The following is a 40,840-nucleotide window of genomic DNA, read 5'->3' as shown; positions in this document are numbered from 1 at the left end:
ATCTCCCGATCAAAATGGCGTCCGCCGAACAACTTCTCCGGACTCTTCAGCTTGCTCATCGTGGCTCCTCGGTTCGTCTTCTTCCGACAACTCTAACCCATTCGCCGGCCCTATTTGCACCAGAGCCCGCCGGCGTGGAATGCGTACGGTCAGGTCCGCAAGCGTTCGGATGCCGTGGGCGTACAGTGCGCTCACGGTGCGCGGGGCGAGCCACAGCGCGACATCGTCTGTCACTTGCGGCTGAGGTGGCGGTAGCGATTGCAGCGTCCTGATCGCACGTTCGACGGTGCTCGCGCGGTCGTGCCGTTCCGTCGTCGTGTGCTCGAAGACGGAATGACGTGAACGGCACAGCGGCCTGGCAAGAAACCTGGTTTTTGAAATGGCTCTCGAAGCCGCGGACATTTTAGGGTTTGTCAGGGCGCGATTCTCATCGTGGCGCGGAGAGCAATCTCCATAGCGACGCCAGATAGATTTAGGCAAGCCAACCACGAAGTCAAAGCCCAGGGTTGCAAAAACGGAGGCGGCCATAGATTCAAAAGCCGTAACACGAGAACCATCGGGGAAATCTTTTTATGTCAATTTTTTCCACAGACATGCTAAATTATTTTGCGAATAGTAAAAATGCATGTATAGCGACGGAAACTGTCGGGTCTGCAATGGGAAGACGCGCCATGCCGTCGGCATCGAGAAGGAGTTGCTGAAGCGGTTTGCCGCGCATCCCTCAGAATTTCGGAGAAGCACATGACAGTTACTTTCGAAGATGCATTTGCGAAGGCGCAGCAAACAAAACTAAATCGTCGACTGCTGGTAGCACTTATCGATCATACCGAGACCCGCTGGTGGGGTGGTCATGTCGATAAATGGAGGCCGAACGAAGCGTTGTTTTCCTGCGGCGCGTCACTGAGGCAATACCGAGGACTCGTAACACGTTTCAAGAGAGGTAAATCAGCTAAGGCACATGTTCTATTTTTGCACAATAACGGCACGTTCGGTACCGCCATGTTTGGCGTGGAGTCAGCAGAGGAAGCGCAAGGTCTTCTACATGCCACATTGGTTGAAATACGTCGCAGAACGTGGAATTGATAGACAGCGGCGCGCAGATGGATATGCGAATATGGGAGCCGCGAGGCGCTAGCCAACGGGCTTCAACGCTGCCGGCATACAGCGTGCCACAACCGTCAACCTCGCCGACCGGTGACGTTCGCCGACATCGGCAGTTGAGCTCGGCATCCTGAAACACAGGCCAAATTCCCTGGATCAGGGTTAGCGGAGTTAGCGATGACATACCGTCGATTCGGGTGACCGCTCACCAGTTGTCGACGACCGGATCGAGCGACGGTGACGCACTCGGATCGTCGGGATCTGGAAAGAGTGCTTCTTGCAAGATCGCGTCCTTCAATTGTTGGACCCCGAATGTCTCGAGCGCTTGTCGCACGTTGGCCTCGTTGTAGTCGAGGCCCACCGTGGCGGGCAAGTCGGTCGACGCCAAGTCAGCCTCCATCTTGTTTTTCTGCTGCAAGAGTTGAAGGTCTATCGCGGACGTGATGTTCTGGATCATCGAATTTGTCCTCGTGTGTACCGCTATGTGCCATATCGTCGGCGCCATTGGAACTGAGCCGACCCAAAGCGTTGCTCAGCACTTTGCGTGCGAGTGCAGTGTGGTTCATCGCATCGGCCGCTGACACGCATGACGCTAGCGCGGCCGCGCTCAGCCGCTGCGCCACCTCGAAGGAGTTGAACCGCATGATCTCCTCGCCCCACTCGATGGTAAAGGCATCAATATCGCGGCACGACACCTCCACGTTCGGATGGCTACGGGCAAGGCGCTCGCGCACGCTTGATGCGATTCGCTTCGCGTGGTTGGGCACGAAGACGCGTACAGGCATATCGACGCAGCCGCGCTTGCCGTTCGCGAATGCCTCGGCAAGCCTCTGGAGGAACTCCGGCTCGCCGATAAATTGCTGCAGTGACGCGCGCACTTCGCGTATGACTTGTTCTCGCAACGCCACTTGCAGGTGCGTGGAGCGTGCGACGTAGTCGGCGAGTTGCTCGCTCATCATCAAGAATCCGGCGGTGTGGCCATCGCGGGCTGCTTGCTGGCGGCAAGCCTCGGCCTCATCAAGGGCCGAGTGCACGAGTTCCTGCGCGCGGTGCTTCGCCTCCCGCATCAAGGCTTCGGCGCGGGCCGCCTGCGTGAGTGGCTTGCGCTTGATCAGCACACCGGCCTCGGCGGCGATGGTGTCAGGATAGCGATGTAGGCTAGAGAAGGGCATAGCGCACCGCAAAAATGAACAGTGAAGGGTTCCAAATGCTGGCCGACTCTACGTTGCGTTCGATCTGCTTCCCAAGCTCGAGCTCGAATGCCTGCGGAAAGAGCAGCGCCAGGCGAGGTAGAAGTGGCTTCGGCAAGCATCGCAGCGCACTAGACATCGTGGCCATTCCGGCGGCGAGGACATTGCTGTCGTCCGGTCCAAGATCCTCCGATATAGCCGCTTCGACGGCTACCGGCACAGACGCAAAACGTTGCGCTATCGGATCGAGGTGCAGATATCGTCGTTGTTCGACAAGCGTCGCTCGCAGACGCCGAACTCCCATGAGAAAGCAGATGCGCGGCAGACGGGACCAATGCGTTATGCAGAGATGCAAATATGGATCGTCTGGGAGCGTGAAATCGATGCGCGTGTCCAGCGCGTTGCGTTCGATCAGAAACTGGTTCGCGATGCTGCGCGGCAGTTGACCTAGTGCGCCCCCAGTTGCACGACGACGATCGGGGTCTATATAGTCGTACGGACCATACATGATACCCATCAGCGCGGAGCGATTCACGGCCATGACCTCGCGACCTTCCACATTGCTTGACGGCGCCGCTGCCGGCGGCTTCGCGGTGCCCGCTGTCATAAAGGAGCCGACGCCTTGTTTGCCGGCGTCGACTCCATATCACTGACTTGCGGTGCTGGGACGTCCGAGTCGGGCTCTGACGCATGCGAAGCTTGACGGCGCCTACGCAGAAGCAGGATCAGCCCACCGCTCACTGCCCCAATGACGGCAGGGATCCCCGGTAGCGCATAGAGCCATGAGTCGTCGCGGCCCGTTGCGGGCTGGGAGATCATCATGCCGGATATGGACGGTGCCTCGCAGAGAATGACGGAGATGCTGTCGTATTCGATATTAAGGAAGCTGTTCTTGATGAAGCGTTTCACTTCGCTCACGAGCAAGTCCCGGTTTACCGCGTTGCGATAGGTGAGCAGCACGGCGACGTGCATGGGACGTTCACCCTTGCCGTCCTCGTCGCTTGATTTTAGCGGATAGCTAATCTGAACGCGCGCGCGCGCGACGTTGTTCATGGCAGTGAGGTTCTGCTCGAGCCGCTGTTCGACAGCCGACAGCAGCCGGGATTGCTCTGCCATGGGAGATCCGACGAACGTGTCGGCCGGAAACGCATGAGCCACTTCGACCCGCGGCGGCGTAGGCAGGTCGAATTTTTGCAGCAGCTCGACGGCTACTGGAAAATCCGCCTGCCTGACGGCGACGGCGAACTTCGTTTTACCCTGATCTTGCTTATCTGCAGATAGGTTATGCGCTTGAAGAACAGCGACTATTTCGTTCGCTTGCTGCTCGGACAGTCCTGCAAGCAGCTTCGGTTGATAGCAGCCCGACAGAATAAGCAATATCGGCAACACCTTTACAGCTACCGGGTAGCTCATGACGTTTGCGCCTTTATGAGTGTTTCTACGGCAGATATCGCCTTGCGTGTGAGGGTACTGACCAAGGATACGTATATGTTGTAGTTGGAAAGGTCGGTTTGCAGCGCGAATAGCTGCTTTGGATCGCTGAAGGTTCGAAAATCGGCGATACGGTCGTCGATCCGGGCGCTATCAGTACCCGCCTTACGGTTTGCATCGACGAGTGCATTTGCCACGAGTTCGCCGAGAGGCTGGGGTTCCCCCACAGCTTCAATTTCACTGAGAGTTCGCATCCTGGATGCTGCTTGCACGTGGGTGATGTTCATGGGTTGGGCGATTTAAGGCAATGCTGATTAAGTCCACCGCTTGTGCGCGTCACGCGTTATAGAGCGCGCAACCAACGAGAAAGGCAAAAGACAATGAAGCAGCAGGCGCTCGCGATGGCAGCGGATCAAGGTGCGGGGTCCGAGACCCGATGCAAACGCACGCGGCGCGACGAGTTTCTTGACACGATGAACACGATCGTTCCGTGGACCGAACTGTGCGCGGTAGCCGAACCGTATTACCCGAAACGCGGCAACGTTCGCCCGCCGATTGGTTTGGAACGCATGCTGCGGATTCACTTCGTGCAGCACTGGTTCAATCTGGCCGACTTCGCTAGCGAAGGGGCCCTGTATGACAGCACCAGCCTGCGTCGCTTTGTGGGCATTGATTTGGGCTGCGAAGCCGTACCGGATTCGACAACGCTGCTCAAATTCCGGCACCTGCTTGAGAAGCACCAGCTGGGTGAACGACTGTTCACCGAGGTGGGGCGGGTGTTGCAAGCCAGCGGCATAAGGCTTGCCAGCGGCACCATCGTGGACGCGACGCTGATCGCCGCCCCCAGTTCGACCAAGAACAAATAGCAGGCGCGCGACCCCGAAATGCATCAGGCGCGCAAAGGCAAGCAGTGGCATTTCGGCATGAAGTTGCACATCGGGGTCGACAGTCAAAGCGGCCTGGCACATAGCGCGGTGGTCACGCCGGCGAACGTCCATGACAAGCATCCGCTGCCAAAATTCCTGCATGGGCAGGAGCAACGCGTCTATGGAGATAGCGCCTATGCGAGCCAGAAAGCGCTGATCCGCGGCAAGGTCCCCAAGGCAAGCGACTTCACCAATCAACGTACGCGCCGCGCGGGCGAAGTTGACGAGGTAGCGCGCGGCAAGAATCGCAACAAGTCGAAGATCCGGGCTCGGGTTGAGCACGTGTTTGCGGTCGTCAAGCGCCTGTGGGGCTTCACGAAGGCGCGCTATCGCGGTCTGGCGAAGAACGCCAATCGCGCCTTCGTCGCGCTGGCATTGACCAACGTTTATCTCTCGCGCAGGCGATTGATGGCACAGGTACGCCCGTAATGGGCGAACAGCGGGCCGCAGGCCCGTGCGCAACGCCTTGGTGGGCAGGAAATGCAGGCGGAAAGCTTCACTCACGATGACTCTGCCTCTGTTTGCGCCCGAACCGATGAATACAACGGCTTGTTCAGCGTTGCCTTAACCGCTTGGCTGTACATGTCAGCGGTAGTTGGCGATGATGGCTGAGTCAATATCCTTGATGGCCTTCACCGCGCTGCTCTGCGCACTACGGTACAGGTTATATTCAGACAGTACGGCCTGGTACTGCGTTAGGTATGACGGATCGGACGGGTGCTGCTGTAAATTCGTCATGGCGGTCTTCAACTGATCGCCGAGGTCGGCAATGCCGGTGTCGAAGCCGGCGCTGACGTCTTCGATATGGCCAGAATAGTTTGTGCCGGGGATATAGCCGGTCATTGTCGGTCTCCAGTCAGATGTTGAGGAAAGGTCAGGAAACGTGATTGACTAGGATCGATGCCTTGCGCTTCATATCCGAAGACGATATGCCTGATCATCAGGTTCGATTTCGCCCATCTATATGGACCCCCAGTGATTTTGTCGATCCATTCAAAGCTGCCGCACTGTATTTCGACAGCGTGGGGATTAGCCTAAGTTCAGTGTAGCAGCTGTCCACGCGATTTTATGTCATGAAAAATAAAATTTAGATTTTATTTAGTTCTGGCATAGGTGTATGTCGTTTGTGACTGTTTCATCATTTCCTTCTTAAGGATATTTGATTTTTTTACTTTATTCATTGACCAAGGCGCGCCGAAGAATATGATGAACTGGCGTGGACATTGGTCTTGTCTAACTACGTCGTTTCACATATCTAGGGTTGCACGGTGGCTAGTGGATTTGCGACGCCTGAGTCTTCCATAGCTTCACCTGGCGAATGCAAGTTGCTGTCGGGCTCGTCTATCTGGTTGCTGAAGCCAATGAGCGAGCGTACGTCGGTGGAGGTGGTAATGGACGAAACGCGCAACCATTTGACCATCGCTACGGGGAAAACGATTTTGCTTGCCACCAACGAGGGCGTAAAGGCCGTATCGGCAGAGAACCCATGGAGTTTTCACAAGATTTCCCTTTGCGATGCAGCGAAACTTCTTGTCTTTCTGGAGCGGAACCGTGAAAACGTTCCGTCTGGGCGACAACGCCGGAAGCAGGCGGTGATTATTGAGACCCCCGGTAACCTGACCGTATGGAACTTCGAAGCGTGGCTGATCAGGCAGGCCGTCAGGTGGGATGCGCGAGCCGTACCGTTGTTCGATTTTCTCCGCGCGCAGGAAACATACGGGCTGGTCCGTTTTTTACTCGATGAGAGTGTCGGCATTACGTCAATTGCCGCGTTGAGCCAGCGATACGGCGTCTCCGAGTCACATTTCAGGCGGCTCTGCCGACAGGCATTGGGAAATGGTCTCAAACTTGAATTGAGGAGATGGCGCGCGGCGATGGCCGTGCTAGATGTAGTGGGGGGCAGCGAGAGTTTGACGGACCTCGCGACGAGGCACGGTTTTTCGTCGTCGTCCCATTTTTCGAGAGAAATCAGGAACCTGTTTGGTTTTTCACCCCGCCAGGTCAGGCGTAGTCCATGAGGAATGTCACGATGAATGACCTTGCGGCAAAGTGGTCGGCTATCCTGGTGGCGTCGGTGCTCTCGATGCGAGCTGCACACGCGATGCCAGAGGCGCTTGTCAGATACGGAGAAGAAGCGGTTTCTGCGGGCGCAGCAGTGCCACGGTCATCGCCTCCTGGCGAGGGTGCCATGGGGCACTCCACGGCTGACGGCATCGCGGCGACACAGTCCACTGTGGCTGATGCTGCCGGGTTGCGGCCACTGCTCCGGGAAGAATCGACCTCCCGCGCGCGGACGCCGCCCGTTGCAATGGACAACTTGCAACCTGCACCCCTCGAAACACGTAGCGCGCAGAGCGGCGATTCTCCCGGCGCTGATAGAAGCGACCACGAGTCGAAGTTCATAGCCAACGACGTCAGCAGCGGCACATTGCTAAACGCGCTGTCTGGTCAGATGAACCGGCCGATCGTCGCGAGCGAGAAAGTGCGCAAAAAGCGCGTCACGGGAGAGTTCGACTTGGCGCACCCGCGCGCGCTACTACGGCAACTGAGCGACCGCATGGCACTTCTTTGGTACGACGACGGCTCCGCGATCTACCTCTATGACAGTTCTGAGATAAAAAATGCCATGGTGTCGATGGAGCGCGCGACGGTACAGAGCCTTCGTGCCTTCGCGCGTGCGACGGATCTCTATGATCCGCGCTTTCCGATCCGGGGGGCCGATCTGGGCGGCACATTTTATGTAACCGGCGCACCGATCTACGTCAACCTGGTGACGGCGGCGGCCAAGTACCTCGATCAGCCGCACTTGAACAACGGGACGGAGAAACAAGTCGTCAAGGTCGTCCGCTTACAGAACGGCTTTGTCGAAGACCGCACTTACGATCTGAGGGACCGCCACGTGGATATTCCCGGGATTGCTACTGTCCTGACGCAGATTTACGGGGACGGCGGCAATTCCCGCCTTGCGTCAAGTGCCGCCGAGCTGCCGACTGCAACGACGACGCGAAGTGCTGCATTAGCAAATGCGAACACCAACGTCAATCCAAAGGGGGATGTGCCGTTTTCGATGAGTGCTGCGTTGCCTGCTCCCGATTTGAGTTCTCCACAACCCTCGGTTCCGCCGCTTGCTGCGCTGAGCCCTCCGCCCAGCATGGCGGTCAGCGCGACGGACGGCGTGCGGGCCGTGGCGTATCCGGGCACCAACAGCATCGTGTTGGCTGGACCGATGGACAAGGTAGTCGACATGGAGATGCTCATCGATTCGCTGGATATGCCAAAGCGCCAGATTGAACTATCCCTATGGATCATCGACATCAAGAAGAGCTGCCTGAACGAGCTCGGCTTGAATTGGCAGGGCAAGGTCCAAGGAGGCAATTTTTCCATCGACCTGAACGAATCAAGAAACTTTACCACGCTCGACGGCGCACACTTTCTCGCCTCTGTGGCGGGTCTGAGCCAAAAGGGTGATGCGACGGTCGTTTCCCGGCCGGTATTGCTTACGCAGGAGAACGTGAAGGCGACATTCGACAGTAACCAGACGTTTTACGCGAAACTGATCGGCGAGCGCACGGCCCAGCTCAGTCACGTGACCTTCGGTACGATGATCGACGTGCTACCCCGCCTGACGAAAGACGGCTCGCAGGTCGAGCTGGATATCAATGTAGAGGACGGAAACGCGGATTCGCAGTCGAGCGACTCAAATACCACGCTGCCGCTCGTGAGTAGAACGAGGATCAACACGGTGGCCCGCGTGCCGGGTGAGATGAGCTTGCTCATCGGAGGGAACACACGCGAGAACGTCGATCGTGAAGATTATCGCATTCCAGGCCTCGCTTCCATTCCACTGATCGGCGCGCTCTTCCGCGGCCATACCGAGCGGCACGAGCAAGTTGTGCGTGTATTCCTGATTCAGCCAAAGCCGCTTGCCCATGGTGTGGGATGGAACGACGGTCAAAGCTGGGAGCCGGGCGATGTGTCCGGGAATCAACCGCTGCGCGACACCGTGCACCTTCTGCAACCCTACTTGGAGAAGCAGTGATGGTCACGCTCATTGGTGGGTCATCGTCCTCACGCGCACCTCGCCCGTCGCGGGAATTGCACTCGCGGTTCGGCGCGGAACGCCCAAGCAATGGTGGCCCGGAGCGCATCGCGATGACGGCGACACCGGACATCAACTCCGTGGTCTCCGAAGTCACGGACAACGCCGGCGAGATGATGGCTAAGTTCGGGCGCCAGCGTGTATACGAGCGCAAGGCTCGCCGTAGCGAAGACTTTATGCGTATTTTGGACTCGGACGTCGATGAAAAACTGGATGAGCTCGCGCAGATGGTCAGGCACGGTAGGGTGAGCGTAACCACGCTGATTCGCGAAGCGCGGGGGCGTTTTCGTGACGACAGCGATCTTCTGCTCGCGTTACGTGAGCTTCGTCACGGCAAAACGCTTAGCCGCGACAATGTTCATATTATCGAGAAGGCCGTCGGCGAAATAGTGCGTGGTGGCGATCACAAGGAAATTAGGGCGGGCATCAACGTAGCAATGAAGGCGAAGGTGTTCGGCAACCGTATAGAGCTCGATCCTGCGCAACTGCGAAGCCTCTATCGCCAGTTCCTTGACTTCCAGGGCAGCTACCTGGTCGTCTACGAGGATTGGATCGAACAGTTTGGAGCGGGTAAGCGGAAGTGGATTATCGAATATGTGAGTGCGGCGCTGGCCTACGATATGCAGTCGCTTGATCCAAGCTATGGTTGTCCCGCCGAGTTCGGTCCGCTGATCGCGACGGTGCGCAACGTGCGCATGCTTTCGTCCGCAGACAAGCTTTTCGTCGATAAGGTCATTGACGACGCCCATTCTCGCGACCGGCTTGTAACGGAGGAATGTGCGCTGCAACTGCTGCTCGAGGGCTTGAAGCACCCGCTTGAAATTGAGTGCGTCTTGCTCAATGCTCTTGGCCCGGTCATTGTGCGGCTCGATCCAACATCGCGCTCGCGACTAATGCAGGTTATCTTGCGCGGTTTCGCCAGTATCCCGATCGGCCTTTACTCGGCGGTCGGTGCTCGCCATGCTTTGATCGCGAACATGCGGACTATGAACGACAAATTGTACAGATCGGAGCGCAGGCGAGCGCTTCGCGACAGGACCAACCGCCATCATTGAACATCCTCTGGATGAAGTTCTGCCAACAGCTTCAAGTTTATGGATTACTTTTCAAGCCGCACCTAAACGGAGCGGGCGGCTACGGCGGGCTGGTGGCTAAGCGCGCTGCTCGCTTCTCCATAAGCAGCGGTCCCGACCGGCAGGAAATTTGTTCGGCTACATATCGCGGCGTGGAGCCAAAATCTTCGCCGGCCACCACCGACAGCTTGCGCTCGCAAACGACAGTGCGGGGATGGGTGTCGGAGCGGATGCACACTTTTCGAGCGATGCTCGATTAGGGCTTCTACGCTGTTAGATACCGGAGCGGTAACAATGCACAGTAACCTGTTGGATCTGTTCGAGCGGCGTGCCCATCTACGCAGCATGAAGGGTCACATTATCGAGGCTCCCCTGCCAGGTGTGTCGATTGGTGAGCTTTGCCTGATCCACTCCTCAAGCGAGTGCGACGACTTAGTTGGCCGCGCACAAGTAGTGGGCTTCAATCGTGACGCGGCGATTCTAAGCACGCTTGGCAGGACCACAGGGCTGTCGCGTCGGGCGGTGATCGTGCCGACCGGCGGGCGTCTTTCTATTGACCTATCGCCACGGATGCTTGGTACCGTCATAGATTCGGCCGGGCAGTGCACCGACGTTTTCCGTTCGGATGAGGTCAACATGACGCTCGGGTCAATGCGCAGGATGGATGTCGACATGCCGCCGCCCAACTACCTGGACCGCAGGCCGATTGCGCGACCGCTGGAAACCGGCATTCGTGTGATTGACGGGCTACTCACTTGTGGCGTTGGGCAGCGGGTCGGCATTTTCGCATCCGCAGGCTGCGGCAAAACTTCGTTGATGAAAATGCTGATCGATCATTCGGCAGCCGAGATTTATGTAATCGCGTTGATCGGCGAGCGTGGTCGGGAGGTCTCCGAATTCGTAGAGGTAATCAAAGCCTCCCGACGAGCCAACAAGACGATCATAGTCTACGCGACGTCAGATTGCTCGTCCGTGGACCGGTGTAACGCGGCTCTACTTGCAACAACGATCGCCGAGTACTTCCGTGATATTGGCAAGGAAGTAATGCTGTTTCTGGATTCAGTGACACGCTACGCGCGCGCGATGCGTGACATGGCCCTGGCCACCGGAGAGGCACCGGTGCGGCGCGGTTACCCGGTCTCGGTTTTCGAGGGGATGCCGCGCTTGCTGGAGCGGCCGGGGCAGACCGCGACGGGCAGCATCACCGCGTTTTACACCATATTGCTCGAGAATGAGGAGGAGCCTGATCCGATCGGCGATGAGATCCGCTCCCTCATCGACGGTCATATTTATCTGAGCAGGAAGCTGTCCGAAAGGGGGCATTTTCCGGCTGTCGACGTGCTCAAAAGTGCGAGCCGGCTGTTCGACGAAGTCGCGGATACAGCCCATCGTCAGTTGGCCACGCAGTTTCGTCGGCATCTCGCCCGCCTCGATGAGATACAGATCTTTCTGGACCTAGGCGAGTACCGCCGAGGCGAAAACAAGGAAATCGATGATGCCATCGACAAGCGTCCGGCGCTCGACGCTTTTCTTCAGCAGCCTCTCGGAGAACCATCCGCTTTCCAAAAAACGCTGGAGCAACTAGATGAAACACTCGGTTGAAGCAAAAAAGATTGTCGGCTTGCTGCAGAGCCGACGGTGCCGCCTGAACATCGCGATGCAACGACAGCGCGACGCGCTCGCAGACATCGACAGCAAGCTGGTTAATGTACGTGACCAGATCAGCCGGCTTCGACAGGATATTTCAAAGCACGCGGGCAGCGTGCGATATGACCGCGGCGGACTTATGCGCGCACGAGGCAAGCAAGCGGTCATCAAGTTCGAAATTGCTTGCAGTATGTTGCAGGAAGCCTCTCTCATCGAACACCGCGAGCGGATTGATCAGCATTTGCGGGCGAGTATGCAAGCGGTGGTGATGCTTGAGCAGCGTAAATGCAAACATAGTGAATGGATCCAGCGAAAGCGCCTACAGGAAGACCTGCGTCTTCAGTCGGCCGTCGACGCAGAACTCCAGGAAGGAAGACATCGTGCCAATCAATTCTATAAATGACAGCTGCACCGTCGCCGAACCTTCTCGATCTGAGTGCCCGTCGCAGCCAGTGAGTGACGCATACGCCGCGGCATATCAAAAAATTCACGACAATACGATCCATGACGGCTGCGCCATCGCTACCCCGTGGGGCGCCGAACTCACTTTGCAGGCCGCACGTGGAGTAAGTGGCGCCTCGACGTACCAGAAGACTCATCGCAATATGCGACTCGACGATGACTTCGCGGATTTGTGGGAAATCGGTGCATCGAGAAAAAAAAAGAAGACCCCCGATCCACGACATGGCAATCTATTTATTCCACCCACGCAGCAATGGAGTGAACGAAGCGCGGTGGCTAGCTCAAAGTCCGCCGCAGGTAGCGCTGCGGGTGAACTAGCGCCGGTTCTCACGGCCAATAGTCCCCCATTGCCTGTTTACGTCAAAGAGCCGTCGTGTGAAACCGATCGTGGGGCGTCGCGGACGGCTCGCGCTAACGCCGTCGGTATGGTATTTGCCACTGACTGTATCCACCCGACAGGGGGTTTTTCGTTGCACTATAGGTTCAAGAGCTGGCATGGACAGCCGGCCGTCGATCTTCGGTTTGAGCGGAAGGGCGCTGAATTTGTCGTGGCGGCTGCCACGAAGCACGCCCGCGTGACGGACACGATGCAGCATCATGCCGATGCCCTTCCGTCTGAGTGGACGCTGCGGTTTGAGCGCAAACAGCTTGACAGTCAGGACAAACGCCCGCTATGGCCAGTCCAGCAGCAAGAGGCGGACGAGCAATGAGTCAGCCTCTGAACCTCCGAATATTGTGCAAGGACGACCTGCAGCTCTACCTGAGCATGCGAGCGTTGCAGTCCTCCGGCCGAGCTGCCGCTTTGCGCAAGGAGGCGCCACCGCTTGGCTACGCGTCGCTGCGAGCCACCTATAACGGCCACCAGTACGACGGATGGGTTGACCTCCTCACGCTCGCGCGGAGGCACTATCCGGGACTCGATCAACTCGCGTGGTGTGCGGTTGACGAGCGCTATCTGCTTGAGCTGTTCGGCAGCACAGAGCTGACTGAGGTGCTTTTCGGGCCTGAGGGCGACTGGTCCGAGGTGCGCCTAACGGGCGTGGTCCGGGACGCGCTGCCGGTACAGACGTTACTGTGCCTTGAGGACGGGGGGCGTGCCAAAGCGCTCTTTCGAAACTTTCCATACCCCCCGCCCGAGCTCGCGTCGCATTCGGCTGCACACGTCAATGCGTTACCGCTCAGTGTGCGTTTTTGCATCGGCGCGACATACGTTCCGTTGAACCTTCTGCACAGAATCAATGTGGGGGACGTTCTGATTGTCCAATGTGAAAGCAACCGGTTCTTTGCAGGAGGCGAGCTGCTCGCTGGTTTCAACTATGAAGGAGTGGACATCGTGTTGAAGGAAAGTCTTGAACCGTTAGAGGTTACGGATATCGAATCGGTTAACATTGCCGTTGGCGGAACCGATGCAAAGCCATTTTCGGTCGATGCATTGCGGGTTCGCGTCGATTTCACGCTGGACGAGCGCACAATGGCGGTTGCGGATATCGCGCGGCTCCATCCAGGCGCCGTGATCCCGTTGAGATCAAGCGCCGTCACGCAAATTGCGATGCGCGCAAACAACCACCTTTTTGCTACCGGCGAGCTGGTGCGGGTAGGTGAGCAGTTGGCTGTCGAGATCAGGACGCTGCTCTGCGCTTCGCCGGAGCCATCCCGTGGCGAATAACGAGCTATCTCTCATTGTTATACTGACCGTAGCGGCGATGCTACCATTTATCCTCGCTTCGGGTTCGTGCTACCTCAAGTTTTCTATCGTGCTCGTGCTCGTTCGCAATGCACTGGGTATTCAGCAGGTACCTTCAAACCTCGTTCTAAACAGTATCGCGCTGATCATGTCGCTGTTCGTAATGACGCCTGTGGCCGAGAAAGCCTATTTTTTTCTGCAGGACCACAGGGTCGACGTGATGGATCGCCAGTCGCTCGATGATTTCCTCGAAAATGGTCTGGGTGACTACAAGCAGTACCTACAGCGCTATTCTGATCCAGAGCTTGTCAAATTCTTCGAGAGTGCTCAAACGGGCCGCCTGCGAAGCAAGAAAGACGGGGATGGTCGCGATACAGCGTACGCCGCTGATGACCTGTCCGAGAACTCGTTCTTTGCGCTGATGCCTGCGTACGCACTTACTGAAATCAAGAGCGCGTTTCGCGTCGGATTCTATCTCTATCTGCCATTCGTGGTCGTCGATATGGTGGTCTCGAGCGTGCTTCTCGCGCTTGGCATGATGATGATGAGCCCCGTGTCGATTTCTGTGCCCATAAAGCTCATCCTGTTTGTTGCGATTGACGGGTGGACACACGTCTGCAAGGACCTGGTGATGCAGTACCTGCAATTGATGAATTAACGCGATCAGTGTTGGCGGAGCCGCAAAAAGGGAGCGCTATGGGTGAACTCGGATACGCCGGTGATAAGGCCATTCTTCTCGTCATTTTGATAAGCGTGGCGCCAATCGCAGTAGCCACGGCCGTGGGCCTCGTGGTCGGTCTCTTCCAGACGGTCACACAGCTACAGGAACAAACACTGCCATTCGGCTTGAAGATGCTCGCGGTGTTCGGCTGCCTTCTGCTCATGTCTCAATGGATTGGAGGAAAATTGACGGCGTTCAGCGTCGAGATGATCTCGATTGCTCTTAAATGACGGTGTTCGTGATACAAGTTTGAGGGTAAGTGACGGTGCTCACTCAGCAACTGCTCTACCGGGAAATCGGGGCGCTGGCGATCGGGTATGCGCGCGTAGCACCGGTCTTCTATCTCCTGCCGTTTCTCAACGACAGGGTGATCGTCAGCACTGTTCTCAAGAACACGATCATCTTCTTCGTGGTCGGTGGACTCTGGCATGCGGTCGGTCATCCGCTGTGGGAAAGCAGTACGGCTATGCTTTGGCTGGCAGTGCATGAGGTGACGGCGGGGCTCGTGCTTGGCGTCACGCTTTCGTTGCCATTCTGGGTCGCCATTACCGTCGGTGAGCTGGTCGACAATCAGCGCGGCGCCACGATCAGCGACTCGATCGATCCGGCTACGGGGGTAGCGTCATCAATACTTGCTCCCTTTCTCAGCCTGTTTTATGCAGCTCTCTTTCTACAACAAGGTGGGATGCTATTTATCGTCAAGGCAATTTTCGAAAGCTACCTATATCTCCCTGCAGGCGCGACGCCACACGTGAATATCTGGCATTTTGGCTCGCTGTTGTCAAACCTCGTGGGAAAGGGCGCCGCACTCGCGACGCCTGCGCTACTTTCCGTGTTCCTCTCCGACGTGATCCTCGGCTTGTTCTCACGATTCTGCCCACATGTCAACGCATTTTCATTGTCGCTTGGCGTCAAGAGTATTGTGGCGTTCCTCGTGTTCCATCTGCATTTCCTGCAGGTGGGCCTGTTCGTTTCGACGGTGCCTTTCCATCTGGACCGTTTTTCAAGTTTGGTGTATTGAACTATGACCGAGAAAACGGAAAAACCTACCTTTAAAAAGATGCGCGATGAGGCAAAGAAGGGACGGACGCTCAAATCAAAGGACATCGTGGTGGCGATCATGCTCGTAGTCGGCGCCACGAGCCTAACTTCAGCGATCGACTTCAGTCTCGTACGGGTTGCGCTCGCCAGCGTGACCACGAGCGGTTCGATGCCGGATCCGCAAACATACATGCGAGGATGGACCCTGGTATTTCTGCGCGTGGTTGCTCCGTTCGTTATGGTTTGTGCAACGGCGAGTGTCCTGACGAGTCTCGTGCAAAGCCGTTTTACTCTTGCTTTGGAAGCGGTTAAGTTCGATCTTTCTGCGATTTCACCGGTGAAGGGCTTCGAGATGCTGTTCAACTTGCGTACGGTGAAAGAGGTCGTGAAGGCGTTGCTATACGTTGCGGTATGCGTTGTCACGGTGTGCATTTTTATACACGACAGTCGTCGAGAGTTGCTTCTGGCGTCTGCTGCCGACGCTTTCGCCATCGCACATATCTGGATCACGCTGACGCAGCGGCTCATTCTATTTTTTCTGCTTTTCTCAATCCCAGTGCTGCTGCTCAATCTGCGTATGGACTATTTTCTCTACCTGAAGGAGCTGAAAATGGAGGTCCACGAAGTCAAGCGGGAGTATAGGGAAGATCAAGGCAATCCTGAGGTCAAGTCGAAACGCCGTTGGCTTCATATGGAATTGCTGTCAGAGGCCGTCAAGGCGGCAATTGAGCAGTCCAGCCTGTTGCTCGCAAATCCAACTCATGTCGCGATCGGGATCTACATGGATCCGAACATTGTGATGCTCCCGTTTGTGTCGGTTCGTGAGGCGAACGCACGTGCGCTCGCGGCAATCCGGTACGCGGAAAGCCTCGGCGTGCCCGTCGTGCGTGATGTAGCGCTAGCGCGCTCGGTTTACCAGAATTCGCGGATACATGGCTTCGTGAGTGGAAAAGATTTCGAAGCTGTCATGCGAGTGCTTAGCTGGTTGAAGGACGTGGAAGCGGCGAACCGCGCGATCGAGTTTTCCACCGATGCTACGGATGGAGAGGATTTGATCATGAACGAGGAGGGCGAAGCGATCGACGAATCCGTCCGTCCAGTTTACAGTAAATCTGATTGACAAGCAGCTATAGACGATTTTTGAAATACATCCGAGAGATAATGGCGTATCTTCATATCCGTCCTCCGGGTGCAATCGAGATGGCGCTGAACCTACGTTTTATTACTCAGGGAAGTCCACAGCATGATCCAAACCGCTATGGATGCGAGCACGAATTCCGCAGCGCTCGGCGATGCCGAAATCGAGCGCATTGATGCAGCGGTGATTGCGGCAGTGCAAAGTGGCGCCTCACTAAAGGATTTGCAGGGTGTTTCGAAAGATTTGATGGATGGAATTTACGCATTTGCCTATCAGTTCTATCAGCAGGGAAGGCTCGACGATGCTGAAACATTCTTTCGTTTCCTTTGCATCTATGATTTTTATAATGCCGAATACGCACTTGGGCTGGCGGCGGTATTCCAGCTCAAAAAGAACTACGCGAAAGCGGTCGATCTTTATGCGCTCGCGTTCTCACTTTCCAAAGAGGATTACCGGCCGATCTTCCATACGGGTGAATGTCACCTGATGGCGGGGAAAGCCGGATTGGCGCGTCGCTGCTTTAGCGCCGTAGTCGAGCGATCGAGCGATGCGCGTTTAAAGGAGCGCGCCGCCTCATATCTGAGTGGCTTGGACGAAGTCCGCGTTGGCGCGCAGAAGGAGGTGTCGACCACCATCACCCTTGATTGCAATAAAGGCGAAACGTCATGATCGCAGTCAAGAGTAAAGCCACTGCCGATGGTTGTCAGGAGCATCCGTTTCGAGAGGCTATCAGCGGTCTCGGAACGATGGCATCTGAGAGGTATGTAGATGTTGTCGCGAAGGCGCAGGAGCAGTTTCTCGCAAGGCTCTCGCAGATAGCTTCCGAGCGAAACAATAGCGAGTTATCTGGTCGCTTTGACCGACGTGACGACATGCCGCAGCTTGCCGCACCGGCTGCGCTGAGGATGGAGTCGTCTAACGGAGTCAATAGTTACGGCAGTGGGGGGCAACGCGGCAATGATGTCCAGCGATTCGATGATGCTGTCCGTTTAACGCAGATCGTTTCCGACCTCATGAAATTGATTGAGCGTGGCAGTCCGGAAATGCTGAAAAGCAACGCGGAGTCGTGGCAGGCGCGCAGCGATGCGGCGAAGGAACAGCTTGAAAACGCAAGTCATGCATACGAGCGCGCGGTTCAGGACGCGGCCGACGCCGTGACTGCGGCCACGGACGCCGCCGACATTGCTGAAAGGTGCAGAAGTGAGGCCGATGAAGCGGACAAGGACGCCGAGGGGACCAAAGAGCGGTTCGATCAAGCCGGGAATAATCATGTTCCGCGAGAGGAGTTGGACAGGTTGAAGGTTGAGTGGAAGAAGGCCTGCGATGTAGCGAAGCAAGCGGACAACGCCGCGCTCGCCGCAGCGAGAAAGGCAGAAGCGGTGAAGCAGCAGGCCGTGGACGCGTCGAATAGCGCGGCCGACGCAGAGAGTACCGTCGATTCGGCGATAACCAATGCTCAGACTGTATTTGAATCAAGCTCATTCTCCCATATCGCCCCCGCCGCGCCGCCATTGCGCGGGGCGGCCGCGCTCACCGCGATTTTTGCCGAGCTGGTAGGGCTTATTGCGAAGGGTAACCTTGCAGAGCTCACCGCAAATGAAAGATTCTTCCAGGAAATGCAGGCGCGTCGTTTGGAGCAGTTACAAAAGAAGTCAGTGGAATACGCGAAGCAGGTCAAAAAGGCAGAGATAATGCAAAAAGTGATGGGCCGCGTAGGCGAAATCCTCGGTTGGGTGGCCATCGTGGTTTCCGTTGTCGCGGTGCCGTTCACGTCCGGTGGGAGTCTCGCTCTGGCGGCAGTGGGTCTTTCGCTCGCGGTGGCGGACGAGGTCAAAGTGGCCACGACGGGCTCGTCGTTCACCGGCGAGCTTGTGAATCCGGTCATGGAAAGAGTCCTCAAGCCGATCATAAGCTCTATCGAGGAAGCAATCACGCGCGCACTGGAATCGTGTGGCGTCGAAAGCGATAAGGCGCAGACGGCCGGCGCGATCGTCGGGGCGGTACTGGCCAGCATCGCGGTCCTTGCAGCGGTGGTCGCCTCCTGCTTGCTTGCCAGGGGGGCGGTCTCGAGCGTGACCCGATTGCTCTCCAGTCAGCTTGCGAGGTTAATGGACTCCAGGCTCGGCCGCATGGTGACAAGGACTGTCGACAACGCTCTGGAGAAGCTGGGTGGGATTCGACTCCATCGCAGCGTGGTCGGTCTGTACATGGGATGCGAATTGGTACAGGCAGCAGGCAACATCGTGGTAGGGCTCGATGAGCGACGCGCCAAGACTACGTTGGCCGCCGTGAAGGAGGCCCTTTCCGATCTTAAGATCATCGACGATGCGTTGAATCGGGCAGTGGAAGCATTCGCGCAGCACAACCGAACCTTGAGCGAGATTTTCCACAATATCTCTGACACGGTCGAAGCGGAAATGCTGAATGGCGTGGTCATTCTGCGGAACGCCCGCGCAGTCTAGCAGGCTGTTGAAATACCTCCCGCATACGTCATCCGGGCGGGAGGGGTAAACGTTGAAACAAAGATTCGGACAACACTGAGACTGAAGCGATGCGCGGAGCGGACGGCTATACCGAGTCGATGTTCACGATGTCCAAGCTGGATGACTTCGTTCCAGTCAATCACCCGTTGCGGCCGATTCGGCTGTGGTTGAACGATGCGCTTGCACGCATGGATACGGTCTTTTCGCGTATGTACGAGAGCGACGCGAAAGGCGGTCGCCCGAGCATCGCGCCGGAGAAGCTGATTCGGGCGCTGCTGCTGCAAGTGCTGTATTCGATTCGCAGCGAACGCATGCTGATGGAGCAAATCTCCTACAACATGCTCTTTCGCTGGTTTGTTGGTCTGGCGATGGACGATGCGGTGTGGGATCACTCCACCTTCAGCAAGAACCGCGACCGACTGCTGGTTCACGACGTCATTGTTAGCCTGTTCAACGACACGGTCGAGACGGCACGCGTGCGTGACTACCTCTCGGGCGAGCATTTCAGTGTCGATGGCACGCTCATTCAGGCCTGGGCAGGACACAAGAGCTTTGTGCCCAAGGCAAAGTCGGACGACGATACGCCGCCTGACGGAGGTGCTGGCCCCCACGAGAACTGGCATGGCGAGAAGCGCAGCAACGACACGCATGAGTCCAGCACGGACAGTCAGGCGCGGCTGTTTCGCAAGAGTCGTGGCACGGGCGCGATGCTTTGCTATATGGGGCACGTGCTGACCGATAACCGGCATGGCCTCGTTGTGAACGCGCAGGTAACGCAGGCCAACGGCACAGCCGAGCGAGACACAGCGGCCGAGATGCTTGTGGACGCTGCGCAGTTTGCCGATGCATCGATTACGGTCGGCGCTGACAAAAACTACGACACGGCTGGCTTTGTGGCAACGTGCCGCGCAAATGGCGTGACGCCGCATGTGGCGCAAAACGATGGCCGTGCGGGCGGCTCGGCCATTGACGGACGTACAACGCGCTGGCCCGGCTACGCCATCAGTCAGCGCAAGCGCAAATGCATCGAGCAGGTCTTTGGCTGGAGCAAGACGGTCGGCAGGATTCGGCAGGTGATGTATCGAGGGCTGCAGCGGGTTGACCAACTCTTCCTGTTGACTCAGGCGGCCTACAACTTGACTCGCATGCGCACGCTCGCCACTAAAGCAGCGTAGGAGCGAAATTCGGTGAGAAGATGACATTGGTTCCACCTGAGTTAAGGACATCCGGCATCAAATCGACATGGACCAACCTCGCGCGGCGGCTCGTTGGAACGATGGGCCGCGTATCAGCGAAGTGTATTTCAACAGCCTGCTAGTATCCTGTCCCATAAATAACTTTACGTAAATTCAGATTGTTCTATGATCGAATTCACGGCGTGTTGGAGGCGATCATGGGACGTAAAGGAATCGAGGTTGTCGTGTCGGAACTGGAGCGAGAACAATTGCTGTCAATGAGCCGCTCGCGTTCGCTGCCTCATTCTCTGGTCCGCCGTGCAAAGATTGTTTTGATGGCCGCTGACGGTCATACGAGTCAAGAAATTGCAACGCAGTGCGAGGTGACACCGCCGGCAATTACGCACTGGAAGAAGCGGTTTGTTGCCCATGGACTTGCCGGTCTGCATGATGAAGCCCGTCCAGGCCGGCCTCGCACGCATGACGATGAAGCGGTAGCGGAACTCCTGGCGAGGATACTGCATGAGAAGCCGGATGGGGCAACGCATTGGAGCGTGCGGTCCGCTTCTGCGCAGACAGGGATTTCGAAGAGTTCGGTGGCCCGATATCTGTCGTTGTTCGGTGTACAGCCTCATCGGTCAAAAAGCTTCAAACTGTCTAATGATCCCTACTTCGTGGAGAAGGTGCGCGACATTGTCGGGCTGTACCTGAGCCCGCCGACCAATGCCCTGGTGCTGTGCGTCGACGAGAAGAGCCAGTGCCAGGCGCTGGAGCGTACGCAGCCGATGTTGCCGATGGGGCTGGGCTATCTCGAGGGGGTAACGCATGATTACGTCCGGCATGGCACTACCACTCTGTTCGCCGCGCTCAATACGGCAACGGGTGAAGTTATTGCGCAATGTAAGCCGCGCCACAGACATCAGGAATTCCTGGCGTTTCTCAGGCATGTGGACCAGGCAGTGCCTGCCGATCTCGATGTGCATCTGATCGTCGACAACTATGCAACACACAAGCATCCGAAGGTCAGGGCGTGGCTGGCCAGGCATACGCGCTACCACATGCACTTCACGCCGACTTACTCAAGCTGGCTGAATCAGGTTGAACGCTGGTTTGGCCTGATTACACAGCAGGCGATCCGTCGAGGGTCGTTCAAGAACGTGCGTCAACTCATCACCAGCATCGAGCGATATATCGAGCAGTACAACCAACACGGCCGGCCGTTCGTATGGACCGCGACCGCCGATTCAATTCTCCAGAAAGTGGCTCGGCTATGCAAAGTTATTTCTGGGACAGAACACTAGACTAAATACTTATTTCGATAGAGCGAAACACATGGGAACCACGAGTTTGCAGTATGAACCCAACGGAATCTACGATCGGGACCGCGCAGCACTGTTGCAGAAGGACCCGGGCGCCGTAGTGATGCTCGAGAGCCAGCATAGTGCGGCGCGATTCCGCACAGCAGCCGATGGAGGTTTGATGCAGCCCGCTGCATTGTGGAACACAGAAAGTCTTCCATCCGACTCGTCTGGCGATGCAGTAAAACTTTCGAAACCGAGCGTACAGGTCGATGCGCCGCAGTTCCAGACGCGTATCGTAGAACGCCTCAAACGGGAAATGGGAGATTGCCACAAACTGAGCAACATCCCGTGTATGACTGGCGTCATGGCAAAGATTATGCAGTTGACATCACTCCCGTTGGACGGCGCAGTAAAGCACGAATCGCGAGAAACGGGCACGACGGGCTCGCTCTGCGGCGTTGGCTCGCTCTTTGGCGAGAGTGCCGTTGAGACGGCGTTCCTGACCATGATTGATGTCGCGAATGCGCTGCAGATGTCGAAGAGGGCCGAGACAGAACTGGAGGGCAAGATGGCGGTTAAGATGCGCGCGGCCGCAGAGGCTAGTGCGCAGGCCACGAAAGCGCAAGGCATGGAGATGCTGCGCGGAGCCATCGCCGGCAGCGTACTGCAATGCGGGCTGGTTGGAATGGGTGCTCAACGGCAGTTTTCCGGTCTGAAAATCAAGGCCGATTCGATCGAGAATGAGCTCAAGCCGCAGGCCGAGCTGCGGCGATTTGATCGTGAGCAGTCGTCGATACTCCGCGGCGAGGGGGGCACGAAACTTCACGATGAATACGCAAGTGTCCTTTCTCAAGAGCGCGCGGAGCGAGAATGCCGTATCGACATGCACGGGATTAACCACCAGACGAACGAACTGATGGGGGATCGTTTGCGTGTGCAGGGAACGGTGTTGGATGCGACGGCCGGAGTTTTAAAAACCATGGTCGATGGAGTGACCGGTACGATGGTGCACAATCAGCTTGCGCTGCAAAAATTCGCCGACAATGACGAGACGGTCGCGAAATCGGTCTCTGATGCCCATCGCCAGAACGCTCAAACTATGCAAGACATGACGCAGAAGATCCTCGAGATCGCGATGAATACGGCGAATGATAACGCCACAGTCGCAAGCCAGGTAGCGTCAGCCATAAAGGTCTGAGGGAGCCGGACTTGCAGCCGCGACGTAGCCAGCCCGCCAGCATACGTAAAAAGGGGATTTACGGCCCATGCAAGCAGCGAAGGAAGGCAGCAAGCTTTCTTTTGACCGTGTGCATGGAAGGTGCACACATTTCGGATTGAGATGGCGATCGCGAGCTGCAGAATCACCGCCGTGCGCGCTGCAATTCAAGTTTGCCAATCGACGGTATGAGCACGAGCGGTGGGCGCTGCCGCGCTTGAAGATGTGATGCACAGCAGCATGCGCCGGAAAGAGCGGGGACTAAAGCCGAAACGCGAGAGCGATTTGTAAGAGGCAATGGATAACCGGTGGTGCAGCGCTCGAAGCCGATATTTGGATCGATTGCATGTGAAGATGTGCGATGCGCAATCGTTTTGACAACGACGTCAAATGACTGATAAGGTTATGTAATGAATGTGGCAAATTTCAATCCAGGATCGCTGCGTGGTGTGCATAGGTTGGAAGTCACGCAGCCCAGTGAGATTCCGTCGTTGAATGGTCACGACGATGCACCAGATGATGGCACGAAGAAGGTCTTGAAAAAAGGCGTGGCGCCAGATTTGCCTGCATCACCGGAACCGCAAGGAATGCCGAGCAATCATCGTTTCGATGCGCTGGTGGAAGCCATCAAGAACGGGGAGGGTGCCCTTACTGACTTTTCTTCAATTGTCGCATTCGTGACGAAATTTTTCGATGAGATCACGACCAATATTTTTGGACAATTGGGAGGGTGGACACATACATCGACGGACAAAAACAATAATATCTCCGTATATATAGATATCGATAAGATATATACTGCCTTTGACGATATATTCTCGAAGTACCCAGGCTATACCAAAAGCACTCCGCCTAGCAAAAACGATCCGCCTAGCAACGAAGATCGCGCCTTCTGGTTCCTCGCTACGGGCGGTGGTTCTGAGGGCTTTGATATCGACGGCACTGCGCCTGATACCGAAGGCACTCCGCCTCATTTCGAGGGGCCAATCGATACTGGCTTATCGGTCAAAATCCCCCCGACTCTTGACGAATGGAAGACACAGCTCTCCCCATTGTTCATCGTGGATGACTCGGGAAAGGTGTCTATCGAAACAGGCACGCTAAATAAGCTGATTGATTCCGTCCGAGACTTCGGCGGCAACGGCGGCGGCACGCCGCCCGGCGTCAATGCCGCAGCATACCAGGCATGGTCGACAGGCTTTACAGCGATAAAAGATCAGCTGCTTAACTCGCTTCAGGTGCTGACTGAAAAATATTCTCACCAGAATTCGAATTTTGACAGCATGTCGAAAATTCTCAGTTCGTCGATTGCGGCGACGTTGGAAACAGCAAGATCGTATTTCAATATCTGACTCTCTCCGACCGTGTGCGCTTCGCGATGTCGTCGTTCGTTGTTGCGAGGATGCGAACGGTTTTACCTGGAAAGCGGGAAGGAGAACCACAATGCTTAAAGCGGTGGCATACGGCTACGCAAGCGCTGGCACCTCGGCACAGACTGCAGAAGCTGTAGACCATGCGGAGTCGAGGAAGAGCGGCCCGGAAGAGGGGGCGAAACTTGGCGCGGTTCAGCACGAAATAACGAGCGCTGCGGATGAGCGTAATTTCGCAACCAGGAATCTTGACGATGCTCTCGGGCATCTGGAAGGGCTCGCGGCCGGCAAGGGCATTGATTTTCACCGGCTGTTAGCCACCAGCGTAGACGCGGATCGCTTCATCGTAAATGATATCGCGCGCGTCATCCATGCGCTCGATCAGTCAACCTTGGGCTCCGCAACGTCGGAGCAGATTCGGAACTTCGAAGGGGTGAAACAAGCGTTCGTGAAGTTCGTCGCCACTGCAGTTAAGGATCGAAAGAGCGCTCGGCCGTTCTGCAGTGAGGGCAGCTTGAAATTCAATGAATTTCGCCAGAAGCTTGCGTCGCTGACAATGAGCATCGGACCTGAAAGAATCGTGAGGAATTTCCGCGAAAACGTTGTATATCCGGCCACCGATCTCGCCCTAGGTGAACAAGGCTTAGCTACTTCGCGAGAGATCATGGATCGGGACGCGGCGTATGCGCAGCAGCGGATGTCGGCGCATGCCGCACGTACATCCCGAAATGCGACACATTCTGGAGTCGCCATTCAAACGCTGGCACAAGCGCTCTGTCATGAGACAAAGTTGGATCAACTGCTCAGAAATCCTCGTCGAGCCGAGCCGCGACATCACGTTCCTGTTGGGCGCGGGACGTCAGCTGTGGCGGGGTTTGGAGAAGCATCGACTAGCACCGAAGAGCCCCCAGTCCGCCATCCCGGGGTTCAAGAAGCGGATGATACCTTTGAGATCGCGGCCGGCAATCGGGTTCCCCGCCCGGCACTAGCGGAAATAGAGGAGTTGCGCGCGTCGGCAGTGGGTTCGTGCGAGAACGGGAGAGCACAGTCGCTAGTTTGCGCCGGAACCGATCGGTGGATAAAAGGCGCTTGCGGGAAAGAAATTCGCGTTGGCCCTAACCCGATAGTCTCGACAACCAAGGAGGCATTCGGTCGTTTTAGCTGGTTATCGGGGCTGCGTCAAACAGCCTACGATCTCCTTCGCCCTTCGCGCCGTGACGCGTCATTGCTCGACGCCTTGCTTTCCGATTCGAGGTGGCTGTTGCACACGTCCGCAATACCCGATAGGCAGGAGCCCCCCCCGGGTCACATTACCTGGCGCCAGGCGCGCTGAGGAACAACTAAAGCGCAGGGGTGTTCTTCGGGATCCCGATGAGGTGGAAAGGACTGCAGCGCATTGCCAAAGCATTGCGGACAGTGGCTTACGCCGACAGCCCTGGGACGATAGACGGGTTGCGGACACAGCAACCGCAAACATGCCAGATTCGATCACAGCGGAGTAGTACGGCATGCAACTCGATAACACTCCTGAGGACCAGGTAGCAATTGAGCATGCCCGGAAGCTGATTGCTCTTGCTTTGCATTCCGGAGGCGAGGCTCGGTGTGGATCTACGCCTGCGTGACGAGTTGGCAATGGATTCACTGGAGATAATCGAACTATCGATAAAGCTCGAAGAGCGCTGGGGCATCACCCTCGACGAGGCGATCCTGCCTCGTTTGGAGACTGTTCGCGACGTGGCGGTACTTATGGGGCAGTATATGTGAGGGCCGTGTTTTGTTTTGCTTTGCGTGAGACGCTATGCGTGTGAAGGAGCGCCGCGCTGCTGAATGTTCATCCGACGGAACAATAATGCGGAATTTAATACGGCAACGGAAAATATTTTCTACAATCGGTGTAGGAGTGGCTCACATCCTTTGTGCAATACTGGCAGGTTTCGGGCTTGCGGCGGGCACTTCCCGGGCGGATGTTATCGACAACGCGGCGCATCAGTATCGACTCAACGCGGATGTGCTGCGGGCCATTGCCTACTACGAATCGCACCTCAACCCGCACGCCTATCACCGCAACGTCAACCGCACGGTCGATATCGGCCTGATGCAGATCAATTCGATTCATATTGCCGGACTGCGCGCGAGGATGATCGATGTGAAAATGCTCACCGAACCTCAGCTAAATGCCAATGTAGGTGCATCTCTGCTTCGCGAGAGTATCGACAAGTTTGGGACCAATTGGCGTGCTGTAGGCGCCTATCATTCGCATAGGGAGGCGTTGAGCGCGCAATATGCGCGTGCTGTTTACGACATCTACCTTGCGCAGCCTTGGACCTATGCAAGACAGCGTGACAGCCGTCCGAGAAACCAGGTCGGAGTCATCGTACGGAATATCGACGTGTTCTAGTATTCCGTCCCAGAAAAAACTCTACGTAAATTCAGATTGTTCTATGATCGAATCACGGTGTGCAGGAGGCGATCATGCGACGCAAAGGAATCGAGGTTGTCGTGTCGGAACTGGAGCGAGAACAATTGCTATCAATGAGCCGCTCGCGTTCGCTGCCTCATTCTCTGGTCCGCCGTGCAAAGATTATCTTGATGGCCGCTGACGGTCATACGAGTCAAGAAATTCCAACGCAATGCGAAGTGACACCGCCAGCAATTACGCACTGGAAGAAGCGGTTTGTTGCCGATGGACTTGCCGGTCTGCATGATGAAGCCCGACCAGGCCGGCCTCGCACGCATGATGATGAAGCAGTCACGGAATTGCTGGCGAGGATACTGCATGAGAAGCCGGACGGGGCAACGCACTGGAGCGTGCGCTCCGCTGCTGCACAGACAGGGATTTCGAAGAGTTCGGTGGCCCGATATCTGTCGTTGTTCGGTGTACAGCCTCATCGGTCAAAAAGCTTCAAGCTGTCTAATGATCCCTACTTCGTAGAGAAGGTACGCGATATTGTCCGGCTGTACCTGAACCCACCGACCAATGCCCTGGTGCTGTGCGTCGACGAGAAGAGCCAGTGCCAGGCGCTGGAGCGTACGCAGCCGATGTTGCCAATGGGGCTGGGCTATCTCGAGGGAGTGACGCATGATTACGTCCGGAACGCCATTTCCACTCTGTTCGCCGCGCTCAATACGGCAATGGGTGAAGTCATTGCGCAATGTAAGCCGCGCCACCGACATCAGGAATTCCTGGCGTTTCTCAGGCATGTGGATCAGGCGGTGCCTGCCGATCTCGATGTGCATCTGATCGACGACAACTATGCGACACACCCGCATCCCAAGGTCAGGGCGTGGGTGACCAGGCATACGCGCTACCACATGCACTGCACGCCGACCTACTCAAGCTGGCTGAATAAGGTTGAACGCTGGTTTGGACACGGCCGGCCGTTCGTATGGACCGCGACCGTCGATTCAATTCTCCAGAAAGTGGCTCGGCTGCGCAAAATTCTTTCCGGGACAGAATACTAGAGGACGATTGATGATGCGCGTGTTGACGCGGTCATCGTGAAGACACTCGAGTCCTTGCGGCTTTTCACGCAATATTTCACTGCCTCGGATCAAGATGATCAATAAGCAACGAACTGCTAACTCATGGCACTAGCGTCTAACAAGGGAGAAAACGGGAATGGACCTCTCGAGCATTGGTAAGGGCCGCAGATTTTATTCTGAATCTGAATTGGATTGCTCATTCGAAAAGAAACCTGGACCGGACACCACCGAGGAGTTAGGAAACAGGCCATCGACATCAGAGGCTTGCGAGTTCATGACTTGCTCCCCTCACTCAGGGTTACCGCCCCGGCGTGATGCTAGAATAAGAGTCGAATCTGATGTCTCGCTGTACACGGGAGAAAACAGAGTATTTGTCGAGCAGAAAGACGCACTTTATGTACAAGGTAGGAACGGCCACTTTTACCGCGTTCCTCATAAGTATGCTTCTCTCTTCCAACGCTCACGAGGCACCTCATTTTCCTTTACTCAGGAGGGACTAGACAGTCTCCGTAAAAAATACAATATGGTACACGGCGTGCCGCCCTTCCTCTACGACTTGCTTAGCCTTAACACTGCCAATCCTCATCTAAAGCAAATATCAACGACACCACATCTTTACCCATATTTTAAAGATGAACGTTTCCTAATTGTACATAACGCAACTTATGACCCGACCTTTCAGGCGCTTAAAAGTCCACGCGCACAAAAATTGATGAATGAATCTGTTATGCTGGGCGGTTGGTTCATTCACCCCCATTTAAACTGCCTACGAGGTGAATCCCTTCAGTTGCTGGAAGAATTGTCTGATAATCGCGTTGACAATCCTATGTTGAGGAAGCTGCAAACTATCTACGCCAAAGGTGGGCAAGATGCAGATTTCTTGGAAAATCCGTCGTTGAATAGCGAACCTAGAAGCATAGGCGAATTGAGGAAGGACGGAGAGTATCTGGCCAGTATGTTAGACCTTGATAAAAGTCACGTCCCCTTACTCGAAAGTCTCAGACGGAAGGTGCGCCATCATTTGCAAGCACAATACGGCGTTAACGAGAATGATGATGTTGATTTATATTTCCATTTCCCCTATCCAGACTGCACGACCACCCTCCATTTGCATATTCGCGTCAATCAGGGTTTGCATCCTCTGGAGAAGGCGAAATCGTTTACACTTGACGAATTAATAGAAGGGTTTTTGTCGAAAAAAAAGATCGATGACATTATTTTGGAACGCCAGGCCACGTACGATGGTAAAATATTCAGGTATCCAGGTAAGAGCAACGAGGAATTTCAGAATCTCAAAGGCGTTAGCGTTTCGGATGATTCAGAGAATATTCATCGTTTGAAACGCTCATCAGATCAACCATTATTGATGCATTCGCGAGATGATCTTTTTTTAGAGCGCTAACAAATCCTAGAGAATGAAAGATCCTATGAAGCATGGCTGTCTCGACCGACCTGGTCGACGCCTAAAATCGGTGCGTCGACTCAGGCTCATAGGAGAGAATCATGCACGCAGAACCAGCATACACGACGGCGTTGTTGCATATATCCGGTGACTGCGTAGCGTCTGACGTTTACGCGCAACAGCCCGGATGGAGGCTTTGTCAAGTTGGCGAACGTAGACTGCACGCGTACCGCTAACGGTAGTTATCCTTATTAAATAGCCTTACCGATTGAGGCAGTTCCAGTCCAACCTACCATGTGGCGAAGCGTTCCTGGAGTGCGGCACGGTGACTTGCCGCTTTCATTCGATGTCTGGGTAAAGCAAAGTGCTGCCGGATCGGGCCGAACCGTGAGAGAAACGCCTGAGCGCGACGCGCATCGCGAAGGCCGAGCATCTGGCGTTCGCGTCTGCGGGTCGGCTGGTGGCTATTCTCGGCGCGGTTATTCACGCGTGCAGCCGCCTTGACGAAAACGTGCTTCACGTGAGCGAGCTCTGGAATCTCGGACTTCGCTGCCGGATAGCTGCGTAGCTGGTCAGTGACGATCCTGCGCGGCACCGGGTTTGATCGCAGCACCCGCCGGAAAAAGCGCTTGGCTGCGGCCTTGTCGCGTCGTTTTTGCACCAGAACGTCGAGTTCAGTGCCATGCTCATCGACCGCGCGCCACAGCAGATACGGCTCCCCGCGCAGCGTCACGAACATCTCATCCAGATGCCATGTGTTGCCCCGCTTGCGCCGCGCCGTCTTTGCGCGCTGGGCGAAACTTGTCGCACCAGCAACGGACTGTTTCGTACTTGACGACGACACCACGATCGAGCAACAACTCCTCCGTATCGCGCAGGCTCAGGCTAGAACCGGAAATACCAGCGAACCGCGCAGCTGATGACGATGGCAGGGATGCGGTGACCGTGATAAAGCGACTTTCTTTTCTTCATCGCTTCATTCTACCCCCGCTCGTGCGTCAACCTGACAGAGCCCTCGATTCCCTTGCGCCCCATGATCGCCTCCACTCAACATCACTTGCTCATTGAGCAACGCAATTCAATGCAAAGAATGAAAGATCCTATGAAGCATGGCTGCCTCGACGACCTAGTCGGCGCCTAAAATCTGTGCGTCGACCCAGGCTCATAGGAGAGAATCATGCACGCAGAACCAGCATACACAATGGTTACAGACCCAATCGTGCTTGCGGTGTCGCTCGAGCTTGCCGCGGCCAAATGGAAGGTGGCGCTAAACGACGGGCAGCGTAGCCGACCAGCTGTGCATACTGCGACGGACCGTGACGCTGCGGGGCGGCTGCAGGCCGTGCTGGACCTCATCGAGCGGCATAAAGCCAAGTGGATTCTGGCGCCGGATGCGCGCGTCGTCGTCAGCTATGAAGCCCGCCCGGATGCGTTCTGGATCTATCGCACGCTGCGGGCTCGCGGGATCGAATGTTATGTGGTCGATCCCGCGAGCATCCCTGTTGAGCGCCATAAGAGGCGCGCGAAGACCGACCGGCTCGATGCAATCAAGCTGGTGATCAACTTGCGCGCATGGCTGCGCGGCGAGCGCGACCGCATGCGCGTAGTTCGAGTACCGTCGCCCCAAGACGAAGCGTCCCGTCATCTGATGCGTGACAGGGCCCAGTTGCAAAAAGAGGTGCTACAACACCGCGATCGCATGCGCAAACTGCTGGCCACACTCGGCTGCTGGGAGAACGTCGAGCACAAGGGCTTCGTCAGCCGGCTCGCTGGAAATGAGGTGCGGTGCCACGACGGCACACCTCTGCCGCCAGAACTGAGCCAACGGCTATTGCGTGAGTGCGAGCGCCTAGCATTCGTCGAGCGGCAATTTGCAGCCCTTGAGACCGCGTTACATGGCAGTTTGCCTGCGGCAGCATCCAGCCGCGTAGAACATCTCACCAACCTCAAGGGCATTGGCCGGGTCGGTGCCCAACGACTCGCGCTCGAACTGTTCTGGAGATCCTTCGATAATCGTCGCCAAGTCGGCGCCTGCGTGGGCCTTGTGCCACAACCGTACGATAGTGGCGACAGTCAGGTAGATCAGGGAATCAGCAAACAGGGTAATCGACGGGTGCGCGCGTTACTGATCGAGATAGCGTGGTCGTGGTTGCGATATCAACCCGACAGTGCGCTCACCAATTGGTTTTATCAGCGAACGCAGGCTATGTCCTCGAGTCGCCGAATTCGGCGGGTTGCGATCGTAGCAGTCGCGCGCCGACTCGCGATTGCCCTGTGGCGTTATCTGAAGGACGGCGTCCTGCCAGAAGGTGCCCAGCTCAAGTCGGCATAGCTCGCACACATTAGACGAAACGCAGTAACTGGTTAGCCGGCTACGCCAGCATAAAGGATCTGAAGTGTACGCGTCCGTGGAAGTCCCTGGTTATCTGTGGGTAACCGATTGAAAGATGGGACGCGTGCCCCGGAGAGATCTGGGCGAAGCGCGCATGCAGGATGAGGCTGGTCACACAGCGGGCCAGCGGATAGAAGGTGAGTGCAGACTAAGGTCTCACGAGCGCGATTGATCAGCCTCAGATTCGTCATGCACGGTTAGCTTGCTCTACCATCGATAACTCGTTACCCACATGATATGCAATTCCAAACATTGGAGGCCGGACCGTTTGTCAATCTGCTCAGCAGCTTGACAAACGGATGCTCATAGAAGGGACTTCCCCGTCCCGAGGCTGCGGCGGAAGCCGCGAATCGGCATCAACGTGCCATGATGAAGTTTCGAGCGTTCATCATCACCGACCGGAGGGGAAGTCATGTCTATTGTTACTCTCGGAATCGATCTCGCCAAGAATATCTTCGCCCTTCACGGTGTGGATGGGGCTGGCAAGATGGTGTTGATCAAGCCCCGGGTCTCGCGCAATCAGTTGGTGACGTTGATCGCACAATTGCCGCCGTGCCTGATTGGCATGGAAGCGTGCTCCGGGGCGCATCACTGGGGTCGTGTCTTCCAGCGGCACGGACATACCGTCAAGCTGATGGCGCCCAAGCTTGTTGCGCCCTATCGTATGTCCGGGAAGCGCGGCAAGAACGATGCTGCAGACGCGGCGGCCATCTGCGAGGCGGTGACGCGTCCAAGCATGCGTTTCGTGCCGCTTAAGGATGAACATCAGCAGGCAACGCTTTGCCTTCACCGCACCCGGCAAGGATTCGTCGAGGAACGGACGGCGGCCTATAACCGGATCCGTGGCCTGCTTGCCGAATTCGGCGTCGTCCTTCCGCAGAGTCCGGAGCGTTTGAGAAGAGAGGTTGCGCCTAACATGGATGCATTGCCGGGATGGGCGCGACGCTGCATCAGCGATCTGCTCGCGCATGCCGACAGCATCGAGAATAGGCTCGTCGAATACGACCGGGCAATCAGCGAAATTGCGCGGCATGATGAGCGCAGCCGGCGGATGATGCGATTGCGTGGAATCGGGCCGACCTCAGCCAGCGCATTACTTGCGAGCCTTGGTGCCGGACATGACTTCAGGAACGGTCGGCAAGTAGCAGCGTGGCTCGGACTGACGCCCGGCCAGTACAGCAGCGGTGGCAAGTCGCGGCTTGGTAGTATTACGAAGGCAGGCGATGCTTACCTGCGTGGCCTGCTGGTAAATGGCGCGCGCTCCGTCATCGCCAGCCTTGGAGAGAAGCAGGATCGATTCAGCCGCTGGGTTCGAAGTCTCATGGAACGTCGCGGCTACTGGCGTACGGCTGTCGCGATCGCGGCCAAGAATGCGAGGATGGCTTGGGCAATCCTGAAGTTCGGCGACGATTTCAAGCATGAACCGCTCACCGCGTGAAGCTACCGCGCCGACAAATTGCCATCTCAAATTGATCATGGTCACGATCGGATAGAAGATCACTTTGCACTGCCAGCGGTGATGTGAAGCGGGTTGGACCCGCGCGGGACGTACCTGAAGAAATGACTGGAATATCCATTTCCGGGCAAAGAATGAGGCTCCCGCGCGCGTCTTTCATCAGGGTCCGGACCAAGGCGTCCGACATGAGCGGTTGTAGTACCGCAGTCCTTCACCTTCTCACACGACGCCGGCAAGGCTGATAGGAACAGAAAGCCACGTAGGGTGCTTGCGCTCAATGGGGAAGCCCTTGTAGTTATTTCTGGGACGAAACACTAGGACTAGGGCGCAGCTAAAATGATGGGGCGTAATCGTGAGCAAAGACGTGAAACGCGGGGCTAGGGTTTGTAAATAGTTTTGTAGGGGTTTGTATACTCGTGAAAGCGTTGCTAGGAATGGGTTTGCGGCGCATTCGTCTGACTTTTCCCCACGGAAAAATGACGTTTGCCCACTTAGTCGGGCGAATTCCCACTGTTGTCCACAGGCATCTATTCTGACGTTTTCCCACTAGCAGAGGATAGTTCTGACGGGTTCCCGCCATCCCCGTTTCTGACGAAATTTAATGGTGACAGAATGTGGGCTTTCTGTCATCGTCGAATCCGGCTAGGTCAAGTTAGGAAGCGTCAGAATGAAAGTACGGGAAATGCACGATAGCGCGCTCTCCGAGCGGTACGTTAACATGAGCAATGCCCTCACGCGTGCCGCCCAAGGCCTCAAACTGATCGAGAAGCGGCTGATATCGGCCGCGATCGCTCAAAGCGATTCGGTCGAACTGCGCAAGCTGGCGGCTGCCTTGGGACCAAACGAGGGGTGGCGGGTAAAACTGTCCGCGCAGGAATACGCAGCGGCCTTTGCCGTCGACCAGCCGACGGCTTACGTGCAGCTTCGGGAGGCCGCAGAGTCGATCTTTAACAAGTACATTCGTACCGTAGAACAGACACGCTGCGGCGAAAAAAAAAGAGCGCAAATACCGGTGGGTCTCCGGAAATACGTATCACGAAGGCGAGGGCTGGGTCGACGTCAATTTTTCGCCTGAGGTCGCGCCATTCCTGTTGGGCCTGCGCACGGAATTCACAACCTACAAGCTCAAGCATACCGCCGCGCTGCGGTCCGTCTACTCGTGGCGCCTGATGGAGATGTTCGCCCAATATCGGGACACTGGCCTGGTCCGTATTAGCTTCGACGACTTTTGTCATGCGATGGATGCGCCCCCGAGTTGTGTCAAAGACTTTGGCCAGGTGCGACGACGCATAATCGACGTCGCCGTCGACGAGCTGACCGGCAAGGATGGCCTGCTTATCGAGTGGAAGCCAACCAAGCAGGGCGGCCGAAAGGTCACTGGCCTGGAGTTCCGGTTTAAGCCGAATCCGCACCTGTTCCTTTTCTGACACCAACTCATGACGCACGACTAGATGCTGATATGACTTTCGCAGTCAAGTACGCAAGCCTCCGTTGTGAGTGTCCTTTTGCTTTTCGGTGAATCTGCTGGGGGCGGCGCAGCCTGTAACGTCGACGGTGGATCCGGCTGATATCCGTGGGCTGGCTACCACATTACAGGGTGCCGTCGTGTGAACCTGCCGCGCTCTATGTCCGAGAGTCTGGCCTGGAGGCTGTCTCGTAGTATCTTGGCGGATTGTTCACGGACCGTGCTGCGCCGTCCTCAGCAGACTGTTGTTCCTCCGTTGAATGTGCGATGGGTGCCATTATCAATGCGTGCTCGATTGAGGCTCGGTCGGGAGTGAGGTCATGCGCGCAATATCCCACACGAATGCGGCTAGCTCCCGGGCGACCGCGGTCACCGCGACGTTGGAATGCTTGCCACGTACGACCAGCCTGCGATACCGCTTGCACAGCCGCAGCAGTGCATCCCACGCGCGATCGATGATGGCCTTGGGCAGTCCTTCATGGCGTCGCTGGATGACGGGGCTTACCTTGGCCGGGTGACGGTACGACCATGCCGCTTCAACCAGCAGGTGACGCGCATGGCCGTTGCCCGCCTTTGTGATGCTGCCCAGCCTGCGTCTCTGGCCCGAGGAATGTTCGGATGGCGTCAGACCAAGCCATGCAGTGAGCTGCGCGGCAAGCCTGGGCGCACACGGCATCTGGACGAAGTCTTCGTTACGTTGCGCGGTGAGCCTTATCTGCTCTGGCGGGCAGTCGAACCAGCACGGCGCCGAACTCGACATCCTGCTGCAGAACATCGCGATAAGGCCGCAGCAAAGCGCTTCTTCAACCGCCTGCTGGCCGCCTGTGCCGACGCGCCACGAAGGATTGTCACCGATCAATTGCGCAGCTATCCGGCCGAAGGCCGAAATTCCCGAACTGGCAAACATCAAACACGTCTTCGTCAAAGCCAGTGCCCGGGTGAACAACCGTGCCGAAAACAGCCATCAACCTACGCGTGAGCGCGAACGCCGGATGCGTGGTTTCCGCGATCCTGGTCGCACACAAGCATTCTTATCGAGCTTCGGACCGATTCGCCAGCACTTCGCGCTCAAGCGACATTTACTGCGTGCCTCACTCTATCGCAAACAGCTCGCCGCACGCTTTGCCGGGTGGCATCGCTTCACTGGGCTCACCCCAGGGTCCGTCCAATTTCTGAGCAAACCTACCTCCTGTGCGCTTTTGCGTCTCGTATACCTTAACGTGACAGCGCCATCCGCGCGCCTACATGGACAAACGGCCCAGCTGAGCCGCTTACTTTGCACCGGAACCCCAGACCCGTACGCTGTAGGGTCGCGAGCGGGTGCCCTGTACCTCGCTGACAGTCGCGCGACAATGGGCAGGCTGTCTCGGATTCACAGTGGCAGGCTGACGATATCCTTGGCTGGACGCCTACACGCATGCGGTGATCTGTTGCATTTGTCGCAAATGCGACGTTGAGAACATTAAAGCTGCCGCTTCGGAAGACTCGTTGGAATACCGAACTGACGCGGGATTTGCCGCCTCATGCATACTTGGCACAAAAAATGCGGGCCAAGAGAGAAATTAGTGGGTGCGGCAGCAGGCAGCGATGTGCAAGGCGTTGCACATCGCCACGGCCAACTCGTTCAACGTAGCGATCGTTAGGGCTACACAATGATAGCGTTATCGAAAGGAGAGGCGGGCGAAGGCCATGCTGCCCACGGAGAGCTATCCTCCCCGGCATGAAGGCCGGGGTTCCCCGCGCATTCTAATGAAAAGATTTTTTCTATCAATCGCCTCGTTTGTGTTGCTACTGTCGATGACGGTGACCTCAGCCGCTGCAGCCATGGCTGCCCCCGCGCCGTTGCCGGAGTGGAGCGTGTTGATTTTCATGAACGGGAAGAATAATCTCGAACCGTTTGCTCTGCAAACCTGGAGGCAGATCGCGAACGCGGGAAGTACAGACGAGGTGGCCATTGCCGTCGAGTTCGGACGAATCGGCGATCTCGATGAACCCGGTAGCTGGGGCGACGTGAAGCGCTTTTTTTCGAGAAAGGCATGACTCCGGATGCGGCGAACGCAGTACAGGACCCAGCACAGCTAGTGCGGAATGCGGACATGGGCGACTTCGATGCATTTCGTGAATTCCTCGCATGGGGAAAGCAATACCATCCTGCGAAGCACTATATGGTGGTTGTTTGGAATCACGGAGCGGGGTGGCGCGCGAACCGAAAGTCGTCGGCTCCGATGCGATCCGTGTCGCTCGATGAAGAAACTCAACATACACTTTATAACGTCGACGTGCCCAATGCGATGCAGCAGGTATTTGGAGAAGAAAAGATCGACGTCGTTGGCTTTGATGCTTTTCTAATGGCGAATCTAGAAAATGCATACGAGTTGCGCTCGCGAGCGAGTCATTTGGTTGGAAGCGAGGAACTGGAGCCGGGCGCGGGATGGGACTACGGGTTCCTCGGCGAACTCGTCAAAAATCCGGCGACGAGCGGGAGCGATTTGTCCATATCGATTGTCGCACCCTACGCAAATTACTATACCGCTAACCCGTCGGGCCACGTGACACTTTCCGCAATCGATCTTGGTAAAGTCGTCCAGATTGTCGAGGGGCTAGATCGAAGTGCCGCGTCGATCGAGGCCAACGCGCCGGTCGCATTCGTGCCACATCGAGCGCGGTGTCGTTGTCAGTTACGAGACGATCCGCCGCTGGTGCGACAAATTCGGCGTGGGCTTCGCACATCGCGTCAAAGCTGCCCGCCGCAAGCCTGGGCGCAAATCGATCAACCGCTGTTGTCGATGAATACGGAAATCGACGGCTTGATTCAACGGACGGAAAATGTTCCCGGATTGCCGGCGGAACACAAAGCTGCAACCGCTCTGCAAGGGCGGGTTACGGAACGGCGTGGGCAATTTTCGCACAGGAGGGCCCGATAATTTCAGACCTCGTTTCGACCGAATCGCGGCTCAAACCTAGAGGCATCACAATGCCGAGAACCAGCGGACTCTGAATCCGACCGTGGCCCGCGTGCTCAACGCCTGCATTACCCGCTTGATGTGATCCTGATGGCGTGCGCTGGTATGTGGCCTAGTCTAGGCATCAGCAAGCGCGGGGACAAGAATCTCAGGCGCTTGTTGGTGCAGTGTGCCCGAGCCTACATGCAGCGGCTGGACCGGCAGACCGGACGGCTGGCAGAGTGCACTCAACGCTCATGCGTCGACATTCCAACGTGGTGGCCTGTGCGCTGGCCAACAAGCTGGCGCGCACCGCCTGGGCACTGGCGATGCATCAAAGGACGTTCAAGGCAGGATGAGGCGAAATGCGCCCCCGAACGTTTGGTCTACTGCTGTACCGACGTATCCATCTGGTTTTGCGATGACTGAGAATTGATGACGTGAACGGCATAACGGCCTGACAGACAACCTGTGATGTAAATCGGCCTTCGAGGCCGAGTCAGTTTCAAGGACTGTCAGGCGCGACTCTCATCGTGGCGCGAGGAGCACTTTCTTCAAACGACGCCGGATACATTTAGGCAGGCCAATCACGCCGTCAAGAATCAGCGTTGCAAAAAGGGAGGGGACCATAGATTTACATTGGCGCCAACAGCGTCATTCTACCCCAGCTACTGCGTCAACCTGACAGAGCCGTGCTAGGCCTTGCTGAAGCAGTGTTGAGTTGGCGAGTCAGCCGCAACAAGCTCCTTGAAGCGGTCGTTTGCTTGCCCTGTTGCCGCATTGTGATGGAAGCTTGTGGTGGAGCACGTTACTGAGCTCGCCGGTTACGGCGATGGGACATCGAGTGCAGACCATCGCGCCACGATTCGTGTCCGTCGCAGGTGAGCCTGAACGCCAACGTTCGTCGGTGTGAACTTTTCGTTAAATGGATGACCGTTTCAATGAAAATGAAACATAACGCCAGCTTGACCATCGCCGCGATCTTTCTGAGCGCGGGTTCCGCCGGTGCGCAATCGCTGGCGACCGGCGATAGCCGGTCGGTCAGCGAACCGACCTATCCCGGCGTCTGCAAGACGCTGTACGCGAATTTCTCCAGCTCGCAACGGTCGTCGCCGCCGCCTACCGACGACACGAGCCGCATTCAGGATGCACTGAATCAATGCGCGGGAACCGGCCAAAGCGTGATGCTTGCGCCATCGGGTTCCAGCGATGCGTTCTATACGGGCAGCCTGACGATCAATGGCGCGGGCCTCGCGATTAGCGCGGGCGTGACGCTGCTCGGCAACAACTACGCGAGCAATGCCAACCTGTTGCAATTTTCGGGCACCAATGCATCGCTGCTGGGGCCAGGAACGGTCGACGGGCGCGGCGACATCATCTCCGGGACGCCGAGGCTGGTGCAGGCAAGCAGGATTTCAAACTTCATCGTCTGCAACGTCACGCTGGCGCAGGCCGCGCATCCGAATCTGTACGTGGAAGGCGGCAACGGTTTCACCGCGTGGGGCGTGTCCATCCGTACGCCCGCGACGCGCAAGAACGCCGACGGCATCGATATCGATAGCCTCACCAACGCATCGGTGATCAACTCCGACATCGAGGCCGGCGACGACGGCATCGCGATCAAGGCCAACTCCAGCAACATCTCGAACGTCACCGTTGCCAATACTCGGCTGCATGGCACGCACGGCCTTTCGGTAGGCGGCATCGACAAGAATACTGTGTCGAACATCCTCTTTCAGAACAACTACGTGTACGGGATCTGAACGGCACGCCGTCGACCGACGCCAACGGCATCAACGTGAAGACCGGCCCGTGCGCGCTGACGGTGAGCCAGGTGAGCTACGTCAACACCTGCATGATCAACGTGAAGCATCTGATCGTCATGGACACCAACTACAACACCTGCACTGCAGGCGGCAGCCCGTCGCTCTCGAACATCGTCGTGAACGGCGCGTATGCGACCGAATCGCTGTCAGGCGCCTACACGAAGATAGACGGGCGCAATTCGGACTACCCGGTCAATGCCTGGCTGGCCAACGTCAGCCTGGATGCGGCCGCGCAAAGTGGCGACCAGTATGCGAATGTCGGCTTGTATAGCTCGAACGTCACGCCCTCCGGAACTGGCGTGACCACGTCGAGCTTCACGACGATGGGAAGGGTGCCGAGCTGCTCGTTCTGATACCGCCAAGCCGCTGAGCCCCCATGCGACGGAACCGTTCAGCGGTCCGCGCACATGGAAAAACAGGATATCCATGCAGCTTCATAGCCATATCGAACAAGAACGCCGTTACATGCGGCACTTTTGCATCATGGCCGTCGCGGTCGTCTGTCTGATAGCCGGCGTGCTCCGGATTCTGCAGTCCAATCCGGAGCACGCCGTTGCTAGTCCGGTGAGCGAGACGCGCCCGGCCGCCGCCGCGTTCGGGCCGGCTGACTCGTTCGGCTCCGCACCGAGCGTCGGACGTGACGATTCGGGGCTCGCCGTCGCGGAAAAACCACGAACTGATCGTGAATGCCGCGCTGCTAGACCGGATCAATGTCTTTCTGCTGGAGAAGACTGACGCCGATCGTGCCGATCAGTTACGTGCGTGGCTGAAAAGCGAACTGCTGTCGCCGGCGTACGGCGAAGCGGTGCAGATCGTCGAACGTTATCAGACTTACATGAAAGTGCACGACGAGTTGCTCTCCGTTCAACATCTTGCCGGCGCGACGGATGCATCGGCAGTCGATATCGAACGCGTTGCGGTCTGGTGGTCAGCAGCGCGAACGCTTGCGGCGAAGCATACTGGGCGATGCCGTCGTGCAGGCGTGGTACCAGAACGATGGCGCGCAACTCGATCAGGCTCTTCAAGAGTGGCGGCAGCGCGCCGAGGATGATTGGACGCCGGCATTGTCCGCGCAGCCGCCGCGATATCCGGTTCCTCACTGGCGCAACGAGAGCGACGAAGAGCGCGATCGCCAGTACCTGCTGCGTGTATTCACGCAACGACGAGCTTCGAGACGTTGACTCGCGACTCGAGGCTTCGACGCCTGGCGCTGGTACGCGAGTGACGCTTCCCGGGCGCGGCACTTGCGATCGTCGATCGGCGCGCCTTTCCTCTGCATGGGCTTGCCTGCTTCCTCGCTCGTTTGCGGATCGCATGCGTGGATCGTGCCGGCCAACAGTCGTGCTGATGACCGTAAATTCTCCGACGCTGCCCGTCTACGAGGCGCGGTAGCTTGTGATGGAGCAGAAACTGGCGGGCACCAAAGTCACCGGGTCGGTCGCGGTTGACGACATGGACAACTTCTTTCCCCGCCTGCCGGGCGGCATGGGGTATGCAACCCGGGGGGTGCCCCTATGTCATTCGTCAAGCGTTAGTGTTCTGTCCCAGAAATAAGTTTGCATAGCCGAGCCACTTTCTGGAGAATTGAATCGGCGGTCGCGGTCCATACGAACGGCCGGCCGTGTCGGTTGTACTGCTCGATATATCGCTCGATGCTGGTGATGAGTTGACGCACGTTCTTGAGCGACCTGACGTTGCCCGCGAATTTCGTATCCGCTAACCGAGCGTTTATTATGCCGCTTGCTTTCGCTGGGCGGCGTGCCAGTTTTGTTCAAATTGCATCGGACTGACGTAGTTCAACGTCGAGTGCAGACGC

39 protein-coding genes and 8 pseudogenes are annotated in these 40,840 nt (G+C 56.8%); 38 read left to right on the top strand and 9 right to left on the bottom strand.

The window, feature by feature from the left end; genetic code table 11:
• Positions 1 to 126: 126 nt before the first annotated feature.
• Positions 127 to 330 (bottom strand): annotated as a pseudogene (locus tag AB3X99_RS39780) (phage integrase family protein); the annotation flags it as partial.
• A gap of 411 nt (positions 331 to 741) precedes the next feature.
• Here AB3X99_RS39780 and AB3X99_RS39775 point away from each other — a divergent pair.
• Positions 742 to 1,083: a hypothetical protein gene (locus AB3X99_RS39775; protein ID WP_368661936.1), complete on the top strand. Its 342-nt coding sequence runs from the start codon at positions 742 to 744 to the stop codon at positions 1,081 to 1,083.
• A gap of 223 nt (positions 1,084 to 1,306) precedes the next feature.
• Here AB3X99_RS39775 and AB3X99_RS39770 read toward each other — a convergent pair whose 3' ends face one another.
• From AB3X99_RS39770 to sctI, 5 genes are read right to left on the bottom strand one after another with little or no spacing between them, the layout of a single operon-like run.
• The gene (locus AB3X99_RS39770; protein ID WP_368661935.1) at positions 1,307 to 1,489 is read right to left on the bottom strand and encodes a hypothetical protein; all 183 of its coding nucleotides are present in this window, start codon (positions 1,487 to 1,489) and stop codon (positions 1,307 to 1,309) included.
• A gap of 1 nt (position 1,490) precedes the next feature.
• Positions 1,491 to 2,273, bottom strand: coding sequence for an HrpE/YscL family type III secretion apparatus protein (locus AB3X99_RS39765; protein ID WP_368661934.1), 783 nt, complete (start codon positions 2,271 to 2,273; stop codon positions 1,491 to 1,493).
• Complete coding sequence (locus AB3X99_RS39760) at positions 2,260 to 2,898, bottom strand: type III secretion apparatus protein OrgA/MxiK (RefSeq protein ID WP_368661933.1); 639 nt, start codon at positions 2,896 to 2,898, stop codon at positions 2,260 to 2,262. The genes AB3X99_RS39765 and AB3X99_RS39760 overlap by 14 nt, the downstream gene beginning before the upstream one ends.
• Positions 2,895 to 3,704, bottom strand: a complete 810-nt coding sequence (gene sctJ, locus AB3X99_RS39755; protein WP_368661932.1) for a type III secretion system inner membrane ring lipoprotein SctJ — start codon at positions 3,702 to 3,704, stop codon at positions 2,895 to 2,897. Before sctJ ends, AB3X99_RS39760 begins: the two co-directional genes overlap by 4 nt.
• Entirely contained in the window at positions 3,701 to 4,009 is a 309-nt protein-coding gene (gene sctI / locus AB3X99_RS39750) for a type III secretion system inner rod subunit SctI (protein ID WP_368661931.1), read from the bottom strand. Before sctI ends, sctJ begins: the two co-directional genes overlap by 4 nt.
• 93 nt (positions 4,010 to 4,102) lie before the next feature.
• Here sctI and AB3X99_RS39745 point away from each other — a divergent pair.
• Positions 4,103 to 5,077 (top strand): annotated as a pseudogene (locus AB3X99_RS39745) (IS5 family transposase).
• Between the two features lie 156 nt (positions 5,078 to 5,233).
• Here AB3X99_RS39745 and AB3X99_RS39740 read toward each other — a convergent pair.
• Positions 5,234 to 5,491: a type III secretion system needle complex protein gene (locus AB3X99_RS39740; protein WP_368661930.1), complete on the bottom strand. Its 258-nt coding sequence runs from the start codon at positions 5,489 to 5,491 to the stop codon at positions 5,234 to 5,236.
• Positions 5,492 to 6,039: 548 nt separating this feature from the next.
• On the opposite strand from AB3X99_RS39740, the gene AB3X99_RS39735 reads away from it, so the two are divergent.
• The 23 genes from AB3X99_RS39735 to AB3X99_RS39625 all read left to right on the top strand — a co-directional run bounded on the left by AB3X99_RS39735 (position 6,040) and on the right by AB3X99_RS39625 (position 28,943).
• Positions 6,040 to 6,666: a helix-turn-helix domain-containing protein gene (locus AB3X99_RS39735; RefSeq protein ID WP_368661929.1), complete on the top strand. Its 627-nt coding sequence runs from the start codon at positions 6,040 to 6,042 to the stop codon at positions 6,664 to 6,666.
• An 11-nt stretch (positions 6,667 to 6,677) separates the two neighbouring features.
• Positions 6,678 to 8,687: a type III secretion system outer membrane ring subunit SctC gene (gene sctC / locus AB3X99_RS39730; protein WP_368661928.1), complete on the top strand. Its 2,010-nt coding sequence runs from the start codon at positions 6,678 to 6,680 to the stop codon at positions 8,685 to 8,687.
• On the top strand, positions 8,687 to 9,802 hold the full coding sequence (gene sctW / locus AB3X99_RS39725) for a type III secretion system gatekeeper subunit SctW (protein WP_368661927.1): 1,116 nt from the start codon (positions 8,687 to 8,689) through the stop codon (positions 9,800 to 9,802). Before sctC ends, sctW begins: the two co-directional genes overlap by 1 nt.
• Positions 9,799 to 10,080, top strand: a complete 282-nt coding sequence (locus AB3X99_RS39720) for a hypothetical protein (RefSeq protein ID WP_368661926.1) — start codon at positions 9,799 to 9,801, stop codon at positions 10,078 to 10,080. The genes sctW and AB3X99_RS39720 overlap by 4 nt, the downstream gene beginning before the upstream one ends.
• A 34-nt stretch (positions 10,081 to 10,114) precedes the next feature.
• The gene (gene sctN, locus AB3X99_RS39715; RefSeq protein WP_368661925.1) at positions 10,115 to 11,422 is read left to right on the top strand and encodes a type III secretion system ATPase SctN; all 1,308 of its coding nucleotides are present in this window, start codon (positions 10,115 to 10,117) and stop codon (positions 11,420 to 11,422) included.
• Positions 11,406 to 11,870: a hypothetical protein gene (locus AB3X99_RS39710; RefSeq protein ID WP_368661924.1), complete on the top strand. Its 465-nt coding sequence runs from the start codon at positions 11,406 to 11,408 to the stop codon at positions 11,868 to 11,870. The genes sctN and AB3X99_RS39710 overlap by 17 nt, the downstream gene beginning before the upstream one ends.
• On the top strand, positions 11,848 to 12,639 hold the full coding sequence (locus tag AB3X99_RS39705; RefSeq protein WP_368661923.1) for a hypothetical protein: 792 nt from the start codon (positions 11,848 to 11,850) through the stop codon (positions 12,637 to 12,639). Before AB3X99_RS39710 ends, AB3X99_RS39705 begins: the two co-directional genes overlap by 23 nt.
• Positions 12,636 to 13,595, top strand: a complete 960-nt coding sequence (locus tag AB3X99_RS39700) for a FliM/FliN family flagellar motor switch protein (RefSeq protein ID WP_368661922.1) — start codon at positions 12,636 to 12,638, stop codon at positions 13,593 to 13,595. Before AB3X99_RS39705 ends, AB3X99_RS39700 begins: the two co-directional genes overlap by 4 nt.
• Entirely contained in the window at positions 13,585 to 14,271 is a 687-nt protein-coding gene (locus AB3X99_RS39695; RefSeq protein WP_368661921.1) for an EscR/YscR/HrcR family type III secretion system export apparatus protein, read from the top strand. The genes AB3X99_RS39700 and AB3X99_RS39695 overlap by 11 nt, the downstream gene beginning before the upstream one ends.
• A gap of 38 nt (positions 14,272 to 14,309) precedes the next feature.
• Positions 14,310 to 14,564 (top strand): type III secretion system export apparatus subunit SctS, encoded by a 255-nt coding sequence (sctS, locus tag AB3X99_RS39690; RefSeq protein WP_368661920.1) that lies wholly within the window; start codon positions 14,310 to 14,312, stop codon positions 14,562 to 14,564.
• A gap of 29 nt (positions 14,565 to 14,593) precedes the next feature.
• The gene (gene sctT / locus AB3X99_RS39685) at positions 14,594 to 15,355 is read left to right on the top strand and encodes a type III secretion system export apparatus subunit SctT (RefSeq protein WP_368661919.1); all 762 of its coding nucleotides are present in this window, start codon (positions 14,594 to 14,596) and stop codon (positions 15,353 to 15,355) included.
• 3 nt (positions 15,356 to 15,358) lie between these two features.
• Positions 15,359 to 16,495: an EscU/YscU/HrcU family type III secretion system export apparatus switch protein gene (locus AB3X99_RS39680; RefSeq protein ID WP_368661918.1), complete on the top strand. Its 1,137-nt coding sequence runs from the start codon at positions 15,359 to 15,361 to the stop codon at positions 16,493 to 16,495.
• Between the two features lie 138 nt (positions 16,496 to 16,633).
• Positions 16,634 to 17,182, top strand: a complete 549-nt coding sequence (gene sicA, locus AB3X99_RS39675) for a type III secretion system translocator chaperone SicA (protein WP_368661938.1) — start codon at positions 16,634 to 16,636, stop codon at positions 17,180 to 17,182.
• On the top strand, positions 17,179 to 18,975 hold the full coding sequence (sctE, locus tag AB3X99_RS39670) for a type III secretion system translocon subunit SctE (protein ID WP_368661917.1): 1,797 nt from the start codon (positions 17,179 to 17,181) through the stop codon (positions 18,973 to 18,975). The genes sicA and sctE overlap by 4 nt, the downstream gene beginning before the upstream one ends.
• 89 nt (positions 18,976 to 19,064) lie before the next feature.
• A complete protein-coding gene (locus tag AB3X99_RS39665) occupies positions 19,065 to 20,171 on the top strand; it encodes an IS5 family transposase (RefSeq protein WP_368661916.1) in 1,107 nt (368 codons plus the stop codon).
• Positions 20,172 to 20,389: 218 nt separating this feature from the next.
• Positions 20,390 to 21,472: an IS630 family transposase gene (locus AB3X99_RS39660; RefSeq protein ID WP_368661915.1), complete on the top strand. Its 1,083-nt coding sequence runs from the start codon at positions 20,390 to 20,392 to the stop codon at positions 21,470 to 21,472.
• Positions 21,473 to 21,503: 31 nt separating this feature from the next.
• Positions 21,504 to 22,670: an IpaC/SipC family type III secretion system effector gene (locus AB3X99_RS39655; RefSeq protein ID WP_368661914.1), complete on the top strand. Its 1,167-nt coding sequence runs from the start codon at positions 21,504 to 21,506 to the stop codon at positions 22,668 to 22,670.
• A 428-nt stretch (positions 22,671 to 23,098) separates the two neighbouring features.
• Positions 23,099 to 24,040, top strand: a complete 942-nt coding sequence (locus AB3X99_RS39650; protein ID WP_368661913.1) for an IpaD/SipD/SspD family type III secretion system needle tip protein — start codon at positions 23,099 to 23,101, stop codon at positions 24,038 to 24,040.
• Positions 24,041 to 24,131: 91 nt separating this feature from the next.
• Complete coding sequence (locus AB3X99_RS39645) at positions 24,132 to 25,391, top strand: hypothetical protein (protein ID WP_368661912.1); 1,260 nt, start codon at positions 24,132 to 24,134, stop codon at positions 25,389 to 25,391.
• A 299-nt stretch (positions 25,392 to 25,690) separates the two neighbouring features.
• Positions 25,691 to 25,822 (top strand): hypothetical protein, encoded by a 132-nt coding sequence (locus AB3X99_RS39640; protein WP_368661911.1) that lies wholly within the window; start codon positions 25,691 to 25,693, stop codon positions 25,820 to 25,822.
• A 136-nt stretch (positions 25,823 to 25,958) separates the two neighbouring features.
• Entirely contained in the window at positions 25,959 to 26,456 is a 498-nt protein-coding gene (locus AB3X99_RS39635; protein WP_368661910.1) for a lytic transglycosylase domain-containing protein, read from the top strand.
• Between the two features lie 74 nt (positions 26,457 to 26,530).
• Complete coding sequence (locus AB3X99_RS39630; protein WP_368661909.1) at positions 26,531 to 27,520, top strand: IS630 family transposase; 990 nt, start codon at positions 26,531 to 26,533, stop codon at positions 27,518 to 27,520.
• Positions 27,521 to 27,677: 157 nt separating this feature from the next.
• Positions 27,678 to 28,943, top strand: a complete 1,266-nt coding sequence (locus AB3X99_RS39625) for a hypothetical protein (RefSeq protein WP_368661908.1) — start codon at positions 27,678 to 27,680, stop codon at positions 28,941 to 28,943.
• A gap of 289 nt (positions 28,944 to 29,232) precedes the next feature.
• Here the strand turns inward: AB3X99_RS39625 and AB3X99_RS39620 are convergent.
• Positions 29,233 to 29,915: pseudogene (locus AB3X99_RS39620) on the bottom strand (IS6 family transposase).
• A 205-nt stretch (positions 29,916 to 30,120) separates the two neighbouring features.
• Here AB3X99_RS39620 and AB3X99_RS39615 point away from each other — a divergent pair.
• From AB3X99_RS39615 to AB3X99_RS39595, 5 genes and pseudogenes are all read left to right on the top strand, one after another.
• Entirely contained in the window at positions 30,121 to 31,275 is a 1,155-nt protein-coding gene (locus AB3X99_RS39615) for an IS110 family transposase (RefSeq protein ID WP_368661907.1), read from the top strand.
• A gap of 472 nt (positions 31,276 to 31,747) precedes the next feature.
• Positions 31,748 to 32,773 carry an IS110 family transposase gene (locus AB3X99_RS39610; RefSeq protein WP_368661906.1) on the top strand — a complete coding sequence of 342 codons (1,026 nt, stop codon included), beginning with the start codon at positions 31,748 to 31,750 and terminating at the stop codon, positions 32,771 to 32,773.
• Between the two features lie 685 nt (positions 32,774 to 33,458).
• Complete coding sequence (locus tag AB3X99_RS39605; protein WP_368661905.1) at positions 33,459 to 33,866, top strand: replication initiation protein; 408 nt, start codon at positions 33,459 to 33,461, stop codon at positions 33,864 to 33,866.
• Positions 33,847 to 33,912 (top strand): annotated as a pseudogene (locus tag AB3X99_RS39600) (hypothetical protein); the annotation flags it as partial. The gene AB3X99_RS39605 and the pseudogene AB3X99_RS39600, both read left to right, overlap by 20 nt.
• A gap of 48 nt (positions 33,913 to 33,960) precedes the next feature.
• Positions 33,961 to 34,218, top strand: a complete 258-nt coding sequence (locus tag AB3X99_RS39595; RefSeq protein ID WP_368661937.1) for a replication initiation protein — start codon at positions 33,961 to 33,963, stop codon at positions 34,216 to 34,218.
• A gap of 318 nt (positions 34,219 to 34,536) precedes the next feature.
• Here AB3X99_RS39595 and AB3X99_RS39590 read toward each other — a convergent pair.
• Positions 34,537 to 34,902: pseudogene (locus AB3X99_RS39590) on the bottom strand (transposase); the annotation flags it as partial.
• On the opposite strand from AB3X99_RS39590, the gene AB3X99_RS39585 reads away from it, so the two are divergent.
• The 8 genes and pseudogenes from AB3X99_RS39585 (at position 34,813) to AB3X99_RS39550 (ending at position 40,075) form a co-directional block, all read left to right on the top strand.
• A complete protein-coding gene (locus AB3X99_RS39585) occupies positions 34,813 to 35,235 on the top strand; it encodes a DDE-type integrase/transposase/recombinase (protein ID WP_368661904.1) in 423 nt (140 codons plus the stop codon). The pseudogene AB3X99_RS39590 and the gene AB3X99_RS39585 sit on opposite strands and share 90 nt — an antisense overlap.
• Positions 35,236 to 35,945: 710 nt before the next feature.
• Positions 35,946 to 36,296 (top strand): hypothetical protein, encoded by a 351-nt coding sequence (locus AB3X99_RS39580; protein WP_368661903.1) that lies wholly within the window; start codon positions 35,946 to 35,948, stop codon positions 36,294 to 36,296.
• Positions 36,293 to 36,871: pseudogene (locus tag AB3X99_RS39575) on the top strand (clostripain-related cysteine peptidase); the annotation flags it as partial. The gene AB3X99_RS39580 and the pseudogene AB3X99_RS39575, both read left to right, overlap by 4 nt.
• 43 nt (positions 36,872 to 36,914) lie before the next feature.
• Positions 36,915 to 37,016: pseudogene (locus AB3X99_RS39570) on the top strand (IS6 family transposase); the annotation flags it as partial.
• A gap of 320 nt (positions 37,017 to 37,336) precedes the next feature.
• Positions 37,337 to 37,557 (top strand): annotated as a pseudogene (locus tag AB3X99_RS39565) (transposase); the annotation flags it as partial.
• Between the two features lie 522 nt (positions 37,558 to 38,079).
• A complete protein-coding gene (locus tag AB3X99_RS39560; protein WP_368661902.1) occupies positions 38,080 to 38,961 on the top strand; it encodes a glycosyl hydrolase family 28 protein in 882 nt (293 codons plus the stop codon).
• A 35-nt stretch (positions 38,962 to 38,996) separates the two neighbouring features.
• Complete coding sequence (locus AB3X99_RS39555) at positions 38,997 to 39,377, top strand: glycosyl hydrolase family 28 protein (RefSeq protein ID WP_368661901.1); 381 nt, start codon at positions 38,997 to 38,999, stop codon at positions 39,375 to 39,377.
• A gap of 284 nt (positions 39,378 to 39,661) precedes the next feature.
• Positions 39,662 to 40,075: a hypothetical protein gene (locus AB3X99_RS39550; RefSeq protein WP_368661900.1), complete on the top strand. Its 414-nt coding sequence runs from the start codon at positions 39,662 to 39,664 to the stop codon at positions 40,073 to 40,075.
• The last annotated feature ends 765 nt before the right edge of the window (positions 40,076 to 40,840 follow it).

It is taken from the genome of Paraburkholderia sp. BR10882 (assembly GCF_040948855.1).
GTDB lineage: Bacteria > Pseudomonadota > Gammaproteobacteria > Burkholderiales > Burkholderiaceae > Paraburkholderia > Paraburkholderia nodosa_A.
The sequence above is the reverse complement of the archived record's forward strand: the minus strand, read 5'-3'. Positions and strand labels throughout refer to the sequence as shown.

Coding starts and splice junctions, on each gene's coding strand:
- AB3X99_RS39710 (WP_368661924.1), top strand. CDS start 11,406: ATGAAACACTCGGTTGAAGCAAAAAAGATTGTCGGCTTGCTGCAGAGC.
- AB3X99_RS39645 (WP_368661912.1), top strand. CDS start 24,132: ATGCTTAAAGCGGTGGCATACGGCTACGCAAGCGCTGGCACCTCGGCA.
- AB3X99_RS39735 (WP_368661929.1), top strand. CDS start 6,040: ATGGACGAAACGCGCAACCATTTGACCATCGCTACGGGGAAAACGATT.
- AB3X99_RS39655 (WP_368661914.1), top strand. CDS start 21,504: ATGGGAACCACGAGTTTGCAGTATGAACCCAACGGAATCTACGATCGG.
- sctI (WP_368661931.1), bottom strand. CDS start 4,009: ATGAACATCACCCACGTGCAAGCAGCATCCAGGATGCGAACTCTCAGT.
- sctE (WP_368661917.1), top strand. CDS start 17,179: ATGATCGCAGTCAAGAGTAAAGCCACTGCCGATGGTTGTCAGGAGCAT.
- sctW (WP_368661927.1), top strand. CDS start 8,687: ATGGTCACGCTCATTGGTGGGTCATCGTCCTCACGCGCACCTCGCCCG.
- AB3X99_RS39660 (WP_368661915.1), top strand. CDS start 20,390: ATGGGACGTAAAGGAATCGAGGTTGTCGTGTCGGAACTGGAGCGAGAA.
- AB3X99_RS39665 (WP_368661916.1), top strand. CDS start 19,065: ATGCGCGGAGCGGACGGCTATACCGAGTCGATGTTCACGATGTCCAAG.
- sctS (WP_368661920.1), top strand. CDS start 14,310: ATGGGTGAACTCGGATACGCCGGTGATAAGGCCATTCTTCTCGTCATT.
- AB3X99_RS39615 (WP_368661907.1), top strand. CDS start 30,121: ATGCACGCAGAACCAGCATACACAATGGTTACAGACCCAATCGTGCTT.
- AB3X99_RS39650 (WP_368661913.1), top strand. CDS start 23,099: ATGAATGTGGCAAATTTCAATCCAGGATCGCTGCGTGGTGTGCATAGG.
- AB3X99_RS39700 (WP_368661922.1), top strand. CDS start 12,636: ATGAGTCAGCCTCTGAACCTCCGAATATTGTGCAAGGACGACCTGCAG.
- AB3X99_RS39630 (WP_368661909.1), top strand. CDS start 26,531: ATGCGACGCAAAGGAATCGAGGTTGTCGTGTCGGAACTGGAGCGAGAA.
- AB3X99_RS39680 (WP_368661918.1), top strand. CDS start 15,359: ATGACCGAGAAAACGGAAAAACCTACCTTTAAAAAGATGCGCGATGAG.
- sctJ (WP_368661932.1), bottom strand. CDS start 3,704: ATGAGCTACCCGGTAGCTGTAAAGGTGTTGCCGATATTGCTTATTCTG.
- AB3X99_RS39775 (WP_368661936.1), top strand. CDS start 742: ATGACAGTTACTTTCGAAGATGCATTTGCGAAGGCGCAGCAAACAAAA.
- AB3X99_RS39765 (WP_368661934.1), bottom strand. CDS start 2,273: ATGCCCTTCTCTAGCCTACATCGCTATCCTGACACCATCGCCGCCGAG.
- sicA (WP_368661938.1), top strand. CDS start 16,634: ATGGATGCGAGCACGAATTCCGCAGCGCTCGGCGATGCCGAAATCGAG.
- AB3X99_RS39740 (WP_368661930.1), bottom strand. CDS start 5,491: ATGACCGGCTATATCCCCGGCACAAACTATTCTGGCCATATCGAAGAC.
- AB3X99_RS39625 (WP_368661908.1), top strand. CDS start 27,678: ATGGACCTCTCGAGCATTGGTAAGGGCCGCAGATTTTATTCTGAATCT.
- AB3X99_RS39595 (WP_368661937.1), top strand. CDS start 33,961: ATGGAGATGTTCGCCCAATATCGGGACACTGGCCTGGTCCGTATTAGC.
- AB3X99_RS39610 (WP_368661906.1), top strand. CDS start 31,748: ATGTCTATTGTTACTCTCGGAATCGATCTCGCCAAGAATATCTTCGCC.
- AB3X99_RS39585 (WP_368661904.1), top strand. CDS start 34,813: ATGGCCGTTGCCCGCCTTTGTGATGCTGCCCAGCCTGCGTCTCTGGCC.
- sctC (WP_368661928.1), top strand. CDS start 6,678: ATGAATGACCTTGCGGCAAAGTGGTCGGCTATCCTGGTGGCGTCGGTG.
- AB3X99_RS39580 (WP_368661903.1), top strand. CDS start 35,946: ATGCTGCCCACGGAGAGCTATCCTCCCCGGCATGAAGGCCGGGGTTCC.
- AB3X99_RS39605 (WP_368661905.1), top strand. CDS start 33,459: ATGAAAGTACGGGAAATGCACGATAGCGCGCTCTCCGAGCGGTACGTT.
- sctN (WP_368661925.1), top strand. CDS start 10,115: ATGCACAGTAACCTGTTGGATCTGTTCGAGCGGCGTGCCCATCTACGC.
- AB3X99_RS39760 (WP_368661933.1), bottom strand. CDS start 2,898: ATGACAGCGGGCACCGCGAAGCCGCCGGCAGCGGCGCCGTCAAGCAAT.
- AB3X99_RS39640 (WP_368661911.1), top strand. CDS start 25,691: ATGGATTCACTGGAGATAATCGAACTATCGATAAAGCTCGAAGAGCGC.